Source organism: Pseudomonas ovata (genome assembly GCF_003131185.1).
Taxonomy (GTDB): domain Bacteria; phylum Pseudomonadota; class Gammaproteobacteria; order Pseudomonadales; family Pseudomonadaceae; genus Aquipseudomonas; species Aquipseudomonas ovata.
Map to the genome: position 1 here is coordinate 1 of NZ_QFFU01000014.1, position 57,671 is coordinate 57,671.

Below are 57,671 nucleotides of genomic sequence, written 5' to 3' on the forward strand. Positions count from 1 at the left end.
CGGGCAGGCACCGACCGGTAGGAGCCCGCTTGCCGGCGACCGAGTGCGGAGCGCTCGCAGAATCTGTGAAACGCTGCAATTTTACGACTGCTGCGCAGCCGGTCGCGGGCAGAGCGCGCTCCTACAGATCAGGCTATTCGGGCAGGCACCGACCGGTAGGAGCCCGCTTGCCGGCGACCGAGTGCGGAGCGCTCGCAGAAATCTGTGAAACGCTGCAATTTTACGACTGCTGCGCAGCCGGTCGCGGGTAAACGCGCTCCTACAGTGCAGTGCAGTGCAGTGCAGTGCAGTGCTGCATGCACTGCATCAGGCCGGCAGGCAGACGCCGGTGCCGCCCAGGCCGCAATAGCCTTGCGGGTTCTTGGCCAGGTATTGCTGGTGATAGGCCTCGGCAAAGTACACGGTCGGCGCCTCGGCGATTTCCGTGGTGATGGTGCCCAGGCCGGCCTTTTCCAGTTCGGCCTGGAACAGCGCCTGGCTGGCCTGGGCCGCCTCAAGCTGTTCAGGTGTGGTGCAGTAGATGGCCGAGCGGTACTGAGTGCCGATGTCATTGCCCTGGCGCATGCCTTGGGTCGGGTTGTGCGCTTCCCAGAACACCTTGAGCAGTTGCTCGTAGCTGATCTTTGCCGGCTCGTAGACCACTAGCACCACTTCGGTGTGGCCGGTCAGGCCCGAGCAGACTTCTTCATAGGTCGGGTGGGGGGTCAGGCCGCCGGCATAGCCGACCACCGTGCTGACCACGCCGTCCTGTTGCCAGAAGCGCCGCTCGGCACCCCAGAAGCAGCCCAGGCCGAAGATGGCGAACTCGACATTCATCGAGAACGGCCCCAGCAGCGGGTTGCCGTTCACATAGTGTGTGTCAGGCACCTGGATCGGTGTTTCACGACCCGGCAGGGCCTGGTCGGCAGTAGGCAGTACGTTCTTGTTCACTAGAATTTCCGAGCGCAGGGTCATCGACCATATCCTCTGGAGGGGACGGGCCCTTATGCAAAGCGGGGCCGTCACAAAACGGACCGACAGTGTGCCTCAGTGCCAGTAAGCAGGGAAGAGCCGTTCAAACAGGCGGTTTGCGCGGGTAACGATTGAGCTGCTCGATCAATTGCGAGCTGCTGATCGGTTTGTCGAAGAGATACCCCTGGCCCACATCGCAGCGATGGCGGCGCAGGAAGGCCAACTGGGCGGCCGTCTCGATGCCTTCGGCCACGACCTTGAGCTTGAGGTTGTGCGCCATGGCGATGACCGCCGAGGTGATTTCCATGTCGCCTTCATCGTCGGGAATATCGCGAATGAAGCTGCGATCGATCTTGATCACGTCGATGGGAAACTTCTTCAGGTAGCTCAGCGACGAATAGCCGGTGCCGAAGTCGTCCATCGCCAGTGACAGGCCCAGGCGCTTGAGCGACTCCAGTTGCAGGCGCGTGTCCTCGGTGGCTTCCAACAGCAGGCCCTCGGTCAGTTCCAGCTCCAGCAGGGCAGGATCCAGCGCTTCTTCCTTGAGGATCGCCGCAATGGCCGGCACCAGCTCCGGGTCGGAGAATTGCTTGGGCGAGACGTTGATCGCCACCTGCAAGTGCCCGAAGCCTGCAGCCGTCAGGGCCTTGCTCATCTGGCACGACTGGCGCACCACCCACTTGCCGATCGGAATGATCAGCCCGGTTTCTTCGGCCACGCTGATGAACTGGTCCGGGCGGATCATGCCCTTTTCCGGGTGGTTCCAGCGCAGCAGGGCTTCCAGGCCATTGAGGCGGCCGGTCAGCAGGCACAGCTTGGGCTGGTAGAAGACTTCCAGTTCGTTCTGCGCCAGGGCACGGCGCAGGTTGTTCTCGACGAACAGCTTGTAGCTGGCCTCGGCATTGAGGGCCTCGGTGAACACCTGCACCTGGTGCTTGCCGTTGGCCTTGGCCTTGTGCAGGGCGAGCCCCGCATTGCGCATCAGGGTCTGTGGGTCACGGCCATGCAGCGGCGCGCAGGCCAGGCCCACCGAGGCGGTCACGCTGATCAACTGGTTGTCGACAAACATGGGTTTGTCGAGGGTCGCCAGGACTTGGTTGGCGATGCTGTGCCCGGCCTCAGGGCCGGTCTGGTCGAGCAGCACGGCAAATTCGTTGCTGGCAAAGCGCGCCAGCACATCGGCCGGGCTCAGGGTGTTGCGCAGGCGCCGGGCCAGGCTGATCAGCAGTTTGTCGCCGGTCTGGTGGCCGAGGCTGTCATTGATGCGCTTGAAGTTGTCGATGTCGACCAGCAGCAGGCTCATGGGCGTGTCGCTGTCGCGGGCGAAGCGCTCGTCAAGGTGACGAATGAACGCCGGGCGGTTGCCCAGGCTGGTCAGGTTGTCGGTGTAGGCCAGGCGTTCGATACGCTGCTGGGCCAGCTTGTTCTGGGTGATGTCCTCATAGATGCCGATGTAATGGGTCAGCTCGCGGTCGTCGCCATACACCTTGGAGATCGACAACTGGCCCCAGTAAGGCTCCAGGTTCTTGCGCCGGCTCTTGAACTCGCCCTGCCAGCTGTTGCTGTTGGCCAGGCTCGAGTGAGCATCGAACAGGGTGCTGAGGTTTTCCAGCGCCGGCAGTTCCGACAGCTTGTGGCCATTGACCTCTTCGGCGCTGTACTGGGTGATCGCCGTGAAGCTGGGGTTGACGTACTCGACCAGGCCGTCGCAGTCGACCAGCAGAAAGGCATTGGCGCTTTGCTCGACGGCGCGCTGGAACAGGTGCAGGGCACTGGTGGCGGCCCGGCGATTATGGTTGTTGATCACCTGGGCGAACTGATCGGCCAGCTCGCCGGCAAAGGCCACTTCGTCGGGCAACCACTGGCGCGCGGTGCCGCTCTGCTCCAGGCACAGTACCCCGACCAACTGGCCGTCGATGCGGATGCTGGCGTCCAGCAAGGCGCAGATGTCCCGGGCCTGCAAGGCTTCGAGCATCTCCAGGGTACGCGGGTCCTGGCGGATATCGTCGGCGTCGATGGCGCGACAATCCTGCAACGCGTTCAGGTAATCGGGGAACTGGCTCAGGTCGAGCGGTTCGGGCTGGCGATGCGCGTTGTTCTGGCGCACGTATTCGGTCACCGGATGCAGGATATGGCCGTCCAGGTTCCAGATGCTGGCGCAGGCCACATCATAGATTTCGCAGGCGCTGCGGGTGATCAGCTGTGCCGCTTCGAGCAGGGCGTTGCCGGTGAAACGGTGGCGGGTCAGGCGCAGGATCAGCTCTTGCTGGGCACGGGCGCGCTCCAGGTGCGCCAGCTGGTCGCGCTGGGTGCGCTGGTTGACCTCAAGGGCCGCTTGCAGGCGCGAGTGGCGAATCTGCAGATCAGACTGGCCATCCGGCTCGCGGTCGGCATCCGGCCAGTCCAGCACCGTGAAGTAGCCACGCAACAGCTGGCGATTGTGCTGCTTGAACGCCTCGCCGGTTTCCAGCAGGCCCATGGGGCCGTGGCTGGTGTGCAAGGTATAGCGAATCAGGTAATGCGAAGCCTTGGTCAACTGCAACTGGATATCGTCATGCAGTCTATAGCGTGCTTCAGGTTCCATCAGGCTGGCGTAGGGCGAGCCGATCAGCGAGCACAGTTCGGTCGGCGGCAGGCCGAAGGCTTTTTCACAATTAGGATCGAGATACAGCAGCGCCCAATTGGCTTCGTTAAGCCGCTCGAAACGCAGCATGCCCAGGCGCGAAGGCACAGGCAATTGCGTCACTACCTCGGCTGCCGTCCTGCCGGCAGCATCGGTCTGGCTTTTCATGAACAAACTCGCTTCCGGAATACTGATCGCACGGGCACACCGCCCGGACTATTTTCGCGTGTGGCAAGGTTGCATGATGCCGCCCGGCCTTACAAGAGAGTGCACTGGCTTAATGCCATAAATGTAACGGCCGCAGGCATCCATTCTTGACTGTGCTGTGACAAGGTCGGACAAACGGGGTTCATGTGCCCGCACGGTCTCTAATGTGTAGCTCATTGCTACGTTCATGCGTGTGACGCACGGCAGGTTTTGCGTAAAAAAACCGCACAGACGGTGGGTCGGTACACAGCGCCCAACCGGCAGGCAAAAAAAGCCCCGCCAGGGGCGGGGTTGAGGTTTGAGCGCGGGCGCTCGCAATAGTGGCCGGCCCGCCTGTTGGCGAGCCGGCGCGTGTGGCTTACAGCAGGATGGTACGGATGTCGGCCAGCAGGTCGCTCAGGCGCTTGGTGAAGCGTGCCGCCGCGGCGCCGTTGATGACGCGGTGGTCGTAGGACAACGACAGCGGCAGCATCAGGCGCGGCTGGAAGGCCTTGCCGTCCCAGACCGGCTGGATCGTGGCCTTGGACACACCCAGGATTGCCACTTCCGGCGCGTTGACGATCGGCGTGAAGCCGGTGCCGCCAATGTGACCGAGGCTGGAGATGGTGAAGCAGGCGCCTTGCATGTCGTTGGCGGTCAGCTTCTTGTTACGCGCCTTCTCGGCCAGTGCAGCGGCTTCGGCAGCCAGTTGCAGCAGGCTCTTCTGGTCGACGTCGCGGATGACCGGGACCAACAGGCCTTCCGGGGTGTCCACGGCAAAACCGATGTGCACGTACTTCTTGCGGATCACAGCCTTGCCGCTTGGTGCCAGCGAAGCGTTGAACTCCGGCAGTTCCTTGAGCAGGTGGGCGATCGATTTGAGCAGCAGTGGCAGCACGGTCAGCTTGACGCCGGCCTTTTCAGCCACGGCTTTCTGCGCGACGCGGAAGGCTTCCAGGTCGGTGATGTCGGCCTGGTCGAATTGCGTGACGTGCGGAATGTTCAGCCAGCTGCGGTGCAGGCCGGTGGCGCCCAGTTGCATCAGGCGGGTCATCGGCACTTCTTCGATTTCGCCGAAACGGCTGAAGTCGACTTCCGGGATCGGCTGGATGCCGGCACCGCCAGTTGCACCGGCAGCCGGCGCTTCCTTGGCCTTTTGCATCATGGCCTTGACGTATACCTGTACGTCTTCCTTGAGCACCCGGCCATGCGGGCCGCTGGCGCTGACAGCGCTCAACTCGACGCCGAACTCGCGGGCCAACTGACGAACCGCGGGACCTGCATGGACCTTGGCGCCGTCCTTGGCCGGTGCGGCCGGAGCAGGGGCGGCTTCGGCTTTCGGTGCCGGCGCCGGTGCGGCGGCTTCAGCCTTGGCCGGTGCCGCAGCCTCGGCCTTGGCCGGAGCGGCAGCCGGTGCAGGCGCGGCAGCAGGGGCGGCGCCGGCGATTTTCAGGCGCAGGATCAGGTCACCGGTACCGACTTCCTGTTCCAGCTTGACTTCGACACTCTCGACCACGCCGGCAGCAGGCGATGGAATTTCCATGCTTGCCTTGTCGGATTCGAGGGTGATCAGCGACTGGTCGGCTTCGATGGTGTCGCCTGGCTTGACCAGCAGCTCGATGATCTTGGCCTTGCCCGACGAGCCGATGTCCGGCACATGGATGTCCTGGATGCTGGCAGCGGCCGCCGGAGCGGGTTCGGCTGCGGCTGGCGCGGCAGGTGCTTCAGCCGGTTTTGCGGCAGCAGCGGGGGCGGCAGCGGGTGCCGGCTCGGCGGCTGGGGCCGCGGCTTCGCCTTCGACTTCCAGCTCGAACAGCTCGTCGCCTTCTTTGAGGCGGTCGCCCAGCTTGACCTTCAGGGCCTTGATCACGCCACCCTTGGGTGCCGGGATTTCCATGCTCGCCTTGTCCGACTCGAGCGTCAGGACGCTCTGCTCGGCTTCGATGCGGTCACCGACCTTGACCATCAATTCAATGACTTCACCTTCACCGTTGCCGATGTCGGGTACGCGAATCAGCTCACTCACAATGTCTCTCCTTCGCAGAACCTGCTCTTGGCCTGTGGCGCCGGGCCTGTACGACGAAACAGCAGCGGATGCAGGTGGCGCATCAGCGGCTGTCTCGGGGTGCAGGCCCGTGCCAGGGGCGGTTCAGAGCGGGTCTTAGCAGTCCAGTGGGTTGCGTTTTTCCGGGTCGATGCCAAACCGGGCAATGGCTTCAGCCACGACTTTCGGTTCGATGTCGCCACGGTCGGCCAGGGCTTCCAGGGCGGCCAGTACCACGAAGTTGCGGTCCACTTCGAAGAAGTGACGCAGCTTGCGGCGGCTGTCGCTACGGCCGAAGCCGTCGGTGCCCAGCACCTTGTATTCCTTGGACGGGACCCACTGACGGATCTGGTCGGCGAACAGCTTCATGTAGTCGGTCGATGCGATCACAGGACCTTTACGGCCGCTCAGGCATTGCTCGACGTACGTCTGCTGAGGCTTCTGGCCCGGGTGCAGGCGGTTGGAGCGCTCGACTGCCAGGCCGTCGCGACGCAGTTCGTTGAAGCTGGTAACGCTCCAGACGTCGGCGCCGACGTTGAACTCTTCACGCAGGATCTTCGCCGCTTCACGCACTTCACGCAGGATGGTGCCCGAACCCAGCAGCTGGACGTGGTGCGCCGCTGCCTTGGTGTCTTCTTCGAGCAGGTACATGCCCTTGATGATGCCTTCCTCGACGCCGACCGGAATGGCCGGCTGGGTGTAGGCTTCGTTCATCACGGTGATGTAGTAGAAGATGTCCTGTTGCTCTTCGGTCATCTTCTTCATGCCGTCCTGGATGATCACCGCCAGCTCGTAGCCGTAGGTTGGATCATAGGTGCGGCAGTTCGGCACGGTGGCGGCCAGGATGTGGCTATGACCGTCTTCGTGCTGCAGGCCTTCGCCGTTGAGCGTGGTCCGGCCGGCGGTGCCGCCGATCAGGAAGCCACGGGTACGGCTGTCGCCGGCCGCCCAGGCCAGGTCACCGATACGCTGGAAGCCGAACATCGAGTAGAAGATGTAGAACGGCAGCATCGGCTGGTTGTGGCTGGAGTACGAGGTACCGGCAGCAATGAACGACGACATGGCGCCGGCTTCGTTGATGCCTTCTTCGAGGATCTGGCCTTTCTTGTCTTCGCGGTAGAACATCACCTGGTCTTTATCGACCGGCTCGTAGAGCTGGCCGACCGAGGAGTAGATGCCCAGCTGGCGGAACATGCCTTCCATACCGAAGGTACGGGCTTCGTCCGGGATGATCGGGACGATGCGGTGGCCGATTTCCTTGTCCTTGACCAGTTGCGCCAGGATGCGCACGAAGGCCATGGTGGTGGAAATTTCGCGGTCGCCGGAACCGTCGAGGATCGCCTTGAGTGTTTCCAGCGGCGGGGTCGGGATGCTGAAGCTCTTGGCGCGACGCTGTGGCACGAAACCGCCCAGCGCGGTGCGGCGCTCGGCCAGGTAACGGGCTTCGGCGCTGCCTTCTTCCGGACGGTAGAACGGCAGTTTTTCCAGGTCGGCGTCCTTGATCGGCACGTCGAAACGGTCGCGGAAGTGACGCAGGCTGTCGACGTCGACCTTCTTGGTGTTGTGCGCGGTGTTCTTGGCTTCGCCGGCACCGGTGCCATAACCCTTGATGGTCTTGGCCAGGATCACGGTCGGCTGGTCTTTGTGGTTGACCGCCTGGTGATACGCCGCGTAGACCTTGTACGGGTCGTGGCCGCCACGGTTGAGCTTCCAGATCTCGTCGTCGGACAGGTCTTCGACCATGGCCTTGAGTTCAGGCGTATTGAAGAAGTGCTCGCGAACGAACGCTCCGTCCTTGGCCTTGTAGTTCTGGTACTCGCCGTCGATGACTTCGTCCATGCGGCGTTGCAGGGCACCGTTGGTGTCCTTGGCCAGCAGCGGATCCCAGAAGCGACCCCAGATGACCTTGTTGACGTTCCACTGGGCACCACGGAACACGCCTTCGAGTTCCTGGATGATCTTGGCGTTGCCGCGAACCGGGCCGTCGAGGCGCTGCAGGTTGCAGTTGATGACGAAGATCAGGTTGTCCAGCTTCTCGCGGCCGGCCAGGGCGATGGCGCCCAGCGATTCCGGCTCGTCGGTCTCGCCGTCGCCCAGGAAGCACCAGACTTTCTGCTTGCTGGCAGGAATGTAGCCACGGCTCTCCATGTACTTCATGAAGCGCGCCTGGTAGATCGCCTGGATCGGACCCAGACCCATCGAAACGGTCGGGAACTGCCAGAAATCAGGCATCAGCCAGGGGTGTGGGTAGGACGACAGGCCATTGCCATCCACTTCCTGACGGAAGTTGTTCATCTTGTCTTCGCTGATCCGGCCTTCCAGGAAGGCACGGGCGTAGACGCCCGGCGAGGCGTGGCCCTGGAAGTAGATCAGGTCGCCGCCGTGTTCGTCGGTCGGGGCCTGGAAGAAATAGTTGAAGCCGATGTCATACAGCGTCGCACTGGAGGCGAAGCTGGAGATGTGGCCACCCAGATCCGGGTCGTTCAGGTTGGTCTTGACGACCATCGCCAGAGCGTTCCAGCGCACCAGCGAACGGATGCGGCGTTCCATGAACAGGTCGCCAGGCATGCGTGCTTCGTGCGTCACAGGAATGGTGTTGCGGTACGGCGTGGTGATGGCGTAGGGCAGTTGCGAGCCACTTCGTGTGGCCAGTTCGCCCATGCGGGTCATCAGGTAATGGGCACGGTCTTCGCCTTCTTTGTCGAGAACCGATTCCAGGGCGTCCAGCCACTCCTGGGTTTCGACGGGATCAAGGTCTTGCATGGCTTGCTCCAGAGCGGAAAGGCTTCCAGAATCGGACGCCTGAGTTCGCGACTGGCCTTGTGGGCAGTCGACATAAATTCTTGGATGGCCGGCGGTTGTGCCGGCGGCGTGTAGTTTTACTACAAATCGCCAACCATTTCAGCCTTCGGAATGATCCACCCAGTAGTAAAACTACAGAGAAAGGGGCAAAGCGCCTCTCTGATGTTGTGAAGTAAAACGCTACAGTTGCACGCGGATAAGCTTGCAAGGGCAGAGGCTGCCATTTTCTGCTAAAAAAATGATTTTCTCAGCAATTTATTACTTTTGTTCGACAGCCGGTGCTGTCACTGCGATCTTGTATTCATGGCACATAGCCCGTTGTTCGCCGATCAAGGATAGACCATGAGCCTCCCTTTGCTGGCCGCGATTCCGGCCATCCTGCTGCCTGCGGTTACCCGTGCGCAACAGTCCTTTCATGCTGCCGTTACAGCGTTGTCCGAACCTGACCTGGCCCGCCTCCAGGCTTGGCCTGCCGAACGCAAGGCGGCTTTCGAGCGGGTGTGCGCGGCCAGCGATTTTGTCGCCGAACAGGTGGCCCGTGATCCGCAGATGCTGCTGGCCCTGGCCGACAGCGGTGAGCTGGAACGCAGCCTGGACGCCGGACAATTGCGCGAACAACTGGCCGAAGCGGTGTCGGCTGCCACGACCGAGGATGAACTGGGGCGTAATCTACGTCGCCAGCGTACACGCCAGCAAGTGCGTATTATCTGGCGCGACCTGACCCGCCAGACCGACCTGGTCGAAACCTGCCGCGACCTCTCGGACCTGGCCGATGCCTGCATCGACCTGGCCTACCAATGGCTGTACACACGCCATTGCCAGCAGTTCGGCACGCCCACCGGCCGGCGCAGCGGGCAGGCGCAGCACATGGTCATCCTCGGCATGGGCAAGCTGGGGGCGGTGGAGCTGAACCTGTCCTCGGACATCGACCTGATCTTCGCCTACCCCGAAGGCGGCGAGACGGCCGGGGTCAAGCGCCCGCTGGATAACCAGGAGTTCTTCATTCGCCTGGGCCAGCGGCTGATCAAGGCCCTGGACCCGGTCACCGTCGATGGCTTTGTGTTTCGCGTCGACATGCGCCTGCGCCCCTATGGTTCGTCCGGGGCCCTGGTGCTGAGCTTCAATGCCCTGGAGCAGTATTATCAGGACCAGGGCCGCGACTGGGAGCGCTACGCAATGATCAAGGCCCGCGTGGTCGGCGGCGACCAGGCCGCCGGCGCGCAGTTGCAAGAGATGCTGCGCCCGTTCGTGTACCGCCGTTACCTGGACTTTTCGGCCATCGAAGCGCTGCGCACCATGAAGCAGCTGATCCAGACCGAAGTGCGGCGCAAGGGCATGGCCGAGAATATAAAGCTGGGCGCCGGCGGCATCCGCGAGGTCGAATTCATTGCCCAGGCCTTCCAGCTGATTCATGGCGGCCGCGACCTGAGCCTGCAGCAACGCTCGCTGTTCAAGGTGCTCAAGACCCTTGAAGGCCAGGGCTACCTGCCGGCGGCGGTCACCGATGAGCTGCGCGAAGGCTATGAGTTCTTGCGCTACACCGAGCATGCAATCCAGGCCATCGCCGACCGCCAGACCCAGATGCTGCCCGACAACGAACTGGACCGTGCGCGCATCGCCTTCATGCTCGGCTTTGATGACTGGGCCCGCTTTCATGAGCAACTGATGCATTGGCGCGGCCGGGTGTCCTGGCACTTTCGCCAGGTGATTGCCGACCCTGACTCGGACCCCGACGACGAACAGGCCGACAGCGAAGTGGCGGTGGGCGGTGAGTGGCTGCCGTTATGGGAGGAATCCCAGGACGAAGAGGCCGCTTGCCGGCAGTTGCAGGAGGGCGGCTTTGTCGACGCTCCCAAGGCCCTCAAGTACCTGAACAACCTGCGCTCCAGCCCGCAACTGCGCTCGATGCAGCGGCTGGGCCGCGAGCGACTGGATGCCTTTATCCCGCGCCTGCTGGCCCAGGCGGTCGAGCACGACAATCCCGACCTGGTGCTGGAGCGCGTGCTGCCGCTGGTCGAGGCCGTGGCCCGGCGTTCGGCGTACCTGGTGCTGCTCACCGAAAACCCCGACGCCCTGCGCCGCCTGCTGACCCTGTGCGCGGCCAGCCCGTGGATTGCCGAGCAGATTGCCCGCTTCCCGTTGCTGCTCGACGAGCTGCTCAACGAAGGCCGGCTGTTCAGCCCGCCCCAGGCACCGGAGTTGACCGCCGAGTTGCATGAACGGCTGATTCGCATCCCCGAAGACGACCTGGAACAGCAGATGGAGGCCCTGCGGCACTTCAAGCTGGCCCACGGCCTGCGCGTGGCGGCCTCGGAAATCAACGGCAGCCTGCCCTTGATGAAGGTCAGCGATTACCTGACCTGGCTGGCCGAGGCGATTCTGCAGCAAGTGCTGGCGCTGGCCTGGCGCCATACCGTGGCGCGCCACGGCACGCCGCTGCGCCCGGACGGTACGCCGTGCGATCCGGCGTTCGTGATTGTCGGCTACGGCAAGGTCGGCGGCATCGAGTTGGGCCATGGCTCGGACCTGGACCTGGTGTTCATCCACGACGGCGACCCGCAAGCCGAAACCTGCGGCCCCAAGCCGATCGATGGCGCGCAGTTCTTCACGCGGCTGGGGCAACGGATCATCCACCTGATCACCGCCCAGACCAACTCCGGCCAGTTATACGAGGTCGACATGCGTTTGCGGCCTTCGGGGGCTGCCGGTCTGCTGGTCAGTTCGGTCGGTGCCTTTGCCCGCTATCAGGAAAATGAAGCCTGGACCTGGGAGCACCAGGCGCTGGTGCGCGCCCGGGTGCTGGTCGGCAGCCAGGACGTGGGGACGGCATTCGAACAGGTGCGCGCCGGCGTGCTGGGTCGCGAGCGTGATCTCACCACCCTGCGCACCGAGGTCAGCGAGATGCGCGCCAAGATGCGTGACAACCTCGGCAGCAAGGCCACGGCGGCAGGCCGCGCCGCCAATGCGTTCGAGGCGGGCATGCCGTTCGACCTCAAGCAGGACGCCGGAGGTATCGTCGATATTGAATTTATGGTGCAATACGCGGCCCTGGCATGGTCGCGCGAACACCCGCAACTGCTGCGCCATACCGACAACATCCGCATTCTCGAGGGCCTTGAAGAGGCCCGATTGCTGCCCGGCGCCGATGCCGGCCTGCTGCGCGAAGCCTACAAGGCCTACCGCTCGGCGGCCCACCGCCAGGCACTGCAGAAGCAGGCCGGTGTGGTCGGTGGCGACCAGTTTCACGACCAGCGCCGCGAAGTGATGCGGATCTGGAGCGCGCTGGGGTTGAATTGATGGCTGGACGGGCAACTGGAACGCCTGTGCTGATGCCCGGGTGGTCCACGTTACCCAAGGATCGGCATGGGCTTGTGGGAGGGGGCTCTGCCCGCGACGGCTGCGTACCGGACACTGCAAGTGTGCCGGTCTGACGGGCCTCATCGCGAGCAGAGCTCCCTGCCACAGCTTGCGCACGCAATTTTATAGACAGGGAGGCGGCAGGGTCTGTGTTTGTAGCACGCAGCCTGTCCGGCCTCCCTGATCGTTTGTGGACTTGGCGATGAACATTTTGATCGTAGGACCCAGCTGGGTCGGGGACATGGTGATGGCGCAAACGCTGTTCCAGTGCCTGAAACAGCGTCATCCCGAATGCGCCATCGACGTCCTGGCCCCCGAGTGGAGCCGGCCGATCCTTGAGCGCATGCCCGAAGTGCGTGCTGCCCTGAGCTTTCCTCTGGGCCACGGCGCCCTGGAACTGGCGACCCGGCGGCGGATCGGCAAGTCCCTGGCCGGCCAGTACGACCAGGCCATCCTGCTGCCCAACTCGCTCAAATCCGCGCTGGTGCCCTTCTTTGCCGGTATTCCCAAACGCACCGGCTGGCGCGGCGAATTTCGCTATGGCCTGCTCAATGACGTAAGGCGCCTCGACAAGCAGCGTTACCCGCTGATGATCGAGCGCTTCATGGCCCTGGCCTACGACAAGGACGCCGAGCTGCCCAAGCCTTATCCAAGGCCGGACCTGCGCATCGACCCGACGACCCGTGAGGCGGCCCTGGCCCGTTTTGGCCTGAGCCTCGACCAGCCGGTGCTGGCCCTGTGCCCGGGCGCCGAGTTCGGCGAATCCAAGCGCTGGCCCAGCGAGCACTACGCCAAGGTGGCCGATGCCCTGATCCGCCAGGGCTGGCAGGTCTGGCTGTTCGGCTCGAAAAAGGACCATCCGGTGGGCGAAAGCATTCGCCAGGACCTGATCCCCGGGCTGCGCGAAGAAGTCACCAACCTGTGTGGCGAAACGTCATTGGCCGAGGCCATTGACCTGCTCTCATGTGCGCAATCGGTGGTTTCCAATGACTCTGGCCTGATGCATGTGGCGGCGGCGCTGAACCGGCCGCTGGTGGCGGTCTACGGCTCGACGTCGCCGGGCTTTACCCCGCCGCTGGCCGATGACGTGGAAGTCGTGCGCCTGGGCCTGGAATGCAGCCCGTGTTTTGACCGCACCTGCCGGTTCGGGCATTACAACTGCCTGCGCCTGCTTGAACCCCAGGCCGTGGTCCAGGCGCTGACGCGCCTGACCGGCACGCCGATAGAGGTGACCTGATCTTGCGGGTTCTGCTGATCAAGACCTCTTCGCTGGGCGATGTGATCCACACCCTGCCGGCGCTCACCGATGCGGCGCGGGCCTTGCCGGGCGTGCGTTTCGACTGGGTGGTCGAGGAAGGCTTTGCCGAGATTCCGACTTGGCACCCGGCGGTCGACACGGTGATCCCGGTGGCGATCCGCCGCTGGCGCAAGAACCTCTGGCAAACCTGGAAGAATGGCGAGTGGCAGGGCTTCAAGCACCGCCTGCGCGAGACCGCCTATGACGTGGTGATCGACGCCCAGGGCCTGTTCAAGAGCGCCTGGCTGACCCGCTACGTCAACGCCCCGGTGGCCGGGCTGGACCGTGACTCGGCCCGTGAGCCGGTGGCCAGCCGCTTCTATGACCGGCGCTACCCGGTCGCCCGGGGCCAGCATGCGGTCGAGCGCCTGCGCCAGTTGTTTGCCCAGGCGCTGGGCTATGAGCTGCCGGCCGGCCTGGGCGATTACGGCCTCAAGCCGTTGCAGGTGCCTGAGGCTGGCCTTGAACACCCCTACGTGCTGTTTCTGCACGGCACCACCTGGGCCACCAAGCACTGGCCGGAGCTGTACTGGCGGCAATTGGCCGAGCGTATGGCCGCCCGCGGCCTGGACGTGCGCCTGCCGTGGGGCAACCCGGAAGAAAAGGCCCGCGCCGAGCGCATCGCCGCAGGGCTGGACAACGCCCGGGTGTTGCCAAAACTCAACCTGGCCGGCGTCGCCCGGGTGCTGGCCGGGGCCCAGGCCTGCGTGGCGGTGGATACCGGCATCGGTCATCTGGCCGCGGCGCTGGATGTGCCGACCCTGTCGCTGTTCGGCCCGACCAATGCCGGGCTGACCGGTGCCTATGGCCGCTCGCAGGTGCACCTGGCCAGCGACTGGCCGGCCTGTGCGCCGTGCCTGCAAAAGAAATGCACCTACAACCCGACCCCCGACGACCAGTCGCGGTTCGACCTCAAGCGCGAGTGGCCGTTGTGCTTCACTCGCGTGAATCCCGAGCGAGTAGCGAGCCAGTTGGGCGCGCTGTTGCTGGCAAAGGAACCTGGCTGATGCAACTGGCTTTTGTCCTCTATAAATACTTTCCGTTTGGCGGCCTGCAACGCGACTTCATGCGCATTGCCCAGGAGTGCCAGGCGCGCGGTCACAGCATTCGTGTCTACACCCTGATCTGGGAAGGCGAGGTGCCGCCCGGCTTCGAGGTGCTGGTGGCGCCGGTCAAGGCCCTCTTCAACCACCGGCGCAACGAGAAACTCAGCGCCTGGATGGCGCAGGACCTGGCCCGCCGCCCGGTCGACCGGCTGATCGGCTTCAACAAGATGCCCGGCCTGGACGTCTATTACGCCGCCGATGGCTGCTTTGAAGACAAGGCGCAGAACCTGCGTCACTCGTTGTACCGCAAGTGGGGCCGCTACCGGCATTTCGCCGAATACGAGCGCGCGGTGTTTGCACCCCAGGCCAGGACCCAGGTGCTGATGATCTCCGAGGTGCAGCAACCGCTGTTCATCAAGCACTACCACACCCCGTTGTCGCGCTTTCACCTGTTGCCGCCCGGCATTTCCCAGGACCGTCGTGCGCCGGCCGACGCGCCGCAGATCCGCGCCGCGTTCCGCCAGGAATTCGGCCTGGGCGAGCATGACCTGCTGCTGGTGCAGATCGGCTCCGGGTTCAAGACCAAGGGCGTGGACCGCAGCCTCAAGGCACTGGCTGCGCTGCCGGCCGAACTGAAAAAACGCACCCGGCTGTTTGTCATCGGCCAGGACGACCCCAAGGTCTTCCAGGTGCAGGCCAAGGCCCTGGGCTTGGGCGAACAGGTGACCTTCATGAAAGGCCGCAGCGACATCCCGCGCTTCCTGCTGGGGGCCGATGTGCTGATTCACCCGGCGTACAACGAAAACACCGGCACGGTGCTGCTTGAAGCGGCCGTCGCCGGGTTGCCGGTGCTGGTCAGCGCGGTGTGCGGCTATGCCCATTACATTAGTGAGGCCGATTGCGGCCGGGTGGCCGATGAGCCCTTCGAACAGGCGCAGTTCAACCGCTTGCTGGTAAACATGCTCGAAGACGACGCGGCCCGGCAGCGCTGGGCCCGCAATGGCCTGGCCTTTGCCGACAGCGCCGACCTGTACAGCATGCCGCAGCACGCGGCCGATGTGATTCTGGCGGAGCATGATCAATGAAGTTGTTTCTCGCTGAGCCCTTCAAGACGCTCTGGGCCGGGCGTGATGCCTTTGCCGAGGTCGAGCGCCTGCAGGGCCAGGTGTACCGCGAACTGGAAGGCCGGCGCACCTTGCGCACCGAGGTCGACGGACGCGGTTATTTCGTCAAGATCCACCGGGGCATCGGTTGGGGCGAGGTGGCCAAGAACCTGTTCAGCGCCAAGCTGCCGGTGCTGGGCGCCGGCCAGGAATGGAAAGCCATCGAGCGCCTGCACCAGGTCGGCGTGGCGACCATGACCGCCGTGGCCTATGGCGAGCGTGGTGGCAACCCGGCTGCCCAGCATTCGTTCATCATCACCGAAGAACTGGCACCGACCCTGAGCCTGGAAGACATCAGTCTGAACTGGCGTGCCGAACCGCCCGAGCCACGCCTCAAGCGCGCGCTGATTGCCGAGGTGGCCAGCATGGTCGGCGGCATGCACCGTGCCGGAGTCAACCACCGCGACTGCTATATCTGCCATTTCCTGCTGCACACCGACAAGCCGGTCACGGCGGACGATTTCCGCCTGTCGGTCATCGATCTGCACCGCGCCCAGACCCGTCGGGTCATTACCCCGCGCTGGCGCAACAAGGACCTGGCGGCGCTGTATTTCTCGGCACTGGACATCGGCCTGACCCGGCGTGACACGCTGCGCTTTCTCAAGGGTTATTTCCGTCAGCCGCTGCGCCAGATCCTCAAGCAGGAAGCGGCCTTGTTGCGCTGGCTGGAGAAAAAGGCCGACAAGCTCTACCAGCGCAAACTGCGCTACGGAGACGCGCTCTGATGGCGGGCTGGACTCTGGCGCCCGAGTACGCAGCATTGGCAGAGGATTTCGGCAGCCTGGAAGCGGTGTTTGCCCTGCAGGGCGAGCGCCTGACCCGCGACCCGTTGTCCGAGGTGATCCGCGTCGAGCGCGGTGGTGTGCAGTATTACGTCAAGCGCTACCGCGGTGCCGGCAAGGGTTTGCGTCGCTACCTGGGCCGGCCACGGGTCAAGTCCGAGTGGCAGAACCTCAAGCGCTTTGCCAAGTGGGGCATTCCCACCGCCGATGTGGTGGCCTGGGGGCTGGAACGCAATGGCGCGGTGTACGAGCGCGGTGCGCTGATCACCCGCGAGTTGCCCAACACCGAAGACCTCTGGGTGCTGGCCCAGCGCAAGGACCCGCGCCTGGATGATCCGGCCTGGGTCGACGGTATCAGCCGGCAACTGGCGCGCTACACCCGTATCCTGCACGACCACCACTTCACCCATAACGATCTGAAGTGGCGCAACCTGCTGGTCGACGACCAGGCGCGGCTGTACCTGATCGACTGCCCGAACGGCACGTTCTGGTGGGGGTTTCTGTTGCGCTATCGCATCACCAAGGACCTGGCGTGCCTGGACAAGGTCGCCAAATACCAGCTGTCGGTTACCCAGCGACTGCGTTTCTACCTGCAATACCGCGAGCGTTCGCACCTCAATGCCGCTGACAAGAAGCGCATCCGCCATGTACTCAGCTTTTTCGAGGGCCGCGAATGAACCCGTTCATTGCCAGTGCCGAACAGGCACTGCTGGAGCGTCATGGCCTGACCGACTTCCAGGCGCTGTGGAACCTGGCGCTGGAGGCGGTGGACGAGCCCAACACCGGTCGTGGCGGCTGGAGCAGCGTGTTCCGGCTGGACCTGGAAGGCCAGGGCTTCTACCTCAAGCGCCAGAGCAACTACCTGACCCACACCCTGCACCGTCCGTTTGGCGAACCGTCGTTTTCCCGTGAGTTTCGCAACATCAGCCGTTATCGGCAGATGGGCATTCCGGCCTTGCAAGCGGTGTTCTATGGCGAGCGCAAGGTGAACGGCGAGCGCCAGGCCATCCTCATGACCCGCGCGCTGGATGGCTGGACTGACCTGGATGCGTTACTGCAGCGCTGGAGCGAACTGCCCCGGGACCGGCGCCTGGCAATCCTGCGGGCGTGCGGCCTGCTGGCGCGCACTCTGCACGGTGCCGGCCAGATTCATGGCTGCTTCTACCCCAAGCACATTTTTGTGCAGGCTCAGGGCGCAGCGTACAACGCGCAGTTGATCGACCTGGAGAAGACCCGGCCGTCGCTGTTCGGCCAGCGTGACCTGACCAAGGACCTGGAACCGTTGTTTCGCCGTGCGCCGATGTGGACCCCGGCCGAACAGCGCGAACTGCTGGCGGCCTACCTGCGGGCACCGGTTGACGGCCCGGCGGTGGACGCCTGGCTGCTACGCTTGAGTCGACGCGGTAAACACAAGCAAAGAGAGAACCCTTGATGCGCCTAAGCGAACTCCAGAACGCCGGGCGTTCCCCGGCCTTGCCGCTGACCCTGACCCTGGCCGATGCAGCGGGCACCGCCGAACTGCAACTGCTGAGCCTGCTGCGCGTGCTGCCGGGCCAGCGTTATGTGGGTGCCGGCGTATGGCGCGGTCGCACCGTGCTGGCCAAGTTGCTGGTCGGACCCAAGGCTGCGCGGCACTTTCAGCGCGAGCGCGACGGTGTGCTGCTGCTGGCCGACCAGGGCATTACCACGCCGCTGTTGCTGGCGGATGGCTTGCAGGAAGGCGAGGGCGGCTGGCTATTGTTTGAACTGCTGGAAAATGCCCCGAGCCTGGGCCAGACCTGGGAAAAGGTGCAGCACCTGCCGGCCCTGGCCGATGAACAGCAGGCGGTGCTGGGTGAGGCGCTGACGGCGATCGGACAACTGCACCTCAAAGGCCTGTGGCAACAAGACCTGCATCTGGACAACCTGTTGCGCCATGGCGGCCGGTCGTACTGGATCGACGGCGCCGGTATTTGTGTCGAACAGCCCGGCCAGCCGTTGTCGCGGCAAAAGGTGCTGGAGAACCTCGGCGTGTTCTTTGCCCAGCTGCCCAAGCGTTTCGAGCCGTTTACCGAAGAGCTGCTGCTGCATTACCTGCTCAGCAATGGCGAACATGGCCTGCCCATGGAAGCGCTGCAAAAGCAGATCGACAAGGTGCGCCAGTGGCGCCTGAAGGATTTCCTGGCCAAGAGCGGGCGCGAATGCAGCCTGTTCAGTGTCGTCGACACTGCCTCGGGGTTCCAGGCCATCCGCCGCGAGGAGATCGAGGCGATGCAGCCGGTGCTGGACCGGGCCGACGACCTGCTTGCCACCGGCCATCTGTACAAGACCGGCGGTGCGGCCAGTGTCGGACGGGTCGAGGTCCAGGGCCGGCCATTGGTGATCAAACGCTACAACATCAAGGGCTTCGGCCACTGGCTCAAGCGCTTCTGGCGCCCGAGCCGGGCCTGGCACTCCTGGCGCGAAGCCAACCGCCTGATGTTCCTCGACATCGCTACGCCCAGACCGCTGGCGGTGCGCGAGGAGCGGGTGCTGGGGTTGCGGCGCCGGGCCTGGCTGGTGACCGAATACATCGACGGTCCCGACCTGATCGAGCGCTTTGCGCCGTACGTCGACACCGCCGCAGTGCCCGAGGCCGAGCTGCAGGCGCTGGACACCCTGTTCGAGCAACTGCGCCGCGAGCGCATCAGCCACGGTGACCTCAAGGGCCACAACCTGTTCTGGCATCAGGGGCGCTGGGTACTGATCGACCTCGACGCCATGTGCCAGCACAGCTCACAGGCCGCCTTTGCCACGGCCTACGCCCGCGATCGCGAGCGTTTGCTGCGCAACTGGCCTGCCGACAGCGCCCTGTACCGGATGCTGGAACAGCGTATCGCGGCCACGGTGGAATAAGCAGGGATCTTCGATGCCTGACAGCTTGTCGAGCCGGATTTCCCCACACAATCTCCACATTCCTCCCATCATCGCTCCACACCGCGCCGGCAGACTTTCCCCATAGCAAACAGGGAGAGTCCCCATGAATCGAAGTCTGGCAATGAAACTGGGCACGATCGCGTTTTTGATCATGCTGTTGATGATTCCGCTGTTGATGATCGGCGGCCTGATCGGCGAGCGCCAGGCGCTGCGCGAGTCGGTGCTCGATGACATCGCGCGCAGCTCCAGCACCAGCCAGTCCCTCAGCGGACCGCTGGTGGTGGTGCCGTACCGCAAGACCGTGCGGGTGTGGAAGACCCATGAAAAAACCGCCGAGCGCTACCAGGACATCAGCCTGGAGCGCGGCTACCTGTTCTTCTTGCCGGAGCGTTTCGACCTCGATGGCAAGGTGCGCACCGAGGTGCGGGCCCGTGGGATCTACGAGGCGCGTCTGTTTCACGCCGACAGCCATATCAGCGGCCACTTCCAGTTGCCGGACCGGCTGGGCCTGGATGAGGATTTCGATGACTATGCCTTCGACCGTCCGTACCTGGCCATCGGCATCACGGATGTGCGCGGCATCGAAAATGCCCTGAAACTGCAACTCAATGGCCAGGACCTGGATTTCGAGCCGGGCACGCGGGTCAGCCAGCTGGGCGAAGGCGTCAGCGCCAACTTGCCGATGCTTGATGGCAAGCAGGCGGTGCGCCTGGACTTTGGCTTCGACCTGAACCTGCAAGGCACCGGCAAGCTCAATGTCACGCCCATCGGCAAGAGCACCCGGGTGCATCTGGCCGCCGACTGGCCACACCCCAGCTTCATTGGCAATTACCTGCCGACGCAGCGCGACGTCTCTGCCACAGGCTTTGATGCGACCTGGCAGACCACGTTCTTCTCCACCAACCTGGAGCAGGCGATGGATCAGTGCCTGAGCAGCAACGAGTGCCTGGAGCTGCAGAATCGCACGTTCGGCGTGAGCTTCATCGACCCGGTGGACCAGTACCTGAAAAGCGACCGCGCCATCAAATATGCGCTGCTGTTCATTGCCCTGACCTTTGCCGGCTTCTTTCTGTTCGAGGTGCTCAAGAGCATGGCGGTGCACCCGGTGCAGTACGCACTGGTCGGTGCGGCGCTGGCGCTGTTCTACCTGATGCTGTTGTCGTTGTCCGAGCACCTGGGATTCGCCAGGGCCTATGCGCTGTCGGCGGGGGCGTGTGTGCTGCTGATCGGCTTCTATGTCAGCCATGTATTGCGCGGCGTCATCAAGGGGGTGGGGTTTGCTGCGGCGCTGGCCGCGTTGTATGGCCTGCTGTACGGGTTGCTCAGCGCCGAAGACTACGCCTTGCTGATGGGCTCGCTGTTGCTGTTCGGGTTGCTGGGGGTGTTCATGGTCCTGACCCGCAAGCTGGACTGGTACGCCATCGCACCGGGGATCACGGTTGCAGAGCTTGTGGGAGAACCCCCCGCCGCCGAACCGGCCGTCGTGGAGTCGGGAGCGCCGCAATGAGGGAGGAATCGCTGTTGCGCCAGGAGCAACGCCTGGCCCGGGACCTGCTGGTGCAACTGGTCAGCCTGCTGCCGGCACCGCCGCCGGCAGCAGGCCGCAGGTTCAGGCAGAGGGCTGGGTGGCCCGCATCGAAGGCCGCTGGTTGACCTCGAAGTACCAGTTGGCCAGGCGCGGGTAGCTGTTGCGCCAGTTGAGGTCGGGCTGGCGGAAGTCCAGGTAGCCCAGGGCGGCGGCCACGCTGATGGCGGCGACATCGAAGGGCGGTGCGCTCAGCTCGGTGATCGCCTCCTGGTCGAAGTAGCTCAGGGTGCGTTCGATCTTGCCCTGCTGGTTGTCCAGCCACAGCGGCCAATGCAGTTCCTGGGGCCGCAGGGCTGTTTCGTAGCGGATCAGCAGCGCGGCATCGAGCAGGGCATCGGCCAGTGACGCCAGGGTCAGGCGTCGCCAGCGGGCCGAACCTTCACGCGGGATCAGCGGATTGCCGACGTGCTGGTGGTCCAGGTAGTCGAGAATGACCCGGCTGTCATGGATGACATTGCCGTCTGCCAGGCGCAACGCCGGCAGCTTGCCGGCCGGGTTGTCATGGTTGAGTTCGGTGGAGGGATTGACCGGCGTCAGGACCGTCGGCTGCAACTGGACCCTGTCGAACTGGCCGGTTTCATGAAGCAGGATGACCACTTTGCGCACATACGGCGACGCCGGGTTGTAATGCAGGGTCATGGTGGGCGCTGACATGCGTGTTCCTCGATAGGGGCAGGCCCATAGACTAGTCAGCACCCGATGACTGCGCAATGTCTGTGCACGGGCGGCTTTGCCGCTGTAGGAGCGCGCTTGCCCGCGATCGAGTGCGCAGCGCTCGCAAAATTGTCGAGACGCCACAAAATCATGACTGCGAACGCATTAAGAATTGGCGAAACGCTGAAAATTTACGACTGCTACGCAGCCGGTCGCGGTGGTCCGGCATTCCGGCAAGCGCGCTCCTACGGCACGGGCACGGGCACGGGCAGTGCCGCCTGTGCCATCAGCGGCGTTTCAGCAGGCCGCGCAGGCTCAGGGCGGCGGCGATGCCCATGCCCAGCCACACCGGCATGTCCCACGCGCCATCACCCAGCAGGGCGCAGAACAGGCCGATGGCGGTCAACAGGCCGATCCAGGTCGGGGCGGCAAAGGTCTTCCACAGGGTCGAAGGCTTGCCGCTCATGCCGTCACCTGTGCGCTTGCACGGCGGGCGCGGCGCTTGACCCACCACAGGTACAGCCCGCTGCCCAGCACGATAACCGTCAGCACATCCAGCACTGCCCAGAGGATCTTCATCGGCAGGCCGCCGTAGTCGCCAAAGTGCAGCGGTTGCGACATGGCCAGGGCGTCCATGTACCAGGGCCGGGCGATCACGGCGGTGACCTGCAAGGTGCGGGCGTCGATCAACACCGGGGTCCACAGGTGCGAGGTCAGGTGCGTGCTGCCCTTCATGAACACCGCATAGTGGTGCTCGCTGGAAAACCGTGTGCCGGGAAAGGCAATGAAGTCCGGGGTCATGCCGGGCGTGGCGGCCTTGGCAATGGTGACCAGTTCATCGGCCGGGGCACGCCCGGTCAGCGGCGGGGCATCGCGATACGGCGCGATCATGCTGACCAGCGCGTCGTTGCGCCATGAACTGATCAACAAGTCGGCGCAGGCGCTGATCACCCCGGTAATCCCTACCACCAGCACCCAGGTCAGGGTGACGATGCCGATCAGGTTATGCAGGTCGAGCCAGCGCGTGCGTGGCGACTTGTCGACCCGCACGCTGGCAAAGCCCAGCTTGCGCATGAACGGCGCATACAGCACGGTGCCGGACACGATCGCCACCACGAACAGCAGCCCCATGAACGCCAGCAGCAGCTTGCCGGGCAATTCGGCATACAGGTCCACATGCAGGCGCAGCATGACCATCATGAAGCCGCCGTTGGCCGAGGGCATCGGCAGGGCTTCGCCGGTGCGCGCATCCAGGGCGAAGGTGTGCGACAGGTTGGGTTCAGTGCCGGCGGTGGCTGCGGTGATGGCCATGACCCCGTCAGGTTCGTCTTCGTCCCAGCCGAAGTACTGCATGACCTCGCCGGGCCGATAGGCTTCGGCCGCCTCGACCAGCCGTTGCAGGTTCAGGTGCGGCGTGCCGGCCGGCATGTCGCGATAAGCGGGTGTGTCACCCAGGGCGTGGTCGATTTCATGGTGGAAGATCAGCGGCAGGCCGGTCAGGGCCAGCATCAGCAGAAACAGCGTGCAGATCAGGCTGCTCCAGGTGTGCACGAAGGACCAGCGGCGCACGGTATGGCTTTTCATGTGGGGTTCCAGCGGCGGGCGGGTCGCAGGTGAGGCGACCCTGAATGCTCCCTAGCCGTATGAAACGACAAAAGTGACAGGGCCGAGGTGTTTCAGGGTTTTGCTGTGGCAGCGCCCTTGGCGTCTTCACGCGGTTCGACGCGAGTCCACCACGGCGTGTGCTGTTCGATGCGCACCGGCAGGGTCGGCAGCAGCGCTTTGAGCGCCAGGTCGGTGTCGGCCAGCGGGAAGCTGCCGGTGATGCGCAGGTCGGCCACCCGGGCATCACTGCCCAGGTAGCCGGGCCGGTAGCGGCTCAGCTCGGCGAGCAGATCGGCCAGGCGCACGTTGTCGACCACCAGCATGCCGCGTACCCAGGCGTCGCTGCCGGCCGGCAGGCTGAGCAGCGGTCCCAGCCCGTCGGCCTGGATCAGCACCTGCTGGCCTTCGCGCAGCATCTGTTCGCCGTTCATGCGCTGCGGTTGTGCGGCCACCGCCGCTTGCAGCACGCTCAGGCGCGTGCCGGCGCTTTCACGGCGCACCAGAAAGCGCGTGCCCAGGGCGCGCACCCGGCCGTCACGGGTTTCGACGATGAACGGGCGCGGGTCGTCGTGGCTGGCGGTCTCGATCAGGATTTCACCGTCGCGCAGGATCACCCGGCGCTGTTGCCCGTCAAAGCGTACGTCGATGGCACTGTGGGTATTGAGGCGCACCAGGGTGTTGTCAGCCAGGCGAATGCTGCGTTGCTCGCCGGTGGCAGTGCGCTGGTCGGCCAGCCAGTAACCCAGGGGCAGGTAGCGGTCGCCGATGAACAGTGCCAGCCCCACCGCCAGGCACAGGCCGGCCAGGCCGCTGCCGAGCTTGCCGACCCGCCGGCGCAGGGCGGTGGGTGATTGCTGCAAGGCGCGGCGTGCCGGGCCTGCCGGCAGTTCGAAGCGCTGGTTGAGCAGGCCCAACTGGCTCCAGGCCCGGGCGTGCTCTTCACTGGCGCCCAGCCAGCGAGCAAAGTCCTGGCGCTCGGCGGCATCCTCGGCGGTGCTGTCCAGGCTCAGTTGCCAGGCAATGGCCGCCTCCAGCACATGGGCCGGGACCGGACGCGAAGACAGGCTCATCTCAGGTCGGCTCGCCGTACAGGGCCACATAACACTGGCGCATGGCCTGGGCCAGGTACTGGCGGACCCTGGACACCGACACGCCGAGGCGCTCGGCGATTTCGGCATGGTTCAGGCCGTCCAGGCGGTTGTACAGGAAGGCGGCGCGGGCCTTGCTCGACAGCCTGGCGAGCATCGCATCGATGGCTTTCAGGTCTTCGAGAATCAGGTGCTGGTCTTGCGGCGAGGGATGCTCGGCCGGCGGCAGGTGCGCCAGTTCATCGAGCCAGGCCTGTTCCAGCGCGGCGCGGCGGAAGTGATCGAACAGCAGGCCCCGGGCCACGGCGGCGAGAAAGGCGCGCGGCTGCTGGGGCGCCTTGAGCTCGCTGCGCCCCAGCAGGCGCACGAAGGTGTCCTGGCTGAGGTCTTCGGCCCGCTGCGGGCAGGCGACGTTGCGCCGTAGCCAGCCCAGCAACCAGCCGCGATGATCGCGATACAACGCGCCGACAATCTCGCTGCGAGGGTTATGGACTGACGACACGAAAGGCCCCAAACAAGGATGCGTTAACTAACGAGAACGATTCGCGATTCTGTCAGAGCGCTATCGGGCTGGCAATCGACGTTTGTCGCCTGCCGGGGGCATTGCCGTCGTGGGTCAGAACGAAGGCGACTGCTTGCGTCGCCGCCATTGGCTCAAAGCCTGCTCCAGGCGCGCCGGACTGTCGATCTGCTGGCGGCGGGCATGGCTGAACAGGATCAGTGCCAGTTCGGCGGTGACCAGGGCATCGGCGCTGGCGTGGTGGCGTTCTTCGGCGTGCAGGCCGAAATGTGCGGTCCAGTCGTCCAGTCCGGCCTGGCGCAGGTGCGCCTGCTCGCACAGCATCGGCGCCATCTCGGCGACATCCAGGAATGGATGCAGCAAGCGGTAGCCCAGGCTGTCCTTGAGCGCGCGGGTCAGCATGTGCTGGTCGAAGGGCGCATGAAAGGCCAGCACCGGGCTGTCGCCCAGAAAGGCCATGAAGTCCAGCAAGGCTTCGACCGGCTCGCAGCCAGCGGCGATGGCGCTGGGCGCCAGGCCGTGGATCAGCACGGCGGGGCTGACCTGATGGTCGACGCGCTGGATGGTGCATTCGAACTGCTGGCCCAGGTCGATGGCGCCGTCCTCGATGACCACCGCGCCAATCGACAGCACCTGGTCGCGGCTCATGTTCAGGCCGCTGGTCTCCAGGTCCAGCACCACCCAGCGCTGCTGGCGCAAGGGGTGCTCACCAAGTGCTGCGCAGGCCGGCAGGGCGTCCAGGCGCCGTTGCTGGTCTTCATCCAGCGGTGTTTTCTTGCTGCGTGGCCGCAGCCAGTGGAACAGGTTCATAGTTGGTATCGCAGGCTCAGGCTGGTTTGCAGGCGCTGGGCCTGGCGGAACGACTCGCGCAGGATACGCCGGTCCAGGTGGTTCAGGGTGTCGGGGTCGATCCGATTGGAATACGGCAGGTTCTGCCGGCTCTGCAACTGGTGCTGCTGCATGCGCGTCTGCTGGATGAAGTGGTAGGCCTCTTCATAGGCGGCGCCGTCGAGCGGGTCGATGACTTCACGCTCGACCAGCTGGCGCAGGCGCTCCAGGGTATTGATAGCCTCGATACCGTTGGCCAGCGCCAGCAGCCGGGCGCCGTCGACGAACGGGGTCAGGCCTTCGGTCTTGAGGTCCAGGGTGTCCTTGTCGCTGCCCTTGCGCGCCAGCACGAAATCCTTGAAACGCCCCACCGGCGGGCGATGGCGCAAGGCGTTGTCGGCCAGCATGCGCTGGAACAGGCGGTTGTCGGCCACCTGCCCGAGAATGCCACGGCGCAGGCTGTCGCCGCCGCTTTCCTCGCCCCAGACCACGCGCAGGTCGAAATAGATGCTCGAAGCCAGCAGGTTTTCCGGGGTCGCTTCGCGGATAAAGGCCGAGAAGCGCCGCGCCCATTCGCTGCGCGACAGGCACAGCTCCGGGTTGCCGGCCATGATATTGCCCTTGCACAGGGTAAAGCCGCACAGCGCCAGGCTCTGGTTGATGCGTTCGGCCAGCGGCAGCAGGCGCTCGCGGATCTCGGCGGCCTGCCGGGCGTCCTGGGCCTCGAACAGGATGCCGTTGTCCTGGTCGGTGTGCAGGGTCTGCTCGCGCCGGCCCTCACTGCCAAAGCACAGCCAACTGAACGGCACGCCCGGGTCGCCCTGTTCTTCCAGGGTCAGCTCGATGACCCGGCACACGGTATGGTCGTTGAGCAGGGTGATGATCTGGGTGATCTGCGTCGACGAGGCGCCGTGGGCCAGCATGCGGTCGACCAGTTGCACGATGTCGCCGCGCAGGTGCACCAGCGCTTCGATGCGCGGCGCATTGCGAATGGTGCGCGCCAGGTGCACCAGGTCGACCCGTTGCAGAGAGAACAGGTCGCGCTCGGACACCACGCCACACAGCCGCCCGTCGCGCACCAGGCACACATGGGCAATGTGCCGGCCGGTCATGGCGATGGCGGCATCGAAGGCGCTGGCGTCGGGGCTCAGGTAGAACGGTGACGGGCTCATGAAGCGGGCAATCGGGTGGCTGAAGTCGGCGCTCACATCGGCGACGGCCTCACGCAGGTCGCGCAGGGTGAAGATGCCCTGCGGTGCCTGGTGCTCGTCGACAATCACGATGCTGCCGACCTGCTGTTCATGCATCAGCTTGACCGCTTCGCGCATCGGCGTCTCGGCGCTGCACATCACCGGGTGACGCATGGCCAGTTCGCCCAGCCGGGTATTGAGCGAGTATTGAGTACCCAGGGTCTGCGCCGCCTGTTGCTGGACCTGCAGGTTGACCTGCTCCAGCAGGCTGCTGACCCCGCGCAGGGCAAAGTCGCGAAAGCAGGTCGACAAGGCAAACAGCTTGATGAAGGCTGGCTTGTTCAGTTGCAGGCAAAAGGTGTCTTCGGCTGCCAGGTGTTCGGTGCGGGTGGCGCGCTCGCCCAGCAGGGCGGCCAGCGGAAAGCACTCGCCAGTGGTGATTTCAAAGGTGGTTTCAGTGCCACGCCTGGCCGAATGCGGACGCTCGCCCACTACCCGGCCTTGTTTGACAATGTAAAAGTGCTCCACGGGACCGTCGGCAGGCTTGATGATGCTGTCCTGTGCGGCATAGAAACGCAGTTGGCACTGTTCCACCAGGTACGCCAGGTGGGCGTTTTCCATCTGGTTGAACGGGGGGAATTTCTGCAGGAACTGCATGGTGCCGTGGATGTTCTGCAGCACCGCAGTTTTGCCTGCCTCGGTGAAGGCATCTGCTTTACTCATGACGTGTACCGCATTTTTTGTTATTGAAGGCCATGGTCGGCTGCTTGCCACCGGGTGCCCATTGGACGTAAGTCTTACCCAGGCGCAGAACCATGCCCTCGGTCGTTTTGCCAGGATGGCAGGCGCCTTACCGTGCTACAGGTTGTATTGAACGGCTGGTACAGTGAGTCCAGGCAATGATGAGATTCCCATGATCGACCACGACATTCTCAGCGACGAAGAGCGTGAGGCACTCAATGAAGTCATGCACGCCGCGCCCTGCAATGCACCACAGCGGGTGCTGATCGTCGATGACGACGCCGACTCGCGCGAGTTGCTGGCTGAAATCCTCAGCCTCAACGACCTCAGCTGCCTGACCGCCTCGGGGGTTGAAAGCGCCTTGCGGACGCTGCACAACCACCCCTCGATCGGCCTGTTGATCACTGACCTGCGCATGGCCCCCAGCGACGGCCTGGAGCTGGTGCGCACCGTGCGCGACTCGACCCGCGCCGAACTGCCGATCATCATCGTCTCCGGCGACGCCAACGTGCGCGACGCCATCGATGCGATGCACCTGAGCGTGCTGGACTTTCTGCTCAAGCCCATCAATACCAAACAACTGGTCAAACTGGTCAAGCGCGAACTGGGGGTGGCCTGAAATCAGGCGGCATTCATGGGAGCAACCAAAGGTTGCGATTGCATCCTGCCAGCCGCCGGCGATATTGAATGTACCGGCCCTTTCGCGACCGCTGGTCGCTCCCACAGGATCCATGCCAGACCTTGACCAGGGACCAGACGCAAAACCCGTGGGAGCGACCAACGGTCGCGAATGCATCCTGCCAGCCGCCGGAAATATTGAATGTACCGGCCCTTTCGCGACCGCTGGTCGCTCCCACAGGATCTATGTCAGACCTTGAACAGGGGCCAGACGCAAAACCCGTGGGAGCGACCAACGGTCGCGAATGCTATGTGACAGGCGCTGAATAAGGGTGACTGTACCAGCCCCTTCGTGCTGGACTTTCTGCTCAAGCCCATCAATACCAAACAACGGGTCAGGCGCGAACTGGGGGTGCTGTAGGAGCGCGCTTGCCCGCGACCGGCTGCGTTAGCAGTCGTAAAATTGTGGCGTTTCGCAGATTTTGCGGATGTATTAGCAGTCGTAAATTTTCAGCGTTTCCGAGAATTTACGACTGCTGCGCAGCCGGTCGCGGGCAAGCGCGCTCCTACACCCCCCCACCATCAGTTCATCTGGCGGGCCTTGAACTCACGGCGGCGGCGGTGCAGCACCGGCTCCGTATAGCCGTTGGGCTGGCGGGTGCCTTCCAGCACCAGTTCGACCGCCGCCTGGAAGGCGATGTTGCTGTCGAAGTCCGGGGCCAGCGGGCGGTACAGCGGGTCGTTGGCGTTCTGCCGGTCGACCACCACGGCCATGCGTTGCAGGCTTTCCAGTACCTGCTCACGACTGACCACGCCATGACGCAGCCAGTTGGCCATGTGCTGGCTGGAGATGCGCAAGGTGGCGCGGTCTTCCATCAGGCCGATGTCGTTGATGTCCGGCACCTTCGAGCAGCCCACGCCCTGGTCGATCCAGCGCACCACGTAGCCGAGGATGCCCTGGGCGTTGTTGTCCAGTTCGTTGCGCAGTTCTTCCGGCGTCCAGTCAGTGCTGGTGGCCAGCGGGATAGTCAGGATGTCGTCCACCGAGGCCTGTTCGCGCGTGGCCAGCTCGGCCTGGCGGGCGAATACATCGACCGTGTGATAGTGCAGTGCGTGCAGCACCGCGGCAGTGGGCGAGGGCACCCAGGCCGTGTTGGCTCCGGCCAGCGGGTGGGCGATCTTCTGTTCCAGCATCAGCGCCATCAGGTCGGGCATGGCCCACATGCCCTTGCCGATCTGGGCCCGGCCCTGCAGGCCGCAGCGCAGGCCGACGTCGACGTTGGCATTCTCGTAGGCACCGATCCATTTCTCGGCCTTCATCTGCGCCTTGCGCACCATGGGGCCGGCCTCCATCGAGGTGTGGATCTCGTCGCCGGTGCGGTCCAGGAAGCCGGTGTTGATGAACACCACCCGCTCGCTGGCGGCCTGGATGCAGGCCTTGAGGTTGACCGTGGTGCGCCGCTCCTCGTCCATGATGCCGACCTTGAGGGTGTTGCGGGTCAGGCCCAGCACCTGTTCGATGCGTTCGAACAGTTCGTTGGTGAAGGCCACTTCTTCAGGGCCGTGCATCTTCGGTTTGACGATGTACACCGAGCCGCTGCGGCTGTTGCTGCGCGAGGTGTTGCCCTTGAGGTTGTGCATGGCCGCCAGGCTGGTCACCAGGCCGTCGAGAATGCCCTCGGGCACTTCGTTGCCGTGTTTGTCGAGGATGGCGTCGATGGTCATCAGGTGGCCCACGTTGCGGATGAACAGCAACGAGCGGCCATGCAGGGTGATTTCACCGCCGGCCGGGGTGGTGTAGCTGCGGTCCGGGTACAGGGTGCGGGTGAAGGTTTCGCCACCTTTGTTCACCGTCTCGGCCAGGTCGCCCTTCATCAGGCCCAGCCAGTTGCGGTAGACCAGGGTCTTGTCATCGGCGTCGACGGCCGCGATGGAGTCTTCGCAGTCCATGATGGTGGTCAGGGCGGCTTCGAGCAGGACATCCTTGATGCCGGCCGGGTCGGTCTGGCCGACCTGGCTGCCGGCGTCGATCTGGATTTCCAGGTGCAGGCCGTTGTGCTTGAGCAGGATGGCAATGGGCGCGGCGGCATCGCCCTGGAAACCGACCAGTCGGGCGTCATCGCGCAGGCCGGTCTGTTCACCGTCGTCGAGGGTGACGACCAGCTTGCCGTCGACCACGGCATACGCGCTGGACCGGACATGCGAGCCATGGGCCAAGGGCACGGCCTGGTCGAGCAACTGACGGGCAAAGGCGATCACTTTGTCGCCACGCACCCGGTTGTAACCCTTGCCGCGCTCGGCGCCGCCTTCGTCACTGATGGCATCGGTGCCATAAAGTGCGTCATACAGCGAGCCCCAGCGGGCATTGGCGGCGTTGAGGGCAAAGCGGGCGTTCATCACCGGCACCACCAATTGCGGGCCGGCCATGCGAGCGATTTCGTCGTCGACATTCCGGGTGCTGATCTGCACCGCGTCAGGCTCGGGCAGCAGGTAGCCGATGTCCTGCAGGAACGCCTTGTAGGCGCTGGCATCAAGCGTGCTGCCTGCATGGGTCTGATGCCAGGCATCGATTCTGGCTTGCAACGCGTCGCGCCTGGCCAGCAGAGCGCGGTTCTTGGGGGCCAGTTCATGAATCAGTGCATCCGCGCCGCTCCAGAAGGCCGCGGCCTCGACGCCGGTTCCAGGAACGGCCTCGTTCTGCACGAAATCGAACAGGACCTTGGCGACCCGCAGATCGCCGACTTGAACGTATTCAGTCATTGCCTTGCCTCACTCTGCTCAGCGGTGTTGCGCCCTTTTATTGCGGGCACATTTGATTGATTGTGGTATTTGTTGGGTGTGAAACCACTTATGTAGTGCGCGCAGAGGAATACTACATGATGATTTGACGGGTGAGAATGCGACTAAAATACGTCACCAAACGACCGCATGGTTCTGCCTGGTCATATAAGGCGCAGGCATTGGTATCGTTCTGGCAGGGTATTGTCGAAATCCGGGCAAAACCGTACAGGAATCGTGCCGGACCGGTCTGACCAGTAAGCATGCATGAAGGGTGCCCTATACTCATCGTCAATCGACTGCATTGCCATCATCCAACACCAAGAGGAATTGCCTGTGAATCATCTGGTCGTCACCGTGGTTGCTCCCGACAAACCGGGGCAGGTCGAACGCATCGCCCACTGCATTGCCGAGCATGGCGGCAACTGGCTGGAGAGCCGCATGTCGCGCCTGGCCGGACAGTTTGCCGGCATCCTGCGCCTGAGCGTGCCCATCGAACAGCGCGATGCACTGGTCACGGCGCTGCACGAGCTGGCCACGCACGACATCCGCGTGCTGCTGGCCGAAGAATCAGAAGAGCCGACCCTCGCCTGGACGCCCATTCATATGGCACTGGTGGGCACTGACCGCCCCGGAATAGTGCGCGATATCACCCGCTTGCTGGCCGGGCAGGGCGTCAACGTCGAGCGGCTGGTCACTGAGGTGATGACCGCCCCCATGAGCGGCGAATGGCTGTTCCGTGCCGAAGCCGTATTGGGCGTGCCCGCCACCGTGACGCTGGACGATTTGCAGGCGCAGCTGGAAACGCTGGCGGATGATTTGATGGTGGAGCTGGAATTACGGGAGGATCCGGCTGCTTGAGGTTATCCAGTCTTTCTCTGCACCTGCCTGTGGATAACCTGGGGAATCAACCCGCTAGGCCACGGCCTGCAAGGCGTGAAGCGCATTGGTTAAAAAACAGCCAATTTCGCGGGCTTGTGCACAATTACCCTGCGCCTGCCTGTGGATAAGCTTGGGGTAGCTGCTTGCAGCCCTTGATACACAAGGGCTGCAAGCGTTTGGTTGTTTTTTGATCAGGTTCTTTTACGCATGTTGACCCAGGCATCGACGCTGTAGATCGCCAGTCCCGCCCAGATAAAGCAGAACGTTATCAGCGTGCTCGCCGCCAGGTGCTCGCCGTAGACGAACACGGCCAGCAGCATCACCAGCGTGGGGCCGGTGTACTGCAGAAAGCCCAGCGTGGCGAAGGGCAGGTGCCGGGCCGCGGCGTTGAAGCACACCAGCGGCACCAGGGTGACGGGGCCGGCGGCGGCCAGCCAGAAGATCATCGAGCTGTGCAACACCTCCGGTTGCAGGCTCTGGGCCTGCGGGTTGAGCAGCAGCCAGCCCAGGGCCAGCGGCACCAGCAGCCAGGTTTCCACGACCAGCCCCGGCAGTGCGGCCACCGGGGCCTTCTTGCGGATCAGCCCATAGAAGCCGAAGGTCAGCGCCAGCGCCAGCGACACCCAGGGCAGGCTGCCGACCTGCCAGACCTGCTGGGCCACACCGGTGGCGGCCAGGGCCACGGCCAGCCACTGGATCGGGCGCAGCCGTTCGCCCAGCAGCAACATGCCAAGCAAGACGTTGATCAGCGGGTTGATGTAGTAGCCCAGGCTGGCTTCGAGCATGCGCCCGTTATTGACCGCCCAGACGTAGATCAGCCAGTTGCTGGCGATCAGCGTGCCGCTCAGGGCCAGGATGGCCAGGCGCTGGGGGTTGTCGCGCAGTTCCTTGAACCAGCCGGGGTGTTTCCACAGCATCAGCAGCAAGGAGCCGGCCAGGGCTGACCAGAGCGCGCGGTGGATGATGATTTCCACGGCCGGCACCGACTGCACGGCCTTGAAGTAAAGCGGGAACAGGCCCCAGATGATGTAGGCGCTCAGGCCCAGGATTAATCCGCGCCGCGGATTGGCAGTGTGCATGGTGCTTCCTTGTACTGCTGTTTTTGTCAGTCCCATCAACAGGTGTGGCGCCGCGTGTGCGGCGCGATAAAGGTCAGAACAGTTTCAGGGGTTCTTCCTGCAGGGCCGAGAGCTGTTCGCGCAGGGCCAGGATATGGTCGCCCCAATAACGCTCGCTGCCAAACCACGGAAAGCTGTGCGGGAACGCCGGGTCGTCCCAGCGTCGCGCCAGCCAGGCACTGTAATGCATCAGGCGCAGGGCGCGCAGCGGTTCGATCAGCGCCAGCTGGCGGGGTTCGAAGTCGTGGAATTCGTTGTAGCCGTCCATCAGCTCGGACAGTTGCCCCAGGCATTCCTGGCGATCACCCGCCAGCATCATCCAGATGTCCTGCACGGCAGGGCCCATGCGGCAGTCGTCCAGGTCGACGATATGGAACATCTCGTCGCGGCACATCATGTTGCCCGGGTGGCAGTCGCCGTGGATGCGGATATTGGTGTGCGGCGTGGCGGCGTAGGCATCTTCGATACGCTTGAGCAGGTCGCGGGCTACCGATTCGTAGGCCGGCAGCAGCGAGCGCGGGATGCAGTTGTTGTTCATCAGGTAGTTGAACGAGTCATGGCCGAAGTTCTGCACGGCCAGGGCTTCGCGGTGCTCGAAGTCGCGGCTGGCGCCGAGCCCATGCAGGCGGCCCAGCAACTGGCCGAGGCGATAGAGCTGGTCGAGATTGCCCGGCTCCGGGGCCCGCCCGCCACGCCGCGGGAACAGGGTGAAGCGAAAGCCGCCGTGCTCGAACAGGGTCTTGCCGTCGTGGACGATCGGCGCCACCACCGGCACCTCGATGCCTTCAAGCTCGGCGGTGAAGCGGTGTTCTTCCAGGATCGCCTCGTTGCTCCAGCGCTGCGGGCGATAGAACTTGGCGATCAAGGGTGCCTGATCTTCGATGCCGACCTGATAGACCCGATTCTCGTAACTGTTGAGCGCCAGGATGCGGGCGTCGCTGAGAAAGCCGATGCTTTCTACGGCGTCCAGCACCATGTCGGGGGTAAGGGCTGCGAAAGGATGGGACATGCGGTCTCCTGTACGCAACGAACCGTTGCGTCGACCGGCGATGGTAACGCAGAGCGTGCATCAGGTGCTGTTGTTCCGCTGTGACCGTAGGAGCGGCTTTAGCCGCGAACGCAAACGCTGCCGATGTGTGCCGTTCGCGGCTGAAGCGATTCGACGCCCGGCCCCCTCGCGACCGTTGGTCGCTCCCACAGGGGCCTTGAAGGGTCAGGCGCCGATCACACCGCCGTCCTCGCGGGTGATGACCATGACCGAGGAGCGTGGCTTGCCGCCGGGCAGGTGCTCGGGGAAGGTCGAACCGCCGTTTTCGCCGGGGTGCTGCAGGCCGACGAACATCGTCTTGTAGTCCGGGGCGAAGCTGATGCCGGTGACTTCGCAGCCGACCGGGCCGACCATGAAACGGCGGATCTCGCCGCTGTGCGGGTCGGCGCAGAGCATCTGATTGTTGCCCATGCCGGCAAAGTCACCCTTGTTGCTGGAGTCGCCGTCGGTCTGGATCCACAAGCGCCCGGCAGCGTCGAAGCTCAGGCCGTCGGGGCTGTTGAACAGGTTGGCGGCATTGATATTGGCCGAGCCGGCCTGCGGGGTGCCGGGGTGCACGACCGGGTTGCCGGCGACCACGAACAGGTCCCATTCGAAGCTCATGGCCGAGGCATTGTCGTCGGTCTCGCGCCAGCGCAGGATCTGGCCGTACTGGTTTTTCGCCCGTGGGTTGGGGCCGCCGACCGGTTGCCCGTCGTCGCCGCGCTTGATGTTGTTGGTCAGGGTGCAATACACCTGACCGTCCTTGGGGCTGACCACGATCCATTCCGGGCGGTCCATGCGCGTGGCCTTGACCACACTGGCCGCCAGGCGGGCATGAATCAGCACTTCGGCCTGGTTGTTGAACCCGGCCGCCGCGTCCAGACCGTTCTTGCCGTGGGTCAGTTCGACCCAGCGTCCCTGGCCCTTGGGGCGGTCAGGGTTGTTGTCGCCGCCATCGAACTGCGCCACATACAGCGTGCCGTGGTCGAGCAGGTCGCGGTTGGCCTTGGGGTTGGCGGTGTCGATCTTGTCGCGGCTGATGAACTTGTAGATGAACTCGCCGCGTTCGTCGTCGCCCATGTACACCACGGCGCGCCCGCCCTTGGTCTGGGCCAGGGCGGCGTTCTCGTGCTTGAAGCGGCCCAGTGCGGTGCGCTTGACCGGTGTGGATTTGGGATCGAACGGGTCGATTTCCACCACCCAGCCGTGGCGATTGACCTCGTTGGGGTTCTTTGCCACGTCAAAGCGGGCATCAAACGGGTGCCAGCCGATCTCCTTGCTGGCCGCCACCACGCCGTAGCGTTTCAGGCCGGCATCGAAGGCTTGCTGCGGGTCGCTGCTGCCGAAGCAATCGGTGAAGTTCTCTTCACACGTCAGGTAGGTGCCCCATGGGGTCTTGCCGTTGGCGCAGTTCTGGAACGTGCCCAAGGCATGGCGGCCGCTGCTGTCAGCGGCGGTCTTGAGCCAGTCGTGGCCGGCGGCCGGGCCGCTCAGGGTAATGGGCGTGTTGCCATGGATACGCCGGTTGAAGCGTGAGCCCTGGACGAACTGCCACTGACCGTTCTGGCGTGCGATCTCGATCACCGAGACGCCCTCGGCGGCCAGCGCCTTGCGCACCTCTTCAAGCGACTGCGGCGCCTGGCCGTGTGCGTAGAGGTAGCGGTAGTTGGTGTATTCGTTGTTGATCGCCAGCAAGGCGCGGTCCGGATGACCAGGCATCGGGAACAGGCTCATGCCGTCGTTGTTGTCGCCGAACTGCACCTCCTGGGCTTCGGCGCTGCCATTGCCACTCGGGTCGAAGGCCGGTCCGTCAGCCTGCAGGGGCTGGCCCCAACTGATCAGCACCGAGGCGCGATAGCCCGGCGGCAGGCTGACGCTGTCGGCGGTGGCCGTGGCAATGCCGTCAAACCCCAGCAGGGTGCGGTTGGCCTCGCTGACGCCGGTGGCCAGGGCGGTACGGCTGAGCAGGTCACCGCCCAGAAACAGCGCCGCGCCGCACAGGGCACCAGCACCGATGAAGCTGCGGCGGGTCAGGCCGACCAGGTTTTCCAGGTCGGTAGGCTGGTGTTCTTTTAATAGTTTCATCGTCACGGCTCCCACGGATGTGGCAGCCACATTAAGTGATCGTGATGACGAAATTGTGTCGGCGCGATGACATCCTGTGCGCTCAGACGACCGTGCCCAGCAACACATGTGAAGGCGCGAACTGCACCTGCACCGCGCTGCCGCCACCGAGTCCCAGCGCCGCGAGCTGTCCGGGCATGGCCTGCGCGCACAGGGTCTGGCCGTTGGGCAGTGCAATGCGCACTTCGCAGGGACCGTGTTCGGCGTCCAGCAGGGTGTCGATCTTGCCGTACAGGCTGTTGTGGTCCGGGCAGGGGGGCTGGTCCGCCGGCAGCAGTTGCAGCCAGCCGGCCTTGATCAGCGCGACCACTTCTACCTCTGGCTCAAGGTCCAGGCGCAGGCGGCTGTCATGGGTGATCTGTGCGTCGATCAACTGCCCGCCGGCCAGCGCCAGGTGCACCGTGTCGTTGTTGCCCTGGCGGGTAATGCGCTGGATGCGCCCGAGCAACTGATTGCGCGCACTGGTGCGCAGGGTCAGGCGGCTGAGCAGGTCGAAGTCGGCATCGCTTTCGGCCGCGTCCAGCACCTGGGCCTGCAGGGCTTGCAGGCGCTGATAGAGGCGCAGGACACGTTCGCCCTCGGTCGACAGGTTGGCGCCGCCACCGCCGCGCCCGCCGACGCTGCGCTCGACCAGCGGGCGCTGCGCCAGGTTATTGAGCTCGTCGATGGCGTCCCAGGCGGCCTTGTAGCTCAGGCCTGCGCTTTTGGCGGCGCGGGTGATCGAGCCTTGCTCGGCAATGTGTTGCAGCAGGGCAAGGCGCTGCGGGCGGCGCACCATGTATTGGCTCAGTGAGGGCGGTAGCGGCATGACGGGCAGTCGAGGAGGGATGATGCGCCTGAGTCTACCCTCAATCCTGCGGGGCGGGCGTGCGCGCCAGGCAGTAGATGTCGACCCGTCGCGCCCCGGCCTGGATCAGCAGGCGTGCCAGCGCCTGGGCGGTGGTGCCGGTGGTCAGCACATCGTCGACCACGGCCAGGTGCTGGTCGCGTACGGCCGTGCTGTCGTGCACGGAGAAGGCGCCGGCCAGGTTGTGCTTGCGGGCCTTGGCATCCAGCCCTTGCTGCGATGGCGTTTCGCGTATACGCAGCAATTGGCGTTCATCCACCGGTATCTGCAGCGTTTGTCCCAGCCAGCCGGCCAGCATCGCCGCCTGGTTGAAGCCGCGCTGGCGCAGGCGCAGACGGGCCAGTGGCACGGGCAACAAGGCGTCGGGACGCGGCAGGTCTTCATCGAAACGATGCTGCAGGTACTGCCCCATCAGGTCGGCGAGCAGGCGGCCCAACGGCCATTGGCCCTGGTGCTTGAAGCGGGTGATCAGCCGGTCGACCACAAAGCGGTATTCCCACGGCGCAATCACCTGGCTGAAGGCCGGCGGCCGCAGGCGGCAATCGATGCAGTGGCGATCAATGTCCGGCAGCGGCACGGCGCAGCACTGGCATTGGGCGCCCAGCCACGGCAGCTCGGCCTCACAGGGCACACACAAGGGCAGGTCGGTGTCGCTGGGCTCGTCACACAGCAAACAGAATCGTTTGTTTTTTAACCAGATGTAAACCTGATCATGTTCTCGTGGTTGACAAGGCATGGCCGTTCCTTAACTATGCCGAAATTCAAGCCGAACAACCGCGTCGCGCCTGTGGTCTTTGCGCTCCTGTGCGGTGTTCTTCAACTGTCAGATTCCAACAAGGAGCCGCCCGATGAGCGCCAGCACCACCGCTACCTTGCGTCACGACTGGACTTTAGCCGAGGTCAGGGCACTGTTTGTGCAGCCTTTCAATGACCTGTTGTTTCAGGCGCAGACGGTGCATCGCGCTCATTTCGACGCCAACCGCGTGCAGGTCTCGACCTTGCTGTCGATCAAGACCGGCGCCTGCCCCGAAGACTGCAAGTACTGCCCGCAGTCGGGCCACTACAACACCGGCCTGGACAAGCAGAAGCTGCTTGAAGTGCAAAAGGTGCTGGAGGAAGCCGCCCGCGCCAAGGCCATCGGCTCCACACGGTTCTGCATGGGCGCGGCCTGGAAGCATCCGTCGGCCAAGGACATGCCCTACGTGCTGGAGATGGTCAAGGGCGTGAAGGCGCTGGGCCTGGAGACCTGCATGACCCTGGGCCGGCTCGATCAGGAGCAGACCGAGGCGCTGGCCTCGGCAGGCCTGGATTACTACAACCACAACCTTGATACGTCGCCGGAGTTCTACGGCAGCATCATCACGACCCGCACCTACAGCGAGCGGCTGCAGACCCTGGCGTATGTGCGTGAGTCGGGGATGAAGATCTGCTCGGGCGGCATCCTGGGCATGGGCGAGTCGCTCGACGACCGCGCCGGCCTGCTGATCCAGTTGGCCAACCTGCCCGAGCACCCCGAGTCGGTGCCGATCAACATGCTGGTCAAGGTCGCCGGCACGCCGCTGGAAAATGCCGAGGACGTCGACCCGTTCGACTTCATCCGCATGCTGGCCGTGGCGCGCATCCTGATGCCGCAATCGCATGTGCGGCTGTCGGCCGGTCGCGAAGCCATGAACGAGCAGATGCAGGCCCTGGCGTTCTTCGCCGGTGCCAACTCGATCTTCTACGGTGAAAAACTGCTGACCACCGCCAACCCGCAGGCCGACAAGGACATGCTGCTGTTCAAGCGCCTGGGCATCCAGCCCGAGGCCGGGCAGGACCATGCCGATGACGTGCACCAGGCGGCCATCGAGCAGGCGCTGGTCGAGCAGCAAAGCAGTGCGATGTTCTACAACGCCGTTTCGGCCTGAACACGCGAGGTCAGCATGGCTTTCGATCTTCAGGCGCGCCTCGAGGCCCGTCGCGCCGCCCAGTTGTACCGTCAGCGCCCGTTGCTGCAGAGCCCGCAAGGGCCGCTGGCGGTGGTCGACGGGCAGCCGTTGCTGACCTTTTGCAACAACGATTACCTGGGGCTGGCCAACCATCCGCAGGTGGTGGCAGCCTGGCAGGCCGGCGCCGAGCGCTGGGGCGTGGGCGGCGGGGCATCACACCTGGTGATCGGTCACAGCGGGCCGCACCATGACCTGGAGCTGGCGCTGGCCGAATTCACCGGGCGCCCACGGGCACTGTTGTTCTCCAATGGCTACATGGCCAACCTGGGCACGGTCACGGCGCTGGTCGGGCAGGGCGATACGGTGCTCGAAGACCGCCTCAACCATGCCTCGCTGCTCGATGCCGGCCTGCTCAGCGGCGCGCGCTTCAGCCGCTACCTGCACAACGATGCCGCCAGCCTGCAAAGCCGGCTGGCCAAGGCGGCGGGCGACAGCCTGGTGGTCACCGACGGGGTGTTCAGCATGGACGGCGACATCGCCGACCTGCCGGCCCTGGCCCGTACCGCAAAAAGCCGGGGCGCCTGGCTGATGGTCGACGATGCCCACGGTTTCGGTGCGCTGGGGGCCAACGGCGGCGGCAGTGTCGAGCACTTCGGCCTGGGCCTGGATGACGTGCCGGTGCTGATCGGCACCCTGGGCAAGGCCTTTGGTACGTCGGGAGCCTTTGTGGCCGGCAGCGACGACCTGATCGAGACGCTGATCCAGTTCGCCCGGCCCTACATCTACACCACCAGCCAACCGCCGGCGCTGGCCTGCGCGACGCTCAAGAGCCTTGAACTGCTGCGCAGCGAGTCGTGGCGGCGCGAGCATCTGGCCGCGCTGATCAGCCAGTTTCGCCACGGCGCCGGGCAGATCGGACTGCAGTTGATGGACAGTTTCACGCCCATCCAGCCGATCCTGATTGGCGATGCCGGGCGTGCTGTGCGCCTTTCGCAGCTGTTGCGCGAGCGTGGTCTGCTGGTGAGCGCGATCCGCCCGCCCACTGTGCCGGCCGGCAGCGCCCGCTTGCGGGTCACGCTGAGCGCCGCCCACACGCGCGAACAGGTTCAGCTACTGTTGGAGGCACTGGCGCAGTGCTGGCCACTGCTGGGTGTGGATGAATCGGTGGAGTCGACGCATGCGTAATCGTCTGGTGCTGTTACCCGGCTGGGGCCTGGGTGTGTCGCCGCTGGAGCCCTTGGCCGCCGCCTTGCGTGAGCGGGATGCGCATCTGAAGGTCGAGATCGAGCCTTTGCCGCAACCGGGCACGCATGATGTGCAGGCCTGGCTCGATGACCTGGACGCCCGGTTGCCAGAGAACACCTGGCTGGGCGGCTGGTCACTGGGCGGCATGCTCGCGGCCGAACTGGCCGCCCGGCGCGGCGAGCGTTGTTGCGGCTTGCTGACCCTGGCCAGCAACACCTGTTTTGTGCAGCGCGGTGCCTGGCCACAGGCCATGTCCGAGGCGGACTTTGCCGCGTTTCTGGCCGGCTGCGAGCAGGACCCGGTAGCAACCCTCAAGCGCTTCGGCCTGCTGTGCAGCCAGGGCGCTGAAGACCCGCGTGGGTTGTCGCGCCAGCTCGGCGCCGGCCTGCCGGTCGTAGCGCCGCAGGTGCTGCTCGATGGTTTGCGGGTGCTTGAACAACTCGACACCCGCCAGGCCTTGCAGGACTACCGTGGCCCCCAACTGCATGTGTTTGCCGGGCGCGATGCCCTGGTCCCGGCGCAGGTAGCCGTTGACTTGCTGGAACTGCTGCCGGATGTCGAAACGGGCCTGATCGAACAGGCCAGTCATGCCTTTATCCTGGAAAGCCCGCACAGTGTGGCGGCGACGATCCGGACTTTTCTATATGGAGCGGGTGATGACTGATCTCTCTGGCATACCGCTGCCGGGCGGCTTGCCGGCCAAGCGGCAGGTGGCGGCGTCGTTTTCCCGCGCAGCGGCCAGCTACGACAGCGTGGCCGACTTGCAGCGTGCGGTGGGTCAGCATCTGTTGGCACAACTGCCGGCTGATCTGAACCCGGCGCGCTGGCTGGACCTGGGCTGTGGCACCGGGCATTTCAGCCGCGTGCTGGGGCCGCGTTTCGCCGCGGCACAAGGCCTGGCGCTGGACCTGGCCGAAGGCATGCTGCGCCACGCGCAACCGCAGGGCGGGGCGCAGCATTTCGTGGCCGGTGATGCCGAGAGCCTGCCGTTGCAGGACCAGTGCCTGGACCTGGTGTTTTCCAGCCTGGCGGTGCAGTGGTGTGCCCATTTTGCCGCCGTACTCAACGAGGCGCGTCGGGTCTTGCGCCCGGGTGGCGTGTTTGCCTTCTCCAGCCTGTGTGTCGGTACGCTGGATGAGTTGCGTCGCAGTTGGCAGCAGGTCGACGGCCGGGTGCATGTCAATCGCTTCCGTGAACCGCAGGCTTATCGGCAACTGTCCGAAGCCTGCGGACTGCGTATCCGCAGCCTGGAGGTGCGCCCGCATGTGCTGCATTACCCCGATGTGCGCAGCCTGACCCACGAACTCAAGGCCCTGGGGGCACACAACCTCAATCCGGGGCGGGCCACCGGCCTGACCGGCCGCGAGCGTATTCGCACGCTGGTGCAGGCGTATGAAGCCTTTCGCCAACCGCAGGGTTTGCCGGCCACTTATCAGGCGATCTATGTCGTGCTGGAAAAACAGTCATGAGCGCTGCCTTTTTCATTGCCGGGACCGACACCGACATCGGCAAGACCACCGTGGCCGCCGGCCTGCTGTACGCGGCCCGGCGGGCGGGCCTGAGTACGGCGGCCGGCAAGCCGGTGGCCTCCGGCTGCGAGCCGACCGCCAACGGGCTGCGCAACGCCGACGCGCTGGCCTTGCTGGCGCAGTGCACCACGGCGTTGACCTATGAAGAGGTCAATCCCTTTGCCCTGGCGCCGGCCATTGCCCCGCACCTGGCCGCGCGGGAAGCCGGGCTGGACCTGGGCGTGGCCAATCTGCTGGCGCCGATGCAGCGCCTGCTGGCGCGTCAGGCCGGTTTTACCCTGATCGAGGGCGCGGGTGGCTGGCGGGTGCCGCTCAGTGGCGACGAGCATCTGTCTGATCTGGCGATTGCCCTGCAGTTGCCGGTCGTCCTGGTGGTCGGCGTGCGCCTGGGCTGCATCAGTCATGCGCTGCTGACGGCCGAGGCGATTGCCCGCGACGGCCTGGTGCTGGCCGGCTGGGTGGCCAATATCGTCGATGCCCAGACCTCGCGGCTTGAGGCCAACCTGGCAACCTTGACCGAACAATTGCCGGCCCCTTGCCTGGGACAGGTGCCGCGACTGTTACAGCCTGTTGCTGAAAGCGTGGCCCAATACCTAACGGTTGCGCCGCTGCTGGCGCTCAGGTGACTGATATCAAAGGCGCTTTGCCGCTTGATCAAGATTCAGCCTATGGTCGGGCATGATGCCATTAGTCTTTTTGTTGGGCATTTTGCCGCTATCCCTGTTTCAATAGGCCTTGCTTCCTATGAGCTGAGGACTGGCTTATGCAAATTTCCATGAACAACACGCTGTATCCAGGCCTGAGCGCAATCCAGGTCGGGCAGAACCGTGTCGATCAGGCGGCCTCTCAGATCGCCAGTAACAGCATCGAAGTGTCTGGCCGCAGCCAGTCCTCCGACTTCCAGCTGGAAAACCTGCGTTCGGTCGACCGCAGCCAGCGTTCCGACCTGCCGGCCAACATCGTTGAGCTGGAAGCTGGCAAGTTCCAGGTCGAGGCAGGCGTCGCGGCACAGCGCGCCAGCAGTGAAGCGCTCGGTACGCTGATTGACACCTACGCCTGATTCCTTCAGGTGGCTTTACCTCTGACGCCGTGCCCTTGAGCACGGCGTTGTCGTTTCTGCGCGTAGCGCTGTTTCAGTGCCGCAACCGGCGGCCCCTCGACTAGACTCTTTCAATAACCTCTGCTCTGGCCTCAGGCCACGGCCTGTAAGGCCTTGCGCCGGTTCGGGACCAGCGGTGGGCAATGCGCTATTGACAAGGTCCGGGTGTAAACGTAAGTTTCAAACATCTGTTTGATCGGTAGGCGCAGTAAGCGCCAAAAGCGTTGAAAGTGTTCCCATCACGACCGATCAGTCATTCATACGGGATTCACCAGCAGAGGTTACAAGCTATGCCTGACTACAAGGCCCCCTTGCGTGATATTCGTTTCGTGCGTGATGAGCTGCTGGGTTATGAAGCCCATTACCAGAGCCTGCCGGCCTGCCAGGACGCCACGCCCGACATGGTCGATGCCATCCTGGAAGAGGGTGCGCGTTTCTGTGAGCAGGTGCTGGCCCCGCTCAATCGCGTCGGCGACATCGAAGGCTGCCAATGGAGCGAGGCGGGCGTGAAGACGCCGACCGGCTTCAAGCAGGCCTACAAGCAATTCGTCGAAGGCGGCTGGCCGAGCCTGGCCCATGATGTCGAGCACGGCGGCCAGGGTTTGCCCGAGTCGCTGGGGCTGGCCATCAGCGAACTGGTCGGCGAGGCCAACTGGTCGTGGGGCATGTACCCCGGCCTGTCGCATGGCGCGATGAACACCATTTCCGAGCACGGCACGCCCGAGCAGCAGGAGACCTACCTGACCAGGCTGGTGTCCGGCGAGTGGACCGGCACCATGTGCCTGACCGAGTCGCACTGCGGCACCGACCTTGGCATGCTGCGCACCCGCGCCGAGCCCCAGGCCGATGGCTCCTACAAGGTCAGCGGCACCAAGATCTTCATTTCCGCCGGCGAACACGACATGGCCGATAACATCGTCCACATCGTGCTGGCCCGCCTGCCGGATGCACCGGCCGGCACCAAGGGCATTTCGCTGTTCATCGTGCCCAAGTTCCTGCCCGACGCTCAGGGTGGCCTCGGTGAGCGCAACGCGGTGGCCTGTGGCTCGCTCGAGCACAAGATGGGCATTCACGGCAACGCCACGTGCGTGATGAACTTCGACGGCGCCACCGGCTTTCTGATCGGCCCGCCGAACAAGGGCCTGAACTGCATGTTCACCTTCATGAACACCGCTCGCCTGGGCACTGCGCTGCAAGGCCTGGCCCATGCCGAGGTGGCGTTCCAGGGTGGCCTGCAATACGCCCGCGACCGCTTGCAGATGCGCTCGCTGACCGGCCCCAAGGCCCCGGACAAGGCCGCTGACCCGATCATCGTGCACCCTGATGTGCGGCGCATGCTGCTGACCATGAAGGCCTTTGCTGAAGGCACCCGGGCCATGGTGTATTTCACGGCCAAGCAGGTCGACATCGTCAAGTACAGCCAGGACGAAGAGCAGCGCAAGGCCGCCGACGCGCTGCTGGCCTTCATGACCCCGATCGCCAAGGCGTTCATGACCGAGGTCGGCTTTGAAGCCGCCAACCACGGTGTGCAGATCTATGGCGGCCACGGCTTCATCGCCGAGTGGGGCATGGAGCAGAACGTACGCGACAGCCGCATTTCGATGCTCTACGAGGGCACCACCGGCATCCAGGCCCTCGACCTGCTGGGCCGCAAGGTGCTGATGACCCAGGGCGAGGCGCTCAAGGGCTTCACCCGGATTGTCCACAAGTTCTGCCAGGCCAACGAGGGCAATGAAGCTATCGCCGCGTTCACCGCGCCGCTGGCAGCGTTGAACAAGGAATGGGGCGAGCTGACCATGAAGGTCGGCATGGCGGCCATGAAAGACCGTGAAGAAGTGGGCGCGGCCTCCGTGGATTACCTGATGTTCTCGGGCTATGCATGCCTGGCCTACTTCTGGGCCGACATGGCACGTGCGGCGGCGCAGAAACTGGCCGAAGGCACCTCGGAGCAGGCGTTCTACACGGCCAAGCTGCAGACGGCGCGCTTCTACTACGAGCGCATCCTGCCCCGTACCCGCACCCATGCGGCGGCCATCGTGTCGGGCGCAGCCAACCTGATGGACATGAAAGAAGAAGACTTCGGCCTGGGTTACTGATCGGCCGGACCTTTGATAGTGCGCAGGAGCGGCCGGGGTCGTGCCGTTCCTGCGTCATGCTGTTGAATACCCCCTCCTTTATCCTTCGATCAATCTTTGCCGATTCCTGCCGTTACAGAAATTAGTTGGCTATTTAGTTCCTACTGAATGCATTACTAACCCAGCAAAGGCACAATGCCATTATGCAGGGCCATTTTCTGATGCCGAGTAGGAGACATCCCCCTTGTTGCGTCCATCTGCTGCACGACTGAGTCATTTCCTGCCTGCCGGCATTCTGTTCCTGGGCGGCCTGGCAGCGGCCTATGTCAAAGACCTGAGTGTCTTCTTCACTTCGCTGTTCAATGTTCTGCCGACCCTGGTGCTGCTGCTGGGTGGTGCGTATTGCGCGGTGTATCGCCGCCAGCGTGAGCTGGCCTTGATGGTCACGGTGTACATCGCCTATTACCTGCTCGACACCCAGACCGACTTCTACCGGGACAATGGCGTGGTGCGTGAAGACGCCGCCGTGGTGTTCCACCTGATGTGCCTGCTGTTGCCGTTGATGTTCGGCCTGTATGCCGCCTGGGAAGAGCGTACCCACCTGTTCCAGGACCTGGTGGCGCGGCTGGCGGTGTTGCTGCTGGTCGCAGGCGTGGCACTGGGGCTGGAACAGAGCTATCCGGTGGAGGTGCAGAACTGGCTGGCCGACATTCGCTGGCCGTTGCTGCACGGTTCGTGGATGAGCCTGATCCAGCTCTCCTATGTCATGTTCCTGATCGCTTTCGGCGTATTGACCTGGCAGTACCTGAACAAACCGCGCCCGTTGCACGCCGCCCAACTGGTCGGGCTGCTGGGTCTGTTCTGGGCCTTGCCCAAGACGTTCATCCTGCCGTTCACGCTGAACATCATGTGCAGCCAGGTCATGTTGATGATTGCCGCCGCCGTGGCGCAGGAGGCCTATCAGATGGCCTTTCGTGACGAACTGACCGGGCTGCCGGGACGCCGTGCCCTCAACGAGCGGTTGCAGCGGCTGGGGCGCAACTATGTGCTGGCAATGAGTGACGTGGATCACTTCAAGAAATTCAACGACACCCATGGCCACGATGTCGGCGACCAGGTGCTGCGCCTGGTGGCCAGCAAGTTGTCGAAAATCAGCCAGGGCGGTGGCAAGGCCTATCGGTACGGGGGTGAAGAGTTTGCCATCGTGTTTTCCGGCAAGACGCTGGAAGAATGTATGCCGCATCTGGAAATGGTCCGCGAAACCATCGCCAACTATCAGATCCAGTTGCGCAATCCCGATAACCGTCCGGAAGATGACCTGCAGGGCAGGCTGCGCCGGGGATCGGCACAGGCGGGCAGTGTGTCGGTCACGATCAGCATCGGCGTGGCCGATCGTCAGCCTGAACAGCGCACCCCTGACGAAGTGCTCAAGGCCGCCGACCAGGCGCTGTATGCCGCCAAGGGCGCCGGCCGCAATTGCGTGGTGGCGCATGGGCAACCTCAGAGGCGCTCAATGCGTACCGCCGACGCGATATAGGCCGGGCCTGCGAGCCTTCAAGGAGAAAAAGCGCATTACTAATGGCGGTGACCGGGACTGACTTTATAGTCACAAGCGGACCCTATGTGTCGCATTAGTTGTTCGGATACACTCGGATCTTTCATTGCCTGGCCCGGCCAATGGCAGGTCCGGTTTTATCTGTTGTGTCTCTAGCTCCCCGCTCACGAGGTATGCCATGGCTGACTACAAAGCGCCGTTGCGCGATATGCGCTTCGTTCTGAATGAAGTGTTCGAGGTCTCCCGACTCTGGGCCCGGCTGCCGGCCCTGGCCGAGGTGGTCGACACCGAAACGGTCGATGCCATCCTTGAAGAAGCCGGCAAGGTCACCAGCAAGAGCATTGCGCCACTCAGCCGCAGCGGCGATGAAGAGGGCTGCCACTGGAACGACACGGTGGTCACCACCCCGAGCGGTTTCCCTGAGGCGTATCGCACCTATGCCGAAGGCGGCTGGGTGGGCGTGGGCGGCAACCCCGAGTTCGGCGGCATGGGCATGCCCAAGGTGGTGGGCGCGCTGGTCGAGGAAATGCTCAACTCCGCCAGCCTGGCCTTCGGCCTGTACCCGATGCTGACCTCCGGCGCCTGCGTGTCGCTCAACAACCACGCCACCGAGGCCCTCAAGGCCACTTACCTGCCCAATATGTATGCCGGCACCTGGTGTGGCTCGATGTGCCTGACCGAAGCACATGCCGGCACTGACCTGGGGATTATCCGTACCCGCGCCGAACCCCGGGCCGACGGTGTCTACACGATCAGCGGCAGCAAGATCTTTATCACAGGTGGCGAGCACGACCTGGCCGAGAACATCATTCACCTGGTCCTGGCCAAGCTGCCCGATGCGCCAGCCGGCCCCAAGGGCATCTCGCTGTTTCTGGTGCCCAAGTTCCTGGTCAACGATGACGGCAGCCTGGGCGAGCGCAATGCCGTCAGTTGCGGCTCCATCGAACACAAGATGGGCATTCAGGCGTCGGCCACCTGCGTGATGAATTTCGATGGCGCCGAGGGGTATCTGGTCGGCGAGCCGAACAAGGGGCTGGCGGCGATGTTCACCATGATGAACTACGAGCGCCTGGGGGTCGGCATCCAGGGCTTGGCGTCCGGCGAGCGCTCCTACCAGAACGCCATCGACTACGCCCGCGAACGCCTGCAAAGCCGGGCGCCGACCGGTGCGCAGCAACGCGATAAAGTTGCCGATCCGATCATCGTGCACCCCGATGTGCGGCGCATGCTGCTGACCATGAAAGCCTTGAACGAGGGCGGCCGGGCGTTTACCGCCTATGTCGCGCTGCAGCTGGACATCGCCAAGTACAGCGAAGACGCAGACGAGCGCCAGCGCGCCGACGCCCTGGTGGCGCTGCTGACCCCGGTGGCCAAGGCCTTCCTGACCGACCTGGGCCTGGAAATCACCGTTCATGGCCAGCAGGTGCTGGGCGGGCATGGCTACATTCGTGAATGGGGCCAGGAGCAACTGGTGCGTGACGTGCGCATCACCCAGATCTACGAAGGCACCAACGGCATCCAGGCGCTGGACCTGGTGGGGCGCAAGATCGTCGGCTCGCAGGGGCAGTGGTACCGGTTGTTTTCCGATGAAGTGCGTCAGTTCATCGACGCCGCCGACAGCCGGCTGGCCGAATTCGTCGAGCCCCTGCGCAGCGCGCTGGACAAGCTCGATGAACTGACCGGGTTGATCCTCGAACGCGCGCAGCAGAACCCCAACGAAATCGGCGCGGCCTCTGTGGAGTACCTGCATCAGTTCGGTTACACCGCCTATGCCTGGATGTGGGCGCGCATGGCCGGCGCAGCGCTGGGCAAAGAGGCCCAGGATGAGTTCTACGCCAGCAAACTGGGCACTGCGCGGTTCTACTTTGCCCGCCTGTTGCCGCGCATCCATTCGCTGGATGCCTCGGTGCGCGCAGGCAGTGAATCGTTGTATCTGCTGGAGGCTTCGCAATTCTGACGGCGTGTATCAGGCGTGTAAGCCAATGCTTACACGTTGTGGTGGCAAATCACCTCTTCCACAAAAATGGATCCAAAGATAATCTTGCTTCCAAGGACGTCGCGCAGGATGCGCAACCAGAATAACAGGGACACGTAGGGAAGCCTGCCAGGATGGCGGGAAGAAACGGATGTCAGGGAAACAGTCTGGAAAACCCCGCTTCGGCGGGGTTTTCTTTGTGTGCAGGTTTTTCCCGCAGGCTCCAGGGCAGACAACTGATGGCGGTCTGCCAGAAGTCATGGAACCCCTGCAGTGGCCCAGGGTCGATTGAGCACAGGCTACAAAAGCCTTTCAATCAGGAGCTGACCCATGGACATTCTTCGCATCATCATCGCTATTCTGCTGCCGCCCCTGGGTGTGTTCATGCAAGTGGGCTTCGCCGGTGCCTTCTGGCTCAATATCCTGCTGACCCTGCTGGGCTATTTCCCCGGCATCATCCACGCCGTCTATATCATCGCCAGTCGCAAATAACCGTTTCGCGGCGGGTCAGGCCCGATAGTGTTCGGGCCTGTCCGGACTGAGTTCGATCCATTGCAACTGTTGGGCACGGCCGATGAAGTTATCCACATCGGTGCCCATTTCCGGCAGGTTGGGGTAGTTGGCGTGCAAGGTGTCGATGATCTGCTGGACAGTGCGCTGGCCATCGACCAGCTCGCTTATCCAGGTCGTGATGTCATCGAGCTGCACGTTGCCGCCAGGGCGTACGTGCAACAGACGGCCCTGGCCGTCTTCACCCACTTCCAGGGTGCAGTCAGGGTGCCAGTGCGGGATGAGGGTGCGATCAAGCCTGAGGTGGTGCGGATGACCCAGTTTCATGGTGATGTCCTCTGCCAGACAGGTGGCCCGCTCAAATGCGGACGGGCAGGCACTGCAACCCTCGACGGCGGTCACGCAAAACGGATTGCCGGCCTTCCTGCAAAGTGTAGTGCTGTCTTGCAATCACGCGACGGCTTTCATCAAACACAAAATAACTCACTGATTCATTAGCTATTGAATTCACCCTTGTAGGAGCGCGCTTGCCCGCGACCGAGTGCGTAGCGCTCGTAAAATTTCGGAAACGCCACAAATTTCTGAGTGTGAACACGTCTAAAATCTGCGAAACGCTGAAAATTTACGACTGCTAACGCAGCCGGTCGCGGGCAGAGCGCGCTCCTACACCGGTCCCGTGCTTGCTGCGCGACAGCGTGCCGCCTTGGCTCATCGATACAACGCAGCACGACGATCGCCCAGATAGTCATTAAGTGCCTTGGCGTCCTCGATCCGCTGGGCCTGCACATCGGCAATCAGCAATTGCTCTTCTTGCCCCGCCAGTGCGGGACGGCTGCCGTCCGGGCCGTTCAGGCTGCTCAGGCCGCAATAGTGCACCGTGTCTTCCTGCCCGCAGTAATTGACGTAGGCCAGGTAGCACTGGTTCTCGAAGGCCCGGGCGCGCACGGTCACCTCACAGACAAAATCGAACGGCATCATGTTGGCGGTCGGCACCACGATCAGCCCGGCGCCGGCCAGGGCCAGGCGGCGTACGGCTTCGGGAAACTCGACGTCGTAGCAGATCAACAGCCCCAGCCGCCAGCCATCAAGTTCGATCAGCGGAAACTGATCGTCGCCTGCGCTGAACATGTTTTTGTCCAGGTCCCCGAACAGGTGGGTCTTGCGGTAGTTGCCCAGACGGTTGCCATGCGCGTCGATCAGTTGCGCGGCGTTGTACAGCCGGCCGTCTTCGCCGCGCTCGGGGTAGCCATAGGCAATGGCGACGCCGGTGTGCCGAGCGATCCTGGCAATCTGCCGCGCCGCCTCACCCTCGGCGGGCTGCGCCAGGCGCTGCACAGCGGCCGCGCCGATGTTGTAGCCGGTCAGGAACATCTCCGGGCACACCAGCAACTGCGCGCCTTGCTGTGCGGCGGCTTCGGCCTGGCGGGCCAGGCGCGCCAGGTTGGCGTCGATGTCCAGCGGCAGCGGCGGGCATTGATACAGGGCGATACGCATGACACCTCCGGGTTATTCAGGCAGGGCGATCGGGCCAAGTTCGTCGAACACATCGCCCGGGCCCGGGTTGTCCGCATGGGTGCGGCCGCCAAACTGGGTCATGATGCCCCAGACCGCATTGAGCGAGGTCTGCACTGCACCTTCGACCCAGGCCGGCGTCCAGGAAATATCATCGCCGGCCAGGAACATGCCGCGCTGCTCGCAGGGCAGGTCCTGTTGCATGAAGTGCGCGTACATGCGCTGGTTGTAGCGATAGTGCCCCGGCAGTGCGCCTTTGAAGGCACCGAGAAAATGCGGGTCCGCCTCCCATGAAATGGTGATCGGGTCGCCGATGATATGGCTGGCGATGTCGACCTTGGGGTAGATCTTCTTCAGGGCATCCAGGGCCAGGCGCACGCGTTTTTCGGTGGGTTGCGGCAGCATTTTCAGCGCATCGCTCATCCAGGCATACGACAGGCAGATGACCCCCGGTTTGTCGTCGCCGTTGTCGAACAGGTAGGTGCCGCGGGTCAGGCGGTCGGTCAGGGTCATGCTCATCAGGTCGCGGCCGGTTTCCGGGTCCTTGTCCTTCCAGAACGGCCGGTCGACCATGACGAAAGTCTTGGATGACTGCATGTAGCGGGTGCGGTCCAGGGCCATCCACATCTTTTGCGAGAACAGCGATTCCTCGCACTCGATCTGTGTGGTCAGCAGCCAGCTCTGGCAGGTGGTCAGCACCGCCGCGTAGTGACCTACATTGCCCCAATTGTCGGTCACGGCCAGTTGGCCATCGGCGGCACGGGCGATGCGCTTGACGCCAGTGCGCGGGGCGCCGAGGTGCAAAGACGCCAGGCTGGTGCCGGCCGGCCAGTGAGCGCAACGTTCGGGTGCATGACGCCAGATACCCAGCGGCACCTGCTGCACGCCGCCAACGATCAGGTGCTGGTTTTCATCGCAGTTGGTCATGACCACGCGAAAGATTTCCAGCATCGAGTTGGGGAAGTCCGAGTCCCAGCCACCGGTACCGAAACCGACCTGGCCGAACACTTCTCGGTGGTAGAACGACAATTTGGCGAAGGCCTTGGAGGTGGCGACGAAATCGTAGAAGGTGCGGTCGTCCCACAGCGGCACCAGCTCGTTCCACAAGGCCTTCAGTTGCTTGACGTCGCGGTCACGGATCGCCTGCTGGATCGCAGCGAACTGCGAACCGGCTTCCAGCGCATCGGCCCAGGCGTCGGCCACTTCCTGGAACAGGGCCGGCAGGTCGCTGAGGCTTTGCGCGTAGTACGTGTTGCCTTCCAGGTCGACCACTGTGCTGCCGCTGGCCGGGGTCAGCGGGTTCGGAAACGGTTGGGTGTCCAGGCCGAGCTTGTCGACGTAATGGAAAAACGCCGTGGACGAGGCAGGGAAACGCATGCCCCCCAGTTCGGCGACGATGCCCTCGGCGCCCTCGAAGGCTTGCGAACGCAACCGCCCGCCCATTTGCGAGGCCTCGTAGACCACCGGTTTCAGCCCCAGCTTCATCAATTCGTAGGCAGCCACCATGCCGGCAATGCCAGCGCCGACGATGGCCACCTCACGGCCGTGCTGCTCGACCGGAATGCTGCCCAATCCTGCCGGGTGCGTGATCCAGTCGTCGAAGGCAAAGGGGAAATCCGGGCCATACATGGTGATCGGCTTTTGAACGTCTGCGCGGTGGCGAGTGTGTTTCATGTCTGACGGCCCTGGTCGACTGCGGGTTCGGTTAGGCAACAGTCTAGGCAGGGATGCGTACGTTAATAAGACACAATATGTCGTCAATGTGTTGAAGACTGAGTCAATATGACGAGTGAGGCGGGCGATATGACGAAATCGTCTGCATCAGACCGGTTGGCTGCGGTCGATCTTGCTGCTGAGGATGATCGAGGTAGTGGTTTTTTCCACGCCCTCGACACTGCCGATCAGGTCGAGCAACTGGTCGAGCTGTTCCGGCGACTCGGTGCGCAGCCAGGCCACGTAGTCGAACTCGCCACTGACGGCGCACAGTTGCTGGACCTGGGGCAGCACGCTGAGCCGGCGCAACACTTCCTTGCCCGAGCGCGGCTGCACGGTAATCCCGACATAGGCTTGCAGGCCGCCATCGGCCACCCGCTGGCCGAGGCGTACGCCGTAGCCGGTGATAATGCGGGTCTTTTCCAGCCGCGCCAGGCGCGAAGTCACCGTGGTGCGCGCAATGCCCAACTGCCGGGCCAGCACCGCCACGCTTTCACGCGCGTTCAGTTGCAGGGCGGCGATCAGCTGGCGGTCGATTTCATCGAGAACGGGGGGGCGGGTGGTGGACAAGGGCATCTCCTGACAGGGCCGCTGCATGGTAGGAGATTAAACGCGCTCGGGGTAGGAGCGCGCTTGCCGGAATGCCGGACCACCGCGACCGGCTGCGTTAGCAGTCGTAAATTTGTGGCGTTTCATAGATCCCTGATGGGTTAGCAGTCGTAAATTTGTGGCGTTTCGCAGATTTTGCGAGCGCTACGCACTCGGTCGCGGGCAAGCGCGCTCCTACGGGCGTACGAATTGTTGGTAGTTTTCGGCGGTGACGAGTTGGGTTGGTAGCCAGACATCGCCCTGGATGGGCTGTTTGTTGACCAGGGCCAGGGCGGTGTCGACGGCCTTGGCGCCCATGGCCACCGGGTCACGGAACACGCTGACGGTGAGCATCTTGCTCTTGATCGCCATCAGGCCGTCGGGGGTGCCGTCGATGCCGCCGACCAGCACGTTCGACTGCCCGGCGGACTTGAGCGCCATGGCCGCGCCGATGCCCATCTCGTCGTTGTTGGACGCCACGGCATCGATCTTCTCGCCCGACACCACCCAGCTGTTCATGATGTTCATGCCCTGGTCGCGCTGCCAGTCGCCGCTCTGTTGTTCGACCACCTTGATGTCCGGGAACTGCCCCAGCACATCCTTGACGCCATCAGTGCGCTTGCGCGTGTCGCTGTGCGCCAGGCGCCCGAGAATGATCGCCAGGTTGCCCTTGCCGTTCATTTTCTCGGCCAGGTACTGCATCTGCATGCGCCCGATGGCACGCTCGTCGGTGCCGACAAAGACCACGCCTTCGGGCAGGGTGTCGACCTCGGGACGGCTGTTGACGTACACCAGCGGGATGCCGGCCTCACGGACCTTGGCAGTGATGCGCTGGGTGGCGGCGGTGTCGGCCGGGTTGACGATGATGGCGTCGACCTTCTGGTTGATGAAGCTCTCGACCTGGCTGAGCTGGCGACCGACATCGCTGGCCGAGTCCTCGACCTGCAGGCGCACGCCGTCAGGCGACTTTTTGGCCTGGTCCTGCATGGCGCCGACCAGGTAGGAAATGTAGTTGTCGAGGTTGCCGACCGTGACGCCAATCCGCAACTCTGCGTGCGCGGCCATCGACATGACCAGCGCGCAGGCACCGAGCAAGACTCGTTTCATGATGTGATCCTGTCCTTGTTATTGTTCGAATCAAAGATGAGATCGACGGTAGTGGAAGATAAATTCCGAATCAATATTGGATCAAAAAATATTTTCCACTTTTGCGTGTTACAGCTTCCAGCGCCGTGACGTCTTGTCCAGCCGGGCCTGTAATTGTTCCAGCGTCTGCGCCAGTTGCCGGGTCATCAGCCGGTAGCCGGTTACCTCGGCCGGAACCGGCGTGGCGGCGGCGGGCTCGAACGTGCGCTTGAGGTGTTCTGTGGCGCCTGTCTGCAGGGCACGCGCCATGCCCAGCAGGCGTCGGCGGTTCTGGCGGTAATCGGCGTCGAGTGCAGCCTTGAGGGCCGGCTCGGGATTGGCCGGGCGGCTGTTGGCGAGAATCTCCAGCAGGCTCAGGCACATGCGGAACTGGCTCTGGATGGTGTCCAGTTCGACCATGGAAATCTTCACTTCCTTGGACACTGACGGCAGCAGCGAGCGCAGTTGCAGCATGGTGGCGTTGAGGCTGGCAGCGAGTTTCAGGTGCTCGTCGGCGGTCACCGACTGGTCCTGGCTGATGCGCCCGTAGACCTTGGCGCAATCACGCAGGCCGCTGGCCAGGTTGTAGCGCCAGGAAAACACGGCGTACAGCGGCAGCGCGAAAGAGAACGCCAACGCCAGGACGATCCCAATCAGGATGTCCACGGTACGCCACAGCCCGTCGCTGATCGGGTTGATGCCGTGGCCGGCCACCACGAACAGGGTGATGGCCGACAGCAGCGCCGTGTAGCCACCCTTGCCGATGGCGTGGTAGGCGAAGAAACCGCACATCACCGACATCAGGCAATAGGTCAGCAAGGACATTTCCAGATAGCCCTGCTGCACCACCACCAGCAGCCCCAGGCCTGCGCCAATCAACGTGCCATAGGCGCGCTCGACCGACTTCTTGCGGATATTGCCGTGGTGCTGCAGGCCGCCGATCACGATCAGCATGGTCACCGAGGCCCACTCGCCGTGGGGCAGGTTCAGGCCGCTGGTCAGCAGGATCGACACCAGCAAGCCGACCGAAATGCGCGCCGCATGAATCAGCCGGGCATGACGATAACGACGATACGGGTCCAGCAAGGGCCGCAGCACAGGGCGCAGCCAGGAAGGGATGGAAGCAGGGCGGGTTGTGAACATGCGTGGGCGTACCGTCGGCTGAGGAAAACACAGTAGGCCATAACCGCAAGGGTTTGTGGCGCTGGCCTACGGGCTTAATGGACAGCGCCAACCGGAAAAGGATCAGGCCCGGCGTGCTCAGAACCTGCTGCCGGTTTGATCGACAGGTACGTGGAGCATGATTACCAGGCCATCTCGCCCTTGGCCACTTTGGCGCTCAGTTCCAGGCTGGACTCTTCGCCCAGGCCTGGGTAACGCACCTTCATGGCGTCGATCAAGGCCTTGGCGTCCTTGCTGCGCGCCGTTTCCTGGTCGAAGGCGCGGATATAGTCGGCGGTGAAGGCCGGTGACTCGGCGCTGGTACGCGGCCCTGGCAGGGCGTGGCCCGGCACGATGACCGAGGGCTTGAGGCTTTCGATTCTGGCCAGGGTGCCCAGCCAGTCCTGATGCGATTGGGTGCTCTGGGTGTCGGCCATCCAGACATGCTGATTGTTGGCCAGGACCACGCCACCGACCACGGCCTTGAGCGAAGGAATCCACACGAAGCTGCGCTCAGGCTGCGGTCCGTCCAGGCCGACGACTTCCAGCGCCTGGCCTTCGAGCTCAAGGCGATTGCCCTTGAGCACCTTGGGCACGATGAGCCGGCGCGGTGCATCGGTACCCAGTTTGGGACCCCAGTAGGCCAGCTTGTCCTTCATGGTGTGCTGGATGTGCTCGACGGTGGGCGCGCTGGCCAGGACCTCGACGTCGGGGAACGCGTCGACCAGCGTATCCAGGCCGAAGTAATAGTCCGGATCGCCGTGGCTGATGTAGATGCGCTTGAGCGGTTTGCCGCTGCGTTTCACCTTCTCCACCAGTTTCTCGGCCTGGCCCTTGCCGAACTGGGCATCGATCAGCAGGGATTCATGCTCACCGGTGACCAGCACCGAGGACACCGGAAAAATGGCGTCATGGCCCGGATTGTAAGCGTCCAGGGTCAAGGGTGGCGCGGCCAGGGCGCTGGCGCTCAGGCTCAGGGCCAGGCTGGCAAGCAGGGTGGAAACCAGGGGCGTCGACATGGCGGACTCCAATACAGGGGGAGTGCAGACGATAGTGGCTGGAATCGATAAGAAAAATGCTAGATTCCCGGCATGTTTGTTGCGAAAAGCGGACGAATGAATGGACCGGATGTTGGCCATGCAGGTGTTTGTCACCGTGGTGGAATGTGGCAGCCAGACGGCGGCGGCTGAAAAGCTCGGGTTATCACGCCCGGTGGTTTCACGTTGCCTGCAGGATCTGGAGGCCTGGCTGGGCGGGCGTGTATTGCACCGCACCACGCGCCGGCTGGCGCTGACCAGCATTGGCAGCGAGGTGCTGCCCAAGTGCCGGCGCGTGCTGGAACAGGCGGCGGATATCCAGGCCAGTGTCGCCCGGCCCGAGGATGAGCCACGCGGGCAGGTACGCGTCACGGCCAGCACCTCGTTCGGCCAGGCCCGCTTGACGGCGGCGGTGGCGGCGTTCGTGGTGCGCTACCCGAGGGTCAAGGTCGACCTGCAGTTGCTCGATCGCACGGTCAACCTGGTCGAGGAGGGCATCGACCTGGCGATCCGCATCAGCGACGAGATCGACCCGCAACTGATCGCCCGGCGCCTGGCCCGCTGCGACTCGCATGTCTGTGCCTCGCCGCAGTACCTCAAGCTGCACGGCACACCAACCCGGCCTGAAGACCTGGAGCTGCATAACTGCCTGACCCATGCCTACCACGACACGGCCCTGTGGCGTTTCGAGCGCGATGGCGAGCCACTGGCGGTGCGTGTCAGTGGCACGATCAGCAGCAACGATGCCGTGGCCTTGATGCAGGCGGTGCTCAACCATGCCGGCATCGGCTTGCTGCCGGCCTACCTGGTGGCGCCGCTGATCCGCAGCGGGCATCTGGCGGCGTTGCTGCCTGACTGCCAGCCGACCAGCCTGGGTATTCACGCAGTGTATGCCTCGCGCAAGCACATGCCGGTGGCGCTGCGGGCGTTGCTGGATTTTCTGGTCGAGTGGTTTGCCGGCGTGCAGGACTGGACGTAGGGCACCGCGCCGCCTTGGCGCGCCAAGGCGGCGCTGCGATCTTACGGGGCCTGCAGCGGTCCGGGCGCCGGCGTTGTGTGGTATGGCAGGTCCGGTGTGTGGGGGCGGCGCAACAGGTCGAGCATCCTTGGCAGGCAGACGCGCTTGAGGTCGTAGCGCTCGACGATGGTCTGGCGCGCCTGCTCGCGCAGTGCCTGGTAGCGGGCCGGGTCGGCCAGTGCTGCGGCAACCGTGTCGGCCAGGCGCCGGGCGTCGAAGAAGTCGACCAGCAGGCCATTGTGGGCGTGCTCGATGACTTCCGTGACCGGCGGGGTATCGGAGGCCACCAGCAGGCAGCCGGCGGCCATCGCTTCGAGCATCGACCACGACAGCACGAAAGGGTAGGTCAGGTAGACGTGCGCCGCCGAGACCTGGAGGATCTTCAGGTAGTCGGCATACGGCACCTGGCCCACGAAAAATACCCGCTGCCAGTCGACCTGGTCCTGTAGCTCGGCGCAGTAACGCTGCCGCCAGCACTGGCCTTCGGGCAGGCGCTCGCCGTAGCTGACGCGGTCGCCACCGACAATGATCACCCGCGCCCCGGGCCGCAGGGCCAGCAGCCCGGGCAGGCTGCGCATGAAGGTATGGAAGCCGCGATAGGGTTCCAGGTTGCGGGCAATGTAGGTCACGACCTCATCGCCTGCCGTAAAGCGCTGGCCATTGATCTCGACCCAGGCCGCCGGCTGGGGTTTGACGACCTGGGTATCGATGCCTTCGTGAATCACCTCGATCTTGTGCTGCAGCTCGGTCGGGTAGCGCGATTGCTGCCAGCCTGTAGGCGAAATGCCCTGGTCGCAGCCGACCAGGCTGTGCAGCTGCGTGCTGTTCTTGAGCCGCACGCGCA

At 64.0% G+C, this 57,671-nt stretch carries 47 protein-coding genes (1 of these 47 running past the window's edge); 22 read left to right on the forward strand and 25 right to left on the reverse strand.

Annotated elements, in window-relative coordinates; genetic code table 11:
* Positions 1–306: 306 nt before the first annotated feature.
* From msrA to aceE, 4 genes are all read right to left on the reverse strand, one after another.
* Complete coding sequence (msrA, locus tag DGA31_RS18195; RefSeq protein WP_109513502.1) at positions 307–954, reverse strand: peptide-methionine (S)-S-oxide reductase MsrA; 648 nt, start codon at positions 952–954, stop codon at positions 307–309.
* A 100-nt stretch (positions 955–1,054) separates the two neighbouring features.
* The gene (locus tag DGA31_RS18200) at positions 1,055–3,742 is read right to left on the reverse strand and encodes a putative bifunctional diguanylate cyclase/phosphodiesterase (protein ID WP_109513560.1); all 2,688 of its coding nucleotides are present in this window, start codon (positions 3,740–3,742) and stop codon (positions 1,055–1,057) included.
* A gap of 397 nt (positions 3,743–4,139) precedes the next feature.
* Positions 4,140–5,786 (reverse strand): dihydrolipoyllysine-residue acetyltransferase, encoded by a 1,647-nt coding sequence (gene aceF / locus DGA31_RS18205; RefSeq protein ID WP_056841393.1) that lies wholly within the window; start codon positions 5,784–5,786, stop codon positions 4,140–4,142.
* A gap of 135 nt (positions 5,787–5,921) precedes the next feature.
* Positions 5,922–8,567 (reverse strand): pyruvate dehydrogenase (acetyl-transferring), homodimeric type, encoded by a 2,646-nt coding sequence (gene aceE / locus DGA31_RS18210; protein WP_056841394.1) that lies wholly within the window; start codon positions 8,565–8,567, stop codon positions 5,922–5,924.
* A gap of 381 nt (positions 8,568–8,948) precedes the next feature.
* Between aceE and glnE the strand changes: the two genes are divergently transcribed.
* The 9 genes from glnE to creD all read left to right on the forward strand — a co-directional run bounded on the left by glnE (position 8,949) and on the right by creD (position 20,653).
* On the forward strand, positions 8,949–11,903 hold the full coding sequence (gene glnE / locus DGA31_RS18215; protein WP_109513503.1) for a bifunctional [glutamate--ammonia ligase]-adenylyl-L-tyrosine phosphorylase/[glutamate--ammonia-ligase] adenylyltransferase: 2,955 nt from the start codon (positions 8,949–8,951) through the stop codon (positions 11,901–11,903).
* A gap of 262 nt (positions 11,904–12,165) precedes the next feature.
* Positions 12,166–13,200: a lipopolysaccharide heptosyltransferase II gene (gene waaF / locus DGA31_RS18220; protein WP_109513504.1), complete on the forward strand. Its 1,035-nt coding sequence runs from the start codon at positions 12,166–12,168 to the stop codon at positions 13,198–13,200.
* A 2-nt stretch (positions 13,201–13,202) separates the two neighbouring features.
* A complete protein-coding gene (gene waaC, locus DGA31_RS18225; protein WP_056841397.1) occupies positions 13,203–14,267 on the forward strand; it encodes a lipopolysaccharide heptosyltransferase I in 1,065 nt (354 codons plus the stop codon).
* Entirely contained in the window at positions 14,267–15,391 is a 1,125-nt protein-coding gene (locus tag DGA31_RS18230) for a glycosyltransferase family 4 protein (RefSeq protein WP_109513505.1), read from the forward strand. Before waaC ends, DGA31_RS18230 begins: the two co-directional genes overlap by 1 nt.
* Positions 15,388–16,194 carry a lipopolysaccharide core heptose(I) kinase RfaP gene (gene rfaP, locus DGA31_RS18235; protein ID WP_056841399.1) on the forward strand — a complete coding sequence of 269 codons (807 nt, stop codon included), beginning with the start codon at positions 15,388–15,390 and terminating at the stop codon, positions 16,192–16,194. The genes DGA31_RS18230 and rfaP overlap by 4 nt, the downstream gene beginning before the upstream one ends.
* Positions 16,194–16,928 (forward strand): lipopolysaccharide kinase InaA family protein, encoded by a 735-nt coding sequence (locus tag DGA31_RS18240; protein WP_056841400.1) that lies wholly within the window; start codon positions 16,194–16,196, stop codon positions 16,926–16,928. The genes rfaP and DGA31_RS18240 overlap by 1 nt, the downstream gene beginning before the upstream one ends.
* Positions 16,925–17,683, forward strand: a complete 759-nt coding sequence (locus tag DGA31_RS18245) for a lipopolysaccharide kinase InaA family protein (RefSeq protein ID WP_109513506.1) — start codon at positions 16,925–16,927, stop codon at positions 17,681–17,683. The genes DGA31_RS18240 and DGA31_RS18245 overlap by 4 nt, the downstream gene beginning before the upstream one ends.
* On the forward strand, positions 17,683–19,125 hold the full coding sequence (locus tag DGA31_RS18250; protein ID WP_109513507.1) for a lipopolysaccharide kinase InaA family protein: 1,443 nt from the start codon (positions 17,683–17,685) through the stop codon (positions 19,123–19,125). The genes DGA31_RS18245 and DGA31_RS18250 overlap by 1 nt, the downstream gene beginning before the upstream one ends.
* 124 nt (positions 19,126–19,249) lie before the next feature.
* Entirely contained in the window at positions 19,250–20,653 is a 1,404-nt protein-coding gene (gene creD, locus DGA31_RS18255) for a cell envelope integrity protein CreD (protein WP_109513508.1), read from the forward strand.
* A gap of 102 nt (positions 20,654–20,755) precedes the next feature.
* On the opposite strand, the gene DGA31_RS18260 is transcribed toward creD, so the two are convergent.
* From DGA31_RS18260 to DGA31_RS18290, 7 genes are all read right to left on the reverse strand, one after another.
* Entirely contained in the window at positions 20,756–21,388 is a 633-nt protein-coding gene (locus DGA31_RS18260) for a glutathione S-transferase family protein (protein ID WP_161959204.1), read from the reverse strand.
* Between the two features lie 286 nt (positions 21,389–21,674).
* Positions 21,675–21,854: a hypothetical protein gene (locus DGA31_RS18265; RefSeq protein ID WP_056841404.1), complete on the reverse strand. Its 180-nt coding sequence runs from the start codon at positions 21,852–21,854 to the stop codon at positions 21,675–21,677.
* Positions 21,851–22,972 (reverse strand): PepSY-associated TM helix domain-containing protein, encoded by a 1,122-nt coding sequence (locus DGA31_RS18270; protein ID WP_109513509.1) that lies wholly within the window; start codon positions 22,970–22,972, stop codon positions 21,851–21,853. Before DGA31_RS18270 ends, DGA31_RS18265 begins: the two co-directional genes overlap by 4 nt.
* Before the next feature lie 92 nt (positions 22,973–23,064).
* A complete protein-coding gene (locus DGA31_RS18275; RefSeq protein ID WP_109513562.1) occupies positions 23,065–24,057 on the reverse strand; it encodes a FecR domain-containing protein in 993 nt (330 codons plus the stop codon).
* A 7-nt stretch (positions 24,058–24,064) separates the two neighbouring features.
* Entirely contained in the window at positions 24,065–24,583 is a 519-nt protein-coding gene (locus tag DGA31_RS18280; RefSeq protein ID WP_056841524.1) for an RNA polymerase sigma factor, read from the reverse strand.
* A 114-nt stretch (positions 24,584–24,697) separates the two neighbouring features.
* The gene (locus tag DGA31_RS18285; protein ID WP_109513510.1) at positions 24,698–25,411 is read right to left on the reverse strand and encodes a 3'-5' exonuclease; all 714 of its coding nucleotides are present in this window, start codon (positions 25,409–25,411) and stop codon (positions 24,698–24,700) included.
* Positions 25,408–27,342: a putative nucleotidyltransferase substrate binding domain-containing protein gene (locus tag DGA31_RS18290; RefSeq protein WP_109513511.1), complete on the reverse strand. Its 1,935-nt coding sequence runs from the start codon at positions 27,340–27,342 to the stop codon at positions 25,408–25,410. Before DGA31_RS18290 ends, DGA31_RS18285 begins: the two co-directional genes overlap by 4 nt.
* A 190-nt stretch (positions 27,343–27,532) precedes the next feature.
* Between DGA31_RS18290 and DGA31_RS18295 the strand changes: the two genes are divergently transcribed.
* Entirely contained in the window at positions 27,533–27,979 is a 447-nt protein-coding gene (locus tag DGA31_RS18295; protein ID WP_109513512.1) for a response regulator, read from the forward strand.
* A gap of 581 nt (positions 27,980–28,560) precedes the next feature.
* Here the strand turns inward: DGA31_RS18295 and DGA31_RS18300 are convergent.
* Positions 28,561–30,738 (reverse strand): malate synthase G, encoded by a 2,178-nt coding sequence (locus DGA31_RS18300; RefSeq protein WP_109513513.1) that lies wholly within the window; start codon positions 30,736–30,738, stop codon positions 28,561–28,563.
* 354 nt (positions 30,739–31,092) lie between these two features.
* On the opposite strand from DGA31_RS18300, the gene DGA31_RS18305 reads away from it, so the two are divergent.
* Positions 31,093–31,617, forward strand: coding sequence for a glycine cleavage system transcriptional repressor (locus tag DGA31_RS18305; protein ID WP_109513563.1), 525 nt, complete (start codon positions 31,093–31,095; stop codon positions 31,615–31,617).
* 212 nt (positions 31,618–31,829) lie between these two features.
* On the opposite strand, the gene rarD is transcribed toward DGA31_RS18305, so the two are convergent.
* The 5 genes from rarD to DGA31_RS18330 all read right to left on the reverse strand — a co-directional run bounded on the left by rarD (position 31,830) and on the right by DGA31_RS18330 (position 37,493).
* Positions 31,830–32,717: an EamA family transporter RarD gene (gene rarD / locus DGA31_RS18310; RefSeq protein WP_109513514.1), complete on the reverse strand. Its 888-nt coding sequence runs from the start codon at positions 32,715–32,717 to the stop codon at positions 31,830–31,832.
* A 73-nt stretch (positions 32,718–32,790) separates the two neighbouring features.
* Positions 32,791–33,765 (reverse strand): serine/threonine protein kinase, encoded by a 975-nt coding sequence (locus DGA31_RS18315; protein WP_056841411.1) that lies wholly within the window; start codon positions 33,763–33,765, stop codon positions 32,791–32,793.
* 204 nt (positions 33,766–33,969) lie between these two features.
* On the reverse strand, positions 33,970–35,871 hold the full coding sequence (locus DGA31_RS18320) for a PhoX family protein (RefSeq protein ID WP_109513515.1): 1,902 nt from the start codon (positions 35,869–35,871) through the stop codon (positions 33,970–33,972).
* Between the two features lie 82 nt (positions 35,872–35,953).
* The gene (locus DGA31_RS18325) at positions 35,954–36,718 is read right to left on the reverse strand and encodes a TOBE domain-containing protein (protein WP_109513516.1); all 765 of its coding nucleotides are present in this window, start codon (positions 36,716–36,718) and stop codon (positions 35,954–35,956) included.
* Between the two features lie 40 nt (positions 36,719–36,758).
* Positions 36,759–37,493 (reverse strand): ComF family protein, encoded by a 735-nt coding sequence (locus tag DGA31_RS18330; protein WP_056841414.1) that lies wholly within the window; start codon positions 37,491–37,493, stop codon positions 36,759–36,761.
* 112 nt (positions 37,494–37,605) lie between these two features.
* Here DGA31_RS18330 and bioB point away from each other — a divergent pair, with 112 nt between their 5' ends.
* The 10 genes from bioB (at position 37,606) to DGA31_RS18380 (ending at position 48,655) form a co-directional block, all read left to right on the forward strand.
* On the forward strand, positions 37,606–38,664 hold the full coding sequence (bioB, locus tag DGA31_RS18335; protein ID WP_056841415.1) for a biotin synthase BioB: 1,059 nt from the start codon (positions 37,606–37,608) through the stop codon (positions 38,662–38,664).
* A gap of 15 nt (positions 38,665–38,679) precedes the next feature.
* Positions 38,680–39,870 carry an 8-amino-7-oxononanoate synthase gene (gene bioF, locus DGA31_RS18340; protein ID WP_109513517.1) on the forward strand — a complete coding sequence of 397 codons (1,191 nt, stop codon included), beginning with the start codon at positions 38,680–38,682 and terminating at the stop codon, positions 39,868–39,870.
* Complete coding sequence (locus DGA31_RS18345) at positions 39,863–40,594, forward strand: alpha/beta fold hydrolase (protein WP_109513518.1); 732 nt, start codon at positions 39,863–39,865, stop codon at positions 40,592–40,594. The genes bioF and DGA31_RS18345 overlap by 8 nt, the downstream gene beginning before the upstream one ends.
* The gene (bioC, locus tag DGA31_RS18350; RefSeq protein WP_056841418.1) at positions 40,587–41,399 is read left to right on the forward strand and encodes a malonyl-ACP O-methyltransferase BioC; all 813 of its coding nucleotides are present in this window, start codon (positions 40,587–40,589) and stop codon (positions 41,397–41,399) included. The genes DGA31_RS18345 and bioC overlap by 8 nt, the downstream gene beginning before the upstream one ends.
* Entirely contained in the window at positions 41,396–42,085 is a 690-nt protein-coding gene (gene bioD / locus DGA31_RS18355) for a dethiobiotin synthase (RefSeq protein WP_109513519.1), read from the forward strand. The genes bioC and bioD overlap by 4 nt, the downstream gene beginning before the upstream one ends.
* Before the next feature lie 137 nt (positions 42,086–42,222).
* The gene (locus DGA31_RS18360; RefSeq protein WP_056841420.1) at positions 42,223–42,519 is read left to right on the forward strand and encodes a hypothetical protein; all 297 of its coding nucleotides are present in this window, start codon (positions 42,223–42,225) and stop codon (positions 42,517–42,519) included.
* A gap of 329 nt (positions 42,520–42,848) precedes the next feature.
* The gene (locus DGA31_RS18365; protein WP_056841421.1) at positions 42,849–44,654 is read left to right on the forward strand and encodes a phenylacyl-CoA dehydrogenase; all 1,806 of its coding nucleotides are present in this window, start codon (positions 42,849–42,851) and stop codon (positions 44,652–44,654) included.
* A 223-nt stretch (positions 44,655–44,877) separates the two neighbouring features.
* A complete protein-coding gene (locus DGA31_RS18370) occupies positions 44,878–46,170 on the forward strand; it encodes a GGDEF domain-containing protein (protein ID WP_109513520.1) in 1,293 nt (430 codons plus the stop codon).
* Between the two features lie 196 nt (positions 46,171–46,366).
* Positions 46,367–48,145 carry an acyl-CoA dehydrogenase C-terminal domain-containing protein gene (locus DGA31_RS18375; protein WP_109513521.1) on the forward strand — a complete coding sequence of 593 codons (1,779 nt, stop codon included), beginning with the start codon at positions 46,367–46,369 and terminating at the stop codon, positions 48,143–48,145.
* 348 nt (positions 48,146–48,493) lie between these two features.
* Positions 48,494–48,655 (forward strand): YqaE/Pmp3 family membrane protein, encoded by a 162-nt coding sequence (locus DGA31_RS18380; protein WP_082481798.1) that lies wholly within the window; start codon positions 48,494–48,496, stop codon positions 48,653–48,655.
* 15 nt (positions 48,656–48,670) lie between these two features.
* On the opposite strand, the gene pqqD is transcribed toward DGA31_RS18380, so the two are convergent.
* The 7 genes from pqqD to DGA31_RS18415 form a co-directional block, all read right to left on the reverse strand.
* A complete protein-coding gene (gene pqqD / locus DGA31_RS18385; protein ID WP_152035058.1) occupies positions 48,671–49,000 on the reverse strand; it encodes a pyrroloquinoline quinone biosynthesis peptide chaperone PqqD in 330 nt (109 codons plus the stop codon).
* A 381-nt stretch (positions 49,001–49,381) separates the two neighbouring features.
* Complete coding sequence (locus DGA31_RS18390) at positions 49,382–50,167, reverse strand: carbon-nitrogen hydrolase family protein (RefSeq protein ID WP_109513523.1); 786 nt, start codon at positions 50,165–50,167, stop codon at positions 49,382–49,384.
* 12 nt (positions 50,168–50,179) lie between these two features.
* Positions 50,180–51,859 (reverse strand): flavin monoamine oxidase family protein, encoded by a 1,680-nt coding sequence (locus DGA31_RS18395; protein WP_109513524.1) that lies wholly within the window; start codon positions 51,857–51,859, stop codon positions 50,180–50,182.
* Between the two features lie 147 nt (positions 51,860–52,006).
* Positions 52,007–52,468 (reverse strand): Lrp/AsnC family transcriptional regulator, encoded by a 462-nt coding sequence (locus DGA31_RS18400; protein WP_109513525.1) that lies wholly within the window; start codon positions 52,466–52,468, stop codon positions 52,007–52,009.
* A gap of 213 nt (positions 52,469–52,681) precedes the next feature.
* Positions 52,682–53,593: a substrate-binding domain-containing protein gene (locus DGA31_RS18405; RefSeq protein ID WP_109513526.1), complete on the reverse strand. Its 912-nt coding sequence runs from the start codon at positions 53,591–53,593 to the stop codon at positions 52,682–52,684.
* 108 nt (positions 53,594–53,701) lie between these two features.
* Positions 53,702–54,754, reverse strand: a complete 1,053-nt coding sequence (locus DGA31_RS18410) for an FUSC family protein (protein WP_109513527.1) — start codon at positions 54,752–54,754, stop codon at positions 53,702–53,704.
* Between the two features lie 161 nt (positions 54,755–54,915).
* Complete coding sequence (locus DGA31_RS18415; protein ID WP_109513528.1) at positions 54,916–55,791, reverse strand: MBL fold metallo-hydrolase; 876 nt, start codon at positions 55,789–55,791, stop codon at positions 54,916–54,918.
* Between the two features lie 100 nt (positions 55,792–55,891).
* Between DGA31_RS18415 and DGA31_RS18420 the strand changes: the two genes are divergently transcribed.
* Positions 55,892–56,788 carry a LysR family transcriptional regulator gene (locus tag DGA31_RS18420; protein WP_082481800.1) on the forward strand — a complete coding sequence of 299 codons (897 nt, stop codon included), beginning with the start codon at positions 55,892–55,894 and terminating at the stop codon, positions 56,786–56,788.
* 41 nt (positions 56,789–56,829) lie between these two features.
* Here the strand turns inward: DGA31_RS18420 and DGA31_RS18425 are convergent, their stop codons facing one another.
* Positions 56,830–57,671: the 3' portion of a glycosyltransferase family 4 protein gene (locus DGA31_RS18425; protein WP_109513529.1), read on the reverse strand. It continues 442 nt past the right edge of the window; the window shows 842 of its 1,284 coding nt (coding positions 443–1,284); its start codon lies off the right edge, out of view; the stop codon is at positions 56,830–56,832.

Bases quoted from the DNA above. Each gene is read 5' to 3' on its own strand.
- msrA (WP_109513502.1), bottom strand. From the start codon at position 954: ATGACCCTGCGCTCGGAAATTCTAGTGAACAAGAACGTACTGCCTACT.
- DGA31_RS18200 (WP_109513560.1), bottom strand. From the start codon at position 3,742: ATGAAAAGCCAGACCGATGCTGCCGGCAGGACGGCAGCCGAGGTAGTG.
- aceE (WP_056841394.1), bottom strand. From the start codon at position 8,567: ATGCAAGACCTTGATCCCGTCGAAACCCAGGAGTGGCTGGACGCCCTG.
- glnE (WP_109513503.1), top strand. From the start codon at position 8,949: ATGAGCCTCCCTTTGCTGGCCGCGATTCCGGCCATCCTGCTGCCTGCG.
- waaF (WP_109513504.1), top strand. From the start codon at position 12,166: ATGAACATTTTGATCGTAGGACCCAGCTGGGTCGGGGACATGGTGATG.
- DGA31_RS18230 (WP_109513505.1), top strand. From the start codon at position 14,267: ATGCAACTGGCTTTTGTCCTCTATAAATACTTTCCGTTTGGCGGCCTG.
- rfaP (WP_056841399.1), top strand. From the start codon at position 15,388: ATGAAGTTGTTTCTCGCTGAGCCCTTCAAGACGCTCTGGGCCGGGCGT.
- DGA31_RS18240 (WP_056841400.1), top strand. From the start codon at position 16,194: ATGGCGGGCTGGACTCTGGCGCCCGAGTACGCAGCATTGGCAGAGGAT.
- DGA31_RS18245 (WP_109513506.1), top strand. From the start codon at position 16,925: ATGAACCCGTTCATTGCCAGTGCCGAACAGGCACTGCTGGAGCGTCAT.
- DGA31_RS18250 (WP_109513507.1), top strand. From the start codon at position 17,683: ATGCGCCTAAGCGAACTCCAGAACGCCGGGCGTTCCCCGGCCTTGCCG.
- creD (WP_109513508.1), top strand. From the start codon at position 19,250: ATGAATCGAAGTCTGGCAATGAAACTGGGCACGATCGCGTTTTTGATC.
- DGA31_RS18260 (WP_161959204.1), bottom strand. From the start codon at position 21,388: ATGTCAGCGCCCACCATGACCCTGCATTACAACCCGGCGTCGCCGTAT.
- DGA31_RS18265 (WP_056841404.1), bottom strand. From the start codon at position 21,854: ATGAGCGGCAAGCCTTCGACCCTGTGGAAGACCTTTGCCGCCCCGACC.
- DGA31_RS18270 (WP_109513509.1), bottom strand. From the start codon at position 22,972: ATGAAAAGCCATACCGTGCGCCGCTGGTCCTTCGTGCACACCTGGAGC.
- DGA31_RS18285 (WP_109513510.1), bottom strand. From the start codon at position 25,411: ATGAACCTGTTCCACTGGCTGCGGCCACGCAGCAAGAAAACACCGCTG.
- DGA31_RS18290 (WP_109513511.1), bottom strand. From the start codon at position 27,342: ATGAGTAAAGCAGATGCCTTCACCGAGGCAGGCAAAACTGCGGTGCTG.
- DGA31_RS18295 (WP_109513512.1), top strand. From the start codon at position 27,533: ATGATCGACCACGACATTCTCAGCGACGAAGAGCGTGAGGCACTCAAT.
- DGA31_RS18300 (WP_109513513.1), bottom strand. From the start codon at position 30,738: ATGACTGAATACGTTCAAGTCGGCGATCTGCGGGTCGCCAAGGTCCTG.
- rarD (WP_109513514.1), bottom strand. From the start codon at position 32,717: ATGCACACTGCCAATCCGCGGCGCGGATTAATCCTGGGCCTGAGCGCC.
- DGA31_RS18315 (WP_056841411.1), bottom strand. From the start codon at position 33,765: ATGTCCCATCCTTTCGCAGCCCTTACCCCCGACATGGTGCTGGACGCC.
- DGA31_RS18320 (WP_109513515.1), bottom strand. From the start codon at position 35,871: ATGAAACTATTAAAAGAACACCAGCCTACCGACCTGGAAAACCTGGTC.
- DGA31_RS18325 (WP_109513516.1), bottom strand. From the start codon at position 36,718: ATGCCGCTACCGCCCTCACTGAGCCAATACATGGTGCGCCGCCCGCAG.
- DGA31_RS18330 (WP_056841414.1), bottom strand. From the start codon at position 37,493: ATGCCTTGTCAACCACGAGAACATGATCAGGTTTACATCTGGTTAAAA.
- bioB (WP_056841415.1), top strand. From the start codon at position 37,606: ATGAGCGCCAGCACCACCGCTACCTTGCGTCACGACTGGACTTTAGCC.
- bioF (WP_109513517.1), top strand. From the start codon at position 38,680: ATGGCTTTCGATCTTCAGGCGCGCCTCGAGGCCCGTCGCGCCGCCCAG.
- DGA31_RS18345 (WP_109513518.1), top strand. From the start codon at position 39,863: ATGCGTAATCGTCTGGTGCTGTTACCCGGCTGGGGCCTGGGTGTGTCG.
- bioC (WP_056841418.1), top strand. From the start codon at position 40,587: ATGACTGATCTCTCTGGCATACCGCTGCCGGGCGGCTTGCCGGCCAAG.
- bioD (WP_109513519.1), top strand. From the start codon at position 41,396: ATGAGCGCTGCCTTTTTCATTGCCGGGACCGACACCGACATCGGCAAG.
- DGA31_RS18360 (WP_056841420.1), top strand. From the start codon at position 42,223: ATGCAAATTTCCATGAACAACACGCTGTATCCAGGCCTGAGCGCAATC.
- DGA31_RS18365 (WP_056841421.1), top strand. From the start codon at position 42,849: ATGCCTGACTACAAGGCCCCCTTGCGTGATATTCGTTTCGTGCGTGAT.
- DGA31_RS18375 (WP_109513521.1), top strand. From the start codon at position 46,367: ATGGCTGACTACAAAGCGCCGTTGCGCGATATGCGCTTCGTTCTGAAT.
- DGA31_RS18380 (WP_082481798.1), top strand. From the start codon at position 48,494: ATGGACATTCTTCGCATCATCATCGCTATTCTGCTGCCGCCCCTGGGT.
- pqqD (WP_152035058.1), bottom strand. From the start codon at position 49,000: ATGAAACTGGGTCATCCGCACCACCTCAGGCTTGATCGCACCCTCATC.
- DGA31_RS18390 (WP_109513523.1), bottom strand. From the start codon at position 50,167: ATGCGTATCGCCCTGTATCAATGCCCGCCGCTGCCGCTGGACATCGAC.
- DGA31_RS18395 (WP_109513524.1), bottom strand. From the start codon at position 51,859: ATGAAACACACTCGCCACCGCGCAGACGTTCAAAAGCCGATCACCATG.
- DGA31_RS18405 (WP_109513526.1), bottom strand. From the start codon at position 53,593: ATGAAACGAGTCTTGCTCGGTGCCTGCGCGCTGGTCATGTCGATGGCC.
- DGA31_RS18410 (WP_109513527.1), bottom strand. From the start codon at position 54,754: ATGTTCACAACCCGCCCTGCTTCCATCCCTTCCTGGCTGCGCCCTGTG.
- DGA31_RS18415 (WP_109513528.1), bottom strand. From the start codon at position 55,791: ATGTCGACGCCCCTGGTTTCCACCCTGCTTGCCAGCCTGGCCCTGAGC.
- DGA31_RS18420 (WP_082481800.1), top strand. From the start codon at position 55,892: ATGGACCGGATGTTGGCCATGCAGGTGTTTGTCACCGTGGTGGAATGT.